We start from the raw sequence: 57,221 nt of genomic DNA, 5'->3' as shown, positions 1-57,221 counted from the left end.
GCAGGACGAGCTGGCGAGGCTGTCCGGGCTCTCCCGGGCGGGGATCAGCGCCATCGAGACGGGGCGGCTCGTGCCGTCGGCCGCGGCGGCGCTGGCGCTCGGCGAGGCGTTCGGATGCCGGGTCGAGGACCTGTTCCAACTGCGGCGGTCGGCCTCGGCGAGGACGGAGTGGGCCTGGGCGCCTCGCCACGAGTCGAGCCGGTACTGGCGGGCGGAGGTCGGGGGCAAGATCCGGCTCTACCCGATCGAGGCGACACCCCTGGGGATCGTCCCGCACGACGGCGTGATCGTCGACGGCTCCATGCGGGACGAGAGCGGCGAGGACCCCGCGCGGACCCTGGTCATCGCCTGCTGCGACCCCGCCGTGGGGCTGCTCGCGACCGAGCTCGCCCGCGCGGCGGGTTTGAGGCTCGTCGTCGTGCCCCGGTCGAGCCGCAAGGCCCTCGACCTGCTGGGCCGGGGGCTCGTGCACGCGGCGGGGGTCCACCTCGCCCGCGCCGAGGATCCGGACGGGAATGCGAAGCCGGTCGGCCAGGCGATCGGCGGGGGCTTCGCTCTGCTCCGCGTCTCCGCCTGGGAGGAGGGGATCGCGTTCTCCCCGGGGCTCCACCTCCCGACCGTCCGCGACGCGACGAAGATGGACCTGCGCTGGGTCGGCCGCGAGGATGGCTCGGGGGCGAGGCAATGCCTCGACGAGATCCTCGGCGGCAAGCCGATCCTGCCGACGCTCGCCTCCGACCACCGGGGCGTGGCCGAGGCCGTCCGCAGCGGCTGGGCCGACGCCGGTATCTGCCTCCGCCTGATCGGCGAGGAGGCCGGGCTCGACTTCCTGCGGGTCCGGCAGGAGGCTTACGACCTCTGCCTCCCCGCGCGCTGGAAGAACGAGCCGAGGCTCAAGGCGCTCGTCGCCGCCGTGCGATCGGCCCCGTATCGCCGGGCGCTGGGGCAACTCCCCGGGTACGACTGCGGCGGCTCGGGCGAGCTGACGCGCGTCGACTGACGCGGGGGTCTGCCGCGACGGAAACCGAAGATGGGACAGCCCTTGCCTCGGCGAGGCCGCGCCATCTTTGCGCGAATTCCGGATCGACGCGGAAGAAGTGCGGGCCCGGGACGTTCCCCATTCAACGGACCCACCGCCCCAACGTCGCGGGCGATGCGTTTCGCCACGGCGACGGCCGGGGCGGGCGAGGTTGCTTCGATGGGACGTCGGTGGTCTAATCATCGGCTCAATGAGCAGATGTCGAGCTATGTCCAAATAGGGCCACATTCCGCGACGCCCGCGTCGCGGACGCATCTTCATACGAACCTCTCAAGGGGGGGGAGCGGAGCGATGGAAACACGGATCTGGCACAAGGCCGAAGAGAAGCTGGCGACCGTCCTGGTCATGACGGGCGATGCGATCCACCGCTTCCAGTTCACCGGCAAGAACGCGGTGAAGGAGGCCAACGAGGTGGCGACGGCCGTGGCCGCCGGGCAGGACCCCGCGAAGGTCGCGCTGGGCAAGAGGGAGTCGCTGCCCCTCTCGGCCATCAAGCGGGTCGAGGTCTCGCACGGCAAGGACACGGTGAAGTTCAAGGACCTGAAGGCGGAGAAGCCGGTCAAGATCGAGTTCACGCCCAAGGGGGACGACGCGAGGGAGATCGCCCTCGCCGTGATCGAGCGGGCGGGGATCGCGCATCCGGAGGGGACCGAGGACATCGGCGTCCTCGAGGCCCTGATCGGCCCCATCTTCGTCGCCGTGATCGCGGGGATCGCCTTCGCCTTCGTCTACAACGCGGCGACGACCCTCGACAGCGGCCAAGAGATCGACACCGACACGGGGGGTCGCAAGGGCCGGGGCCTCAAGAAGATGGTCGTGCTCGTCGCCCAGATGCTCGGCACCAATGGCACCATCGCCGTCGGCGTCATCATGCTGATCCTCGTCCTCGCCTGGGGCACCCGCCTGGTCGTCAAGCGTCCCCAGCGCATCGTCTGGGGCCCTCCCGCCGTTTGAACCTTTGCCCAATTACGGATCCGATCGGCCGATCCGCCAGGGGTCGGCCGAATCTGGGACGCGGCGGACCACCGACTTCTTCGAGGCGGAAGAGGAGTACGTCACTATCGAAGTCGTTGAAAAGGTCTCGAGCAGATTACTGGTGTCGGCCGAAGATTAACATCCTATTCCCGGTGGGGAGATATGTCGTGGAAATACCCGATGGTTTACTCAACAACAATCCCAAGGACGACGATTTCTGGAAGCCCGTGACCAAGCGTCGGATCACGGCGGCAGACTGGCGCAAGGCGGCCATTAAATGCACCGTAATCGGTTCGATAATGTTCTATGTCCTTTTCACTTTTATCATATTCGAAAAGGAAGATCACAAGGCCGTCGTCAAAGTATTCGGTTTCTATCCCGAGCCATTCATGCCCGCCAGATACTTCTCGTGGTTGGTTTTTAACATTCTCTACATCCCTGTACCTTACTTCTCATGGCATGCCAACACGGTCCTCATGAAGGGGATGGAAGAAGGGGTGGTCCGTGGAAAGTACTCCGACGTCGTGTACCTGTTCTCCGTTCATGAATACCATCCTTCGCTCCGACGATCGCAGCTCATCGCCATAAGCGGAATCGCTTATACAATCATCGCGATGCTTGTCTGGCTCGCCTGTACGACCTAAGCACTCAGAATTGGTTTCTCTATAATCGATCCTGGCACGATTCGTCGCCGATGGATCTGCTCCTGCCTGCTTGGAATTTTCGGAGCATTATCGTGATGATTGACGTCTCGCCTGTGGCACTGGAAGTCGTCCTGGGCTTCCGCGAACTCTATCGGCAGGAGATGAATTGTCAGATCATCCACGACTCCTTACCCAGGAGAGGCTTCGGGAACCTTTTCCAGTTTCGGATTGATGGCCGCGCCGTGGGCCACGGGTTCGTGATGGGCTACCAGGGTGAGCCGAAGGACTTGGTCAGGGAGTTCTACGTCTTGCCCGCGTATCGGGGGGCGGCCCTCAAGCTATTCCGGCGTCTCGTCGAGACCAGCAAGGCGACACGGATTGAGGTCCAGACGAACGACGTGCTCCTCACGATGATGTTCTACGACCACGCCACCGAGGTCGTGAGCGAGAGGATGCTATTCCGCGACGCCCTCACGACGAACCTGGCAGTCCCCGGCGTCATTTTTCGTCGAGCCACCGACGCGGACAAGCAGCGAATCTTCGACGATCAGGCCGATTCTGTCGGGGACTGGCTTCTCGAATGCGGCGAGGCCATCGTCGCGACCGGCGGCTTCCTGACGCACTATAACCCACCTTACGCAGACATCTACATGAACGTCAGTTCCACCCACAGGAGGCGGGGATATGGCAGCTATTTCGTCCAGGAGCTGAAGCGGGCCTGTTACGAGGCAGGTCATATTCCCGCGGCCCGATGCGACGTCTCGAACACCGGGTCGAGGTCGACCCTGGAGAAGGCGGGGTTATTACCCTGCGCCCGGGTATTACTAGGTGTCCTGGCCGGGTTTGAAACAAGGCGTTTCGTGTCGGATGTGGATCAAGCCGGAATTGCAGAAGGACCAAGCCGAGGTGCTTAGATAATTGCGGATGTAACCCTCCGCCCGCTGCGCAACTCTCCTGGGGCCTGTTTTCTTCTCCCCCGATGGCCCCGATTCTCCCAGACCGGACCAACCGGAAGGTTTCAAGAACGGCGGACGAACGCCGGCCGTCACGGCGGCGATCTAACGGCATCATCCCGAATCTGATTTTGGAAGCCTCGGCCGACCACCCCCATTGAATTCGGGAGGTCGCGGGGCGATGGGCAACGCATCTTCCCAGGAAAATGACAAACATGTGGATTTCTTTGGTGTTCGCGGTAGGCTTCCTCATGGCGGCCGTGATAAATACCTTCGGCCCTGAGCGTAATCTCGCCGAAGCCCTCGGGTGTTACGCCCTGGCATTCGCCTCATTCGCGGCCTGGCGGTGGCTCCGAAGTGGCGAGAGGCAAGCGATCGCGTTCCTCGAATGGCTGAACGCGAATCGAGATTCGATCAAGGAAAGATCTGCAGATTACAAGGGGATGACGATCGACTCGCAAACCGAGTTTACCCAGTTTGATATGGCGATCTCCTTGGTCGTCTTCAGCGTCAAGGCACCTTCGCGATGCTACATCGTCGGGCGTGAACCCACCCTTTATCCGGCCCTCGGCTATAGCGCCGCCTCCCTGGTCTTCGGCTGGTGGGGGATTCCGTGGGGGCCATTTTTCACATTGAGCGCCCTGGTCTCGAACCTCCGAGGCGGGACGCGCCATCGCGTCATCGACCTGATCGACGCGCAGTTGGGCCATCGAAGGGACGTCGTGCACCTGACCGAGCGTGCGGCCGAGAATGCCCTGCGAATCATGTCGGAGCGCGGTTTCCCCGCGGAAGCGGCCATGCAGGTTGAAGTCGCCGGCAGGCCTGGCTCTCCCGTGTACAGCATCACCTACAATGATCATCCTCCGACCGACGGGTCGGTCTGGAAGAGCGAGGCGTGGGGTGTCCCCGTCATCGTTCAAAGGCGCGATGAGAAGCGACTCTCGGGACTTGTGGTCGATTTCGCCAATGGCGATTATACGTTTGCGATACCCCCTCAAGAGGTTTAGGGACATCCGGGGCTTCTCAGGCCTCGCAACCGAAGGATCCTGGAGGCTCGCGGGGCCGCACCTTGGGATGAGCCGAGCCCCACGTCGTTGCCCCGAGGCGGCCTCGCGCGAGCGAGGCCGATCCGGTGATGGCACCAAAGCTCGAGCGTCATGACAGGACGGGCCCCGCGAGCCTCCTGGATTGTCTCAGGCCCTGCGCGTCGGCCGCGTCGGGGCCGCCTTGACGTTCAGGGTCCGGCCGGTGTCGACGGTGGTGCTGCCGCCGTCGGGGTCGGTCACGGTGACGAGGACGTGGTAGGAGCCGGGGGCGACGCTCGCGGGCACCTGCCTGGCCGTCAGCCGCACCTTGCCTTCCTTGCCGGCCGGGATCCTGACCGTGGCGATGGCCGCCGCGATCGTCGTGTCATCGGGCGAGCCGGTCGTGGTCTTGGAGAGGCTCAGGGTGACCGCCTCCTGCTGCGAGACGGCATTGGCCCCGTTCTTCAAGGTCACGGTCTGCTGGATCCGGGCCCTCCGCCCCGCGACGACCGAGGCCGGCATCGCGCCGCTGGCGACGGGCGTCAGGTCCGATTGATTCGCGTTGGTGGGGGTCGGCGTGGGAGTCGGGGTGGGTGTTGGCGTGGGGGTCGGCGTCGGCGTGGCGACGACGGGGGGCGGCGACAGCTTGGCCCCCGAGTTGACGTCGACGGCGAACGTCTCCGTCACCGGGGTCCCGTCGGAGCCGTAGGCCGAGACCGTGATGTGGGCGGTCCCGACGCCCGTCGGCGTGACCGTCAGCTTGTCTCCCTGGACCGACGCGGTCGCGACGTTGGAGTTGTCGCTGGAGGCCAGGAAGAGGCTATCCGCCGTGGTCACGTCCTTGATCATGACGAGGTTCGAGGGCGCGACCGACGTCCCCTTGGTGTAGTTCTGGAGCGGGATCTGATCGAAGGGGGACTGCATCGGGGCCGGCGAGGGCACGGGCACGTTCCCGATCGCGTCCATCACCGCCAGGCCGTCGCTCCCCACCACGTTGCCGAAGACGGTGAACCCGCCGTTCTGCAGGTCGAGGTTCTTGGAGTTGCTGTTCGACTCGTTGAAGAAGAACTGGCTCGTCGCGCTATTGGGGTCGCTGCCGAGCTTGGCCATCGCGATCGTCCCGCGCGTGTTCGAAGCCCCGAACTCGTTCTGCACCGGGGCATCCTGGGTGATCTGCGTGATGTTGTTCGTCCCCGACGCCATCTGATAGCCGCCGGCCTGCCAGATGAAGCCCGGCACCGAGCGATGCACGAGGGTGTTGTCGTACGCCCCCTTGTTCACGTAATTCAGGAAGTTCGCGACCGTCTTGGGGGTCGTCGCCGGGGTCAGGTGGACCGGGATCGTCCCGAGCGACGTGTCGAAGATCGCGAAGTTGGGGGCCGCGTCGGGATCCTTGAAGTAAGAGTCCAGGTTCACCGGGGCCACGTCGGCTCCCGCGGAGAAAGTCACGTCCGGCAACGGCGCCGTGGAGGCCATGGTCAACAGGGCCCGCGTCTCCAGAGACTCGACCGCGTTCAATCGGAGTGGCCGGCGTGAGCGATTGGGACTCTTCATCTGCGCCCTCTGTAAATGCGTAACTTTCGAGCAGCCAAAGGGATTGGGTGCCAGTCCGGGGGGAAATTCCAGTGGGGGTGCTCGGGCGAAAGGATCACGACCGATGACGGAGAATCGTCGGGAGCGAAGCGAAGATGTGGGCCCGCGAGACTCTCGATGTCGCGCGAAGGCCCCTGTTCTTACTCGCGATCGCCTTTTCGCGGAAGGCCAGTTCCAGGACACGGCTTCCAATGAGAGTTCATGTCCAAACTTCTGAATTCATAAATCTTTAGACTGGGCTCCATCTCGCCCCCCAGTTAAGGCCGCCCGCCCGGCCGATGGCTCCCTCGACCGATGGAGAGGAACCCTAAATTCCGGCCGCGGACACCTCGAATGGAGTGCATGCCGAGACCATAACCATGTAACTTTTCGTGCGGCCGCGATCGGCACAACCTGGGTCGCGCAGCGATGAGAGCCGAACCGCCGGCCATCCCTCTTGCCTCGTCGCATCATATTTAAAAGTGGCCGCGATCGGCACATTCGGGGTCGCGCAGCGACGAGAGCCGGGCCGTCGGCCATCTCTTTTGCATCATCGCATTATATGTAAGGGTAGCCCCGATTGGGACAATCGGGGTCGCGAAGCGACGAGAGGCAAAATGCAATAGGCCCCGGCCGAGCACGGAGGCCGTCCCCCATCGCCGGGGCTGATCCGAGGTGCCTGGACCTCCGATCGGCCGACCGCAAACCCCGGCCGATCGGAGGTCGCCCCCATCCCGATCCCCAGGATCGAGGCGATGGAACCGACGCCGCCGCCACCCAAGTCGAATGCCCTCTCTTGACAAATTTCGTCGTTTAGCTAAATATCGAATCGTGAACCGGGGCCATCGAAGGCCGCGACGGCCGGTGGCCCCGGATCCATCCATCAAGAATCACGCAATCGAGAATTTTTATGAGAATCCACCAAGCGCGTTCATGTCGGTGGGCGGCGATCTGGATCGCGGCCGCGTGGTTAGGGCCGATGAATATCCCGGCCGGAGCCAAGGAGGAGGCCGCATTCCCGGCCGCCACGCCCGAGAGCCAGGGCGTCTCGACGGCGGCCGTGCGCCGGCTGGCCGACGAGGTGGAAGGGTATGTGAAGAACGGCACGATCGTCGGGGGCGAGCTGCTCATCATCAAGAACCGCAAGACCATCCTGCACGAGGCCTACGGGGCGCTCGATCGCGAGGACAATCGGACCATGGGGCGCGGCACGATCTTCAACATCCGCTCGATGACCAAGCCGCTGACGGGCGTCGCCGTGCAGATGCTGGCCGAGGAGGGGAAGCTGCGCCTGGATGACCCCGTGGCGAAATACCTGCCCGGATTCGACAACGACAAGTCGAAGGCCATCACGATCGAGCAACTCCTGCAACATCGGAGCGGATTGCCCCTGACGATCCTGCGGACGAGGATCGATGAGTACCCCGACCTGCAGGCCCAGGCGAAGGCCATCGGGGAAAAAGGCCCGCAATTCAAGCCGGGTGAGAAGTTCTGGTATTCGGATGCCGGCAGCGACGCCGCCGCGGCCGTCGTCGAACGGGTCGGCGGCATGACGATCGACCGCTTCGTCGCCGAGCGGATCCTGCAGCCATTGGGGATGTCCGATTCGTTCTATCTCTCGAAGGCCGACGACGCGCGCAAGACGCGCATGGCGAGCCTCTACTTCGGCGGCCCCGGGAAGTGGAAGCGGATCTGGAAGCCGGACGGAGCCCCCTTGTACCCGTTCCCCGTCGGTTCGCAGTCGCTCTACGCCACCCCCGCCGACTATGCCCGCTTCCTCACGCTCTGGAAGGACGGCGGCATGGTCGGCGGCAAGCGGCTGCTCTCGGACGAGGCGATCGCTCGCATCCTGACCCCCTCGACGCCCATGAAGGCCCTCGGGACCGATGAGCCGTACCCCTGCGGGTTCTTCGGGCTGAAGCCGCACTACGGCCAGATGTCCATGCTCTACGCCCCCGGCGAAAAGCCGACCAGGGCGCAGGTGAAGGCATTCGGCCACGGCGGTTCGGATGGCACTGGGGCCTGGGCCTTCCCCGCGGAAGACCTGATCGTCTGCTACTTCACCCAGTCGCGGGGCCAGGTCAGCACGATCCGGCTGGAGACGACGATCCAGGACGCCCTCTTGCCGAGCGAGGCCGCCGACGAGGTGCCCGATGAGCTCAAGCCCCTGCTCGGCACCTATTACGCGAACTTCGGCCCGTTCAAGAACACGCCGTTTCAGGTCGTCATGCGTTGCGGGAAACTGGCCCTGGATATCCCCAGCCAACTAGTGTTCGAGCTGGCGGAGCCCGATAAGGAAGGGCTTCGTCCGTTCGTCTACTCCAAGGCGATCGCCGTCTCCTTCAAGAAAGACGACGCGGGCAAGGTGCCGACGCTGATCCTGCACCAGGCCGGGATGTCCTTCGAACTGCCCCGGGACAAGCCGGCAGACTCACAACACAAGAAGTGATCAACCTATCATTTAATACATACAGAAGGCCCGAGGGCTCGCCAGGTTTCACGCCCGGCGAACCCTCGGGCCCGCCGCCGTGTCCCTCTGGCGTCGCGCTGCGGCGATGAGTTGGTCGCCGCGCGCCGTCACCAAACTCCGGAGGCCGCATGCGGATCGCCGTCCTGACATTCGAGGGCTTCAACGAGCTCGACTCATTCGTCGCCTCGGCCATGATCAATCGGGTCAAGGAGCCTGCGCTGGAGGCCCTGATCGTGAGCCCCTCGCCGAGGGTCACGTCGATGAACGGGGTCGTCGTCGAGGCGCAAGCCCCTTTGAGCTTCGCACGCGAGGCCGACGCGGTCATCGTCGGCAGCGGGCGTGAGACGCGGGACATCGTCCGCGACCCTCGCCTGATGGGAGAGCTCGGGCTGGATCCGACGCGACAGGTCATCGGCGCCCAGTGCTCCGGGGCGCTCATCCTGGCGAAGCTCGGGATCCTCGCGGACCTCCCGGCGTGCACCGACTCCACGTCGAAGCCCTGGGTCGAGGAGGCCGGGATCCGGGTCCTGGATCAGCCGTTCGTGGCTCACGGCAACGTCGCCACGGCCGGGGGATGCCTCGGCTCCCACTACCTCGCTGCCTGGGTGATCGCCCGCCTCGCCGGCTGGGACGCGGCCGAGGCCATCGTCCGCTACGTCGCCCCCGTCGGCCAGAAGCAGGAATATGCGGGGCGCGCCGCCGCGGCCGTCCGCCAGTACCTCCCGGAATACGGGCGCGTCGCCGTCGCATCCTGAGCGGCAAGCCGGGCCCCGGACCGATCAAGGGGATGACCTCGACGAGGAAGAGAACGAAGATATCGGCGGCGGGTCGGTCGAAGGAGGTGGCCTGAGCCATCCTCAGTTCGTCCGGTTCATGATATGAACCGCGATGATATGGCAGGATCTTTGGAAAGCGAGCCGCCGGGGGCGAGGCGCCTCAGGCGGCCTTCGCCCTGGACCGCAGCCACAGGCCATAGCCGACCGTCACCGCGAATCCCGCCAGGATCGCACAGACCCCGCCCTTCGCGGCCAGCGGGATCGGGGCGAACGCGAACAGCGCGGTGTAGACGACCCCGCTCAGCACCATGGCCCAGCCTCCCACGCGCTTGACCCGGCGGGCGAAGAGGCTCGGCACGAAGGGCTTGGGAATCCGGTTCCCGAAGTGGATGATCATGAGCCCATTCATGCCGATCACCAGCCGGGTGACCGTCTCGCCGTCGATATAACCGAGCTTGCGCGCGAGGGTCGCGCCCAGCGCCACGACGACCGTGCCGAGCCCCCAGGAGAGGTCGGCCACGATTTCCTTGTTCATCGAAGGGTCTCCTTCTTGGGCTCCGGCGCTTCCGCGCCGATGCCGAACGAATGGGCGAAGCCCAGCAGCGCCTCTTCCAGCACCGAGAGCTTCAGGTGATAGATGACCGACTTGCCGACCTTCTCCGTATGCACCAGGTCGGCCTCCTTGAGCACAGCGAAGTGCGCCGACATCGTCGGCTTGGAGACGTCGAACTGGTCGCTCAGCTCCCCCGCGCTCATCGGCCCCTGTCGCAGGAGCAATAGCACGCGGCGACGCGTCGGATCGGAAAGGGCTTTGAAGACGTGGCTCATGATTCGATAATAAGCTAAACATCGAAATGAGTCAAGCGGTCATTCGACTCAGGTCGGGCGGGCTGTTCGTCGCAGGGGAGACCGGCCGCGCACGAACTGACCGCGAAGGCGATACAACCCAGGCAATCTCCCCGACCCCGTTGGTTGCAGCCACCGTCATCGCCCGCTCATGACGGCGGAGGTGTACGGAGGGCGATGGCGGGAGATCGCCAGGCGGGCTCGAACTCATACCTCAGGCCCAGGGATTCGGCTCGGAGGTTGGCTACAGATCCAACTCGCCGACGACGCCATCCCCGATGAGTGGGAACCCTTGATTTTGGCTGCGGAAACCTTGAATGGATAGCATACCAAGGCCTTAACTCAGGGGCATCAAGGGTGGCCCCGATTGGGACAATATGGATCGCGCAGCAACGAGAGGCCCGTTACCAAAAGCCCCGGACGATCCCGGAGGCCGTCCCGTGAAACCCTTGGCCTTCACGGCAGGCCATCAGTTGTACCAATCGCCGCGTCTTCATGTCCTTGGGTAGCCGCGATTGGAACAATCGGGGTCGCGCAGCGACGAGAGGCAAAACGCAATAGAGCCCGGCCGAGACCAGAGGCCATCCGCGACAGTTCGGTTGAGGGAGCGGGCCATTGATATTTCTCCGGCCCCTCACGGATTCCGCGTATCTCAGGTGACGAGGCAAATCGAAGGATCCGGCGCGTCGCGAGGCAACAGAAGGCAGGCGTCCGCGCTTTGTCGGGGGCTTCTTGCACCCGGCCTCTTGTCGCTGCGCGACCCCGATTGTTCCAATCGCGGCTACCCAATTGCCCCTCAGTTAAGCCCCCCGGCCCAGTCATTTCCAGCTTCGCACAATCTCTTGGAGCCCTAGATTTCGGCTGCGGAAGTCTTGCCTGGACTGTGTGTCTTTCCCATAACATAGGGGCATTGGGACCACCCCGAATATCCATCAGTCAAGGTTTTTGGCTCAGGTCTCAGGCGAGCGTTCCGCAGCCAAAATCAAGGCCTCAAATTCATTGGCAGGCAAAGGCCTCAGCCAGCAGGAGCGGCCGAGGCGGGGTCCCCCGACGGCTCGGAGTCGTCGGGGATGAAGACGTCCTCGATCCGAGCCCCGAAGACCCTCGCGATGGCGAAGGCCAGCGGGAGGCTCGGGTCGTACTTGCCCTTCTCGATCGAGATGACCGTCTGCCTCGAGACATTCAGCCTCTCGGCGAGTTCCTGCTGCAAGAGGCCGCGGGCCTCGCGCAGCTCGCGCAGGCGGTTCTTCACGTGTACCGCCGCATCAAGATCCCGGCCGCCGCCGCATAGGTGAAGAACATCAGGATCCCCGCCCACTGGAGACTCACGCGAGGGATCGCGCCGAACGTCTCCAGGAACCCCGCCGCGAAGCAAAACACGATCGTGATCCCCGAGGCGATCGCGATGGCCTCCTGCTGCACGCGCCGATAGAGCTCGTCCTGCCGGCGGACCATCCGCAAATACACGTGCAGGATCATCAGCATGGGGAGCGTCGGCACCAGCCCGACCGCCACCCCCGCCGGCCCTCGCAATTGCAGCGATTGCAAGGCCCAGGCCGCCCCCGCCATCGAGGCGAGATACAGCACCATCCCCAGCCAGAACTCCTGAGGATGACCCAACCAGCCCCTCTCCACCGACGCTCCACTCGCCATGACTGCCCCCTCTCATTCAAGGACCGAAAACGCCCATGTCAAGCTTCCTTGACTTTAGACCCAGGCCGTCCCGATGTCAAGCAAACTTGACACGATCCACGCCCGGAGGATCGATCGGCCGGATCGGGGTCGCCTTGGGATCGAGGTCCCTGGAAATCTCGAAGTGGCCCCCGCCCTGCTCCGCTTCGGGTAAGCTGGAGGTATCGAGCGTCGGGTCGGTCCGGGGCTGAAAAATGGATGTTCCGACGCGTCTCTGATAAAATTAAAGCATGAAGGGATTGTTGTTTCAGGGCGAGTCATCATGCGGATCATCCCGAAAATCTATTTCGAGTGGCAAGAGCCTCATGTGTATCGACGCGCGTTCGAAGCTCGGAATCGGTCGAGGTGGAAATGGTGGCACAGGCCCCTGGCGGTATGCGTCTTCGCCTGTTTCTGCATGATTGTCGCCGGTATTTCGAGGCTCGCTCCTCATAAGGATGCACCTCCGTTCGTGACGGCTGTCCCGATCTCGGTCGCTCTCGGATACTTCGTGGTCTACCTGGCACCATGGATTATCTGGATATGTCCGTCGCACGTCTGCCTGACGGATCATCGCATTCAACGTAATGCCGGGAATGAACTGCGATACATGGATTTTGCAGACGCTCGGAGTTACGCGTTTTTCGAGTGGCCGGAGTTCCTCGGCCTATCCCTGGTCGGGCACAATGGTCGGACCTTGTTGTTCGGCATCCCATCTCATTTCGATGTTTCTGCCGTAGAAAAGTTCTTGAGTGAGCGGGGATTGTTGGAGATGTCGGCCGAGTAATCGAGCCGGATTGCTCGCGAATGGATCCCTCTCGAGATCGGTGATGGGCGTAGCTGAGCCTCGTTGCCGGACCCCGCCCTGTCCCGCTTCAGGTAATCTGGAGGGACTGGGCGTCGGGTCGGGACGATCTGACCCGTGGTCGGGGAGCGCTGGGGGGCGGCGGGCGTGCGAGGAAGTTTGCGAGAAGGGCTCCACTTCGCCTTCATGCTGCTGATGGCCGTCACACTGGCCCCGGCATGCAGCCTGATCCCGCTGCTGCTCGCGCACGAAGTGCATCCCGCGTTAGGCTTTGCGGCCGGGATCGCGACGGCCTATGCCTGGCTGAAACTCGTGCGGCCGACGCCCGGATTCCTCCAGGGCATCATCTGGCTGGTCGGGGCCGGGGGCATCCTCGGCGCCTTCTGGATCTGCCTCATGGCCTGGCTGAGGCGGCTGTGGACCTGAGCGCGAGCCCGCGGGCGAGCATGCACATCGGCATGCCGACATATCTCCTCTCCGATACATTTCGGGGAGCCAAAATCCGTGGTGATTTTCGGACGCGCTCTTGCAGACCAGGGCGATCTACCCGACGATAGAGGTATCAAATCCGTTGCGGTGTGGGTTTCGCGGGGCGGGCCGTAGGGGTACGGCTCCCCAACAATTCGATTGGACGTAGACCCATACCGGGCTTGCCCCGTCGTCGTGCGAGACGGCGTGACGAGTCGGTTCGAGAGCATCAAGCCCGGGCGATTTTCGCCCGTGGGAGAACGACGATGCACCACACTCGACTGAACACCGGCAGCCTGATGCTGGTCGTGGCAGCGTGCGGCGTCGAGATTGCGTCACTGCAGGGCAATCACATCTGGTTCAGCGGCCTGTCCCTGCTGACGAGCATAGGCCTCCTGATCGCCGCCGTCGGGGCCAGCTCCGACGCGAACCGACCGAGGCCGACCTCGCCGGGCCACTTCACCGCCGGACGCCCTATCTGAGGCTTGAGCCGCAGAGGCAGCCGCCTCTCGAGGTTCTCCCTCGGCCCCGTCGCATCGCCCGCGCCCTCCGGGTGCTCTATACTCCCGTGCGCCCCTCTCCCGGGGACCCCTCCTTGATCTCGAACGGCGATATCAATCGTCCCTCCAAGGCGTTCCGACGTCGCGGTGTCCACGCCCTATCCCGAGCGGAGCGTCGAACTCGGCTGGTTCCTGGATTATCATGCGGTGAAAGGGAGTAAGCGCGAGCCCATCGACCAGGCTGATGGACAGTGCCTCGCCCCGGATACGCCCAAGTTCAGGAGTCGCCAATCGTGATGGTCAAACCGAGCCTGTCCCTGATCCTGGCCGCCGTCGTCATGATGGGAGCCGGGCCGCCGGAGGATGCCTCTCAGCGGGATCTCGACGCGATGCAGGGGGCTTGGACACTCGTCAAGTCGGTCCGCGAGGGGGAGGATCTCCCCAAGGCCCGCATCCAGGGGAACGTCCACACCGTTCGCAAGGACCGCTGGATCCCCGGCCGCGACGCCGACGATCTCGGCACCATCACCCTCGACGCGATGGCCAAACCCAGGTCGATCGACCTCAAAGATCGCGAAGGCAAGGTCATGCTCGGGATCTATAGGTTCGATGATGACGAGACCCTGACCGTTTGCCTCGCCCGCGAGGGGGTGGCCCGCCCCGACGACTTCGTCTCGGCGAAGGACAGCAAGCGCTACCTGATCGTCCTGAAGCGGCGGACGAAGTGAGCCTCGGGAGCAGGACAGGTTGTCGCGGCCGTGCGTGACTCGCCCGGGATGGGAAACGCAGGGGGAGCATAACTCCTCCCTGCGAGGCGAAAAGATTCGCATATCAGGGGGCGATTGCGTCGGCGGCGATCACGAGGTCCCGGAAGTGCGAGATCGTCGAGGGCTCGGTCCAGAGCGCGATGGGGCCGGTTGCGTCGGCGCGCTTCAGGTCGTTGACGATCAGGCTGGGCTGAGACGCGCCATTCACATAGAGCTGAGCACGCGAGCCGGCGACGACGATCTTCAGCCGCGTCCACTCGGAGGGGGCGAGGTCGGCGTACGACTCGTACTTCGCCGGGAACTCCTCGCGGAGGCGGGCCCACGGGAACTCGGGGTGCGAGATGTACTGGGTCGAATGATTGCGACGCACCTGATCATCGGCGCGGCCGTTGGTGGGACGAATATAGAACGCATCATACCTGGAAGGATCGGCCGGGTCGACGTGGAAGGCCAGGCCCACGAAGCCTCGCGCCCCTCCGGGGGCGCCGCCGGGGGCGGGCTCGCCGGCCAACTCGATCTCGATCGTGCCGTTGCGGAATTCGGAGCCGGTGAGGATTGCCAGGGTCTCGAACTCGCGGGCCGGGCCCCTCGGGGCCTTGGGGGACGCCTTGGCCGACGGGCTTTCCTTCCCCTTCTCTCCCCCGGCTGTCTTGGCGGCCTTGGGCCCCGCGAAGGTCAGGCGGACGCCCTTCCGGCCGCGATGCTCGACGGCCTCACCCTTGACGTTGATCAAGGTCAGGCCTTCGGTCGAATCGAGGGCGACCTTCAGCGGTTCGGCGGCGTTGAGATTGGCGGCAAGCCCCAGCCAGATCGACGCGATGAGTACGCGGGCCTTCATGAAAGGCGATCTCCCCGGAACGATGGATACGGGCGGGCCGATACTCAACCCCGAGCAGCCCCCGACCCCGGCCAGGATTCTAATTCCCGCTCAGGTACCGGGAAAGCCCATGCAGCATGATTTGTGCGAGCGATATAAACATCACGTACCGTGTAATCATTCCGCCGTGATCGGGATCGATGGGCCCTCCCCGGCAGGAGGCACGGCGCATCCAAGAAAAAGGACGCCAACCCCGACGGTTCAAGATCGGCGCCCTTTCATGTCAGCACGCAAAATTAACGCCAATCAGTTCCCGCCCTTGAGCTGCCGCTTGAGCCACGAGGGCTTGTTGGAGGTGATGCCGTCGACGCCGGCGTCGATGAGCTTCTCGGCCTCGGCGGGGTCGTCGACGGTCCAGACGTAGAAGCCGAGGCCGGCGGCGCGAACCTTATCCACCATCTCGCGGGTGATCGGGCCGCGCGAGAGGTCGAGGCCATCGGCCTTGATCGCTTTCGCCGTCTCGATCAGCTCGTCGATGCCGGGCTGCCAGGCGCCGTCCTTGTCGCGTTTGAAGGCGGCGAGGTAGTAGGCCTTCAACTCGGGGAGCTTGCGCTTGGCCTCGGCGACGGCGTCGGCCTGGAAGCTGATGATGACGAGCTGCTCGGGCTTCTTGCCGGACTTGCGGACGACCTCGGCGATCGGCCCGACGGCCTCGGGGCCCACCTTGATCTCGATGTAGCAGCGCCCGCCGTCGGGGATCGTCGCCAGGGCCTCCTCCAGCAAGGGGAGCTTCTCCCCATCATATTTGGAATCCTTCCAGCGGCCGGCCTCGAGCGTGCGGAGCTCGTCGGTGGAGCTCTCTTTGATTTTCTTCGCCTCGCCGGTGGTGCGCTTGGTGTCGTAGTCGTGGTTGACGATCAGGCCGCCGTCCTTCGCGAGGTGGACGTCCAGCTCGATCGACGGGACCTTCCGCTCCCAGGCAAGCCTGAAGGCCGCCAGGGTGTTCTCCGGCGCATCGGCCGACTCGCCGCGATGCGCGATCCACTCGACCGGCTTCCTCGGCTCGAGGACCTCGTCGAGCACCTTCCCCGCGACCTCGCCCGGCGAGACGTCCAGGAGCTTCGCGACCGTCGGGGCGACGTCGACGTTGTCGACGACATCCACGCTTCCGCCGACCTTGATCCCCGAGCCGGAGGCGACGAAGATCGCGTTCATCTCGGCATTCGTCGAGAGGTAGCCGTGGGCGCCGATCGCCTTGTCGTGCGGGACGATGACCTTGTCGCCGTGGCTCGCGCCGTTGACGGCGTAGCCGGGCCTGGCGACGAGGACGAGGTCCCCCATGCTCCGGTTGTCGTCGGGCGTCGGGAAGTGGTACCTGGCGTATTCGTCGGGCGAGAGGACGGCTTCGACCCCCTCGACCCCGGCGAAGAGGCTCTTGATCTTCTCCCGGTCCTGGGCGGCGGTCTCGGGGTCGTTGAGGAAGATCATGCCGATCCCCCCCTCGGGGAAGACTTGGGCTTTCGCCTTCGTGATCTTGCCTTTCTCGACGGTCAGCAGCCCGGCCTCGCGGAGGGCGACGTTGGCGTGGATCGACTTCTTGACGGCCATGAAGCCGTGGTCGGCGATGACGAAGACGGCCGTGCGGTCTCGGATCCCGGCGTCGTCGAGGGCCTGCAAGACGCGCCCGACGTTGGCGTCGCACAAGGCGGCGGCCGTGTACCCCTGCGACGACCTCGGCCCGTGGCCGTGGTGCGTCGAGTCGAGGTTGAGCAGGTGGAGGGCCAGAAATCGGGGCTTCCGCTTGCGGATCGACTCGCAGGCGGCCTCGGTCCAGGCCTCGTCGCGGACGACCCCGCCGCCGTCCTCGAAGCGGTCGAGGAGCCCCTTCGACCTCAAATCCTCCTTGACCTCTTCATTCGTATACTTGAGCTGGTCGGGGACGTCGGGGAAGTTGTCGACGAGCGACTTCGAGCCCCGGGTGCAGGGCCAGTTGATCGCCGCCGAGGAGACGCCGGCCGCCTTGAGGGTGTCGAACAGCAGGGGGACGCGGACGAGCTCGTCCTGCGTCTTCTCCGAGCTGTACCGCACGGGCTCCCCGCGCCCGGCCCGTTCGAGCCTGCCGTTGTAGAGGACGCCGTGCTTGTCGGGGTGCAGGCCTGTCATGAGGGTCGTGTGGTTCGGCCAGGTCACCGAGGGGTTCGACACCCGCATCCCCTGCCTCGACGCGACCCCCGTCTTCACCAGCCCCCGGATCACCGGCAGCGACGCCCGGGGGTCGTCGAGCAAGAAGGACGGCAACCCGTCGATCGTGATCACCACGACGTGACGCTCGGCCGACGCGGCGGCCTGGCCGAGCGCGACGACGAGCAGCAGGGACGACAATATGGATTTGAACATCGGAAAGTCTGAGTCCTCGTGGATCTTGACGGTTCTGGCTCTGCCCTTCGGCCCGCGGCGAGACCCGGCCCCTCGGCGTCCCCCCGACGCCCGTCGCCGACCCTCGCCGCCTAGCTTTGTACCAGGGAGCCGGGCCTTGCGAAAGGTGATGCTTATTGAAGCTTGGATGAAGGGCTCGCGCAACGTTCATCGGGCGGAGCTGGATTCATCATGTCACGCTTCCATCATGGGATTCGGGATTCCGGCAACTCGCGCGTCTTGAGGAACGCCGCGAGGAAGAGCCCCGCGAAGACGAGGTCCGGCCCCGCGCTCGAGAGCTCCAGCAGCGACGCGTTCCCGCCGAGGTAGAGCGCAACCATCGCCGCGACATAGCCCAGCTTCTCGAAGATCGAGGGAATCATCAGCGGCCGGAATCGCTTCGGGTCGCCCGCGATGTGGCGGGCTGAAGAAATTCTTCATTGCCGGCTTCACTTGCCGATACCATCATGTTCGTGCGAATGAACTAGATCCCATTCGGGGCGACGATCAGGTGGAAGATCCTGGCCGGCCGAAACGCGGGATACCTACGACCAAAGAATCCGGGGAACCTAGCCATTCCAGGGCAACCTCTTAAGATTTGCTCGAAAGGAGATCAATCGCGAGGCCAATCAGTTTGCCAGTTTCGGACTTTGCTCACCAGATCGGCTCTCGCTGAAAGCCGGTCAAGCATTACCGAATGAGGTTTCGGTGTAGATGGTTGTTGAAGTCGGTTTGAATGACGCGTTCCCTGACCGTTCTACCTGACGAGCGGGGCCCCACGAAGTTACGTTAAGGTGGGCACGAGATAAGCTTCACTCGATTCCGGTGTTGTCGCTTTGCGTTTAATAATGGCAAACAGAATTGATCGCCTGCTCTTTTTCATTTCGATGAACATATAATGGCATCACAAATCTCGTTAACAATGAGCTGGCTGGCCGCTTCAATGGTATTACACCACTACGAAGGATTCCGATATGATCGAACAGGTCCGTGCGTCGAGGCCCACCGGGCCTAATCATTAAGGAGGGTCAGATGGAAACCACCATGGAGACCTTACTACTCGAATTATTGTACCGCCTTGAGAGCCTCGGTAAAGTTCACGGCGAACTCTACGACTCCGGGGCTCGCGAGCAAATCGGTGGCCTCATCATGGATGGCTTTGTCCACAATAAGCCGGACTACGTTATGCCCCACCGGCTCGGTATGCTGTCGGAGGACGCCGACCTCGAGTTGCGGCAGTCGCTCACCTCGTACATCGAGGGCGCCAACAAACTGTCCGCTCAAATAGGCCTTTCTTCATTTCACGAGCGGCTCGCCGCCTTCCAGAACCCGGCGGTGCGGACGAATCAAGATATCGCCATCGACTACGAGGAGATTTTTGGACACACCCCGCCCGAGTGGTACGATGAGGCTGGCAACATTCTCTGGGATCGAGTGCGGTAGTCGGCCTGTACGCGTGCCTGTCAACATCTCAACGATTTGCCCGAGTCCGGCTTGACAGCTCCTGGGCCTCACGTACGCTCGACGACCTAATCCAGATCGGTATTATCTTCTCAGGAATCCAGAGGTCACCGAGATGGCGTATTGGGGCCCCGGTATTGACGATAACGATTTTGCATTTGGTACCATCGGAGCCAATATTTACCTTCTCAAAGAGCGAATGTCGAAGGGTATTGAAATTGTCCTAGTAGACCGCCAGGCTCAAAGTGCCGGGTAAAGCCGGCGGAGCTTTATGCGTGCTTCGGCTGTCGTGAACTGCCAGCGAACCTCGACGCCCCGGTCGTTCCGCTGCTCCTCCCACGCCGACACCTCCCGTTCCAATTCCTCCCTCGTCTCGATCCGCCGGTCCAGGCACTGGCGGGCCAGCACCGACAGCTCGATCTCCGACACGTTCAGCCAGCTGCCGTGCTTCGGCGTGTGGTGGACCTCCAGCCGCTCGGCGATCGCCCGGGCACGCTCCGGCGGGAACGCCTCGTACAGCGACGCCAGCTTGTGCGTATTGAGGTTATCCATCACCAGCACGACCCTCTCGGCCTCCTCATGCACCTCCTCCACCAGCCAGGCGACGACCTCGGCGAAGTCCACCGCCGTCCGCCGATCGGTCACCCGCACCGCCCGCCAGCCCAGCAGCGGCTCGGAGATCATGAACAGGTCGGCCGTGCCGTTGCGGGCGTATTCGTAGTCGAACCGCTCCGGCCGGCCCGGCTCGGCCGGCACCGGCCGGATCACCTCGCCGATCAGCTGCTTGCTCGCCTCGTCGAGGCAGACCAGGGGACGCCTCTCGTCGTAGGGCCGGTGGTACACCTCGAGCACGTCCTCCATGGCGCAGACGAACCCAGCGTCCCGCTCCGGCGGCAGGCACCACTGCTGCCTCAGCCACGGCTTGATCTCGTTTTTTTGAGCGTCACCCGGACGGTCTCGTCGGAGATCGAGTCGACGACCTCCAGCTCGACGAGCTTGTCGGCCGGGAGCCGCATGGTCCAGGACTTCCGGCCCTCGGGCGGTGCCGAGCAGGCCAGGGCGATGAGCCGGGCCTCGGCCCGGCCGTCGAGCTTGGGCTCCCGGGCTGGCCGCTCCCGCCGCTTGTGGTCCAGGGCGGCCTCGAGGCCCCGCTCGACGAACCGCTGGCGGACCCGCTCGACGGTGGCGTCGCTGACCTCCAGGGCCTCGGCGATCCTGCCGTCGGGCCAGGCGGGGCCGCCCTCGGCGGCATCGGCCTTGAGCAGGATGCGGGCGTGGGTCAGCTTCCGGGCGGCGGCCCGTCCGGCGGCGATCAGGTCGTGCAACGCCTGGCGTTCTTCGGATCCGAGCGTGACCTTGTACTTCTTCATGGCGGCCCTCCTGTGGCGTTAAGTGCCTCAGGAGAACCGATCCGGCGATAGTCCGCAAATTAAATCTGGCGGTCTACTAGAAAAGTCTCACCCGGAGCAAGGCATGGCTGCTTCGCTCGCATGCTTGCGGCTGATTGGTGATCGTTTTCCCAAGAATCTGCGCGTCCATTTCAGCAGACATGATTTTGAAATCGTTGTGGCCGCGTTCGATCAGTGGCTTGAGAAGGTAGGCCCGAAATTGCCCAAGCAGTATCGCGAGGAGATTGTGGGCGAGGCAAGGGTCGAGTTTGCCAGATGGCGTGAAGGCTTCTTTGTCTCGCTACCCGGCGAATCAGTTCCTATTTGAATCACGTGACGAGGTATCAGTCAACTCCGTGAGCTATTCTAATGGCCTCCCAATACCTATTTTTCTCATCGTCGGGAAGTGCGTCCCAATCGAGCATGAATGAGGACAGCCGATCGTTGTATTTCATTCTCAAAATCAATAGATCGGCATTTTTTGCAACCATATGGGTGGGGTTTAGCTGGAATGACCCAGTTATTCCCCTCCACTCACCGCTCGTGAAGGATTTGGCAAAAGGGTTAACCAACTTGTTGCGCAGTATGGGGCTAAGGTTGTTCATTTCGTCAGAAAATTGAAACGGCAGTGAATAGAAATATCTTTGAAAAAGTCGATCCGTCAAATAGTCGAACGAACGGATTCTAATACTTAAAGAATCCGCATTATAGTTCCTCATGTGAAGATGAGCTTGTAAAGCTTCGCGTCTTCCAATAATAATAAGGAAATCAAAGTTTGGTTTATCGAACGCCTGGAATTGCTTTGATGGGAAAAGTCGCTTGGCCTCGGCTCGATTGGCATCGAGCCAAAGCTGCCATTTTTGCACTTGATTGATTGCCTCTGTCAAATGAGCTGAGGGATCGACGGATTTCTTGTAGACGATATCATGAGGTGACTCAAGTTCGATTAATTCGTACTTGAATCCATAGCTTGCCTCGTCGGTGGCGACAACGAAGTCAGGCCGATAATCTGCGCCGAACTGTAATTCCGAGATCGATATCAGACTTCGCTGGCTGTCACAAAGGAAGAAACCCGCATTCTCGCGTATATATCGGAGGTAGGACGGTTCAGTTGCTTTTTGGTCCGCGAGTAGGGCCTGCCATTCGAGCTTAATGGCCATAAAGTGATCGGGTAGCCTACGATTGAGCACCTCCCAACCAATAATCTGATTGAAATCAAAGCGACTCATATTTCATGTACTGATTTTATTGCCAAGTATCCACTCTATCCAAACGAGAATTGGGAGGTCGATCGGAATCGTGAGTCTGACGCACAGACACGCTAGCCAAGTCACTGTTCCCCTGACTCAGGGCGTGATGCGTAGGACGACCCCCATCGGCAGGTCTACCCGCTGTTCGTGGTAGAAGAAAACGTAATTCGTGCCGGGCTTCGCGAACATTGTAACATCAACGTAGGGCTTGTAGGCCGACTTGCGATAGTCGTTCAGCTCCGTGTAGCTCCGATCCTCGCTGTAGTTCTTGAACGTGAAGATCGGGGGATTTCCGCCAGTGCATCGCTCGAAGCGTATGACATCCCGGTTATTGATCGAGAGATGACCGGCCCAGGCTGCGTTGAGAGTCTGGTCTTCAAGCGTCCCGCGGTAGAAAGCCGCCTCGACCTTCGAGAAGCGGCCGGGCAACACGGTTTCCCACGTATGCCCTTTTTCCTTCAGAGTGAACGAGCCGAGGTCGCGGATCTCGGGCTCAGGCTTGGCTGGCGCCTCGACGAAAGTAATCGGTTCCGGCTGCACGTCTTCGCGCAGAACGACTTGTTTAGGAGTTGCAGCTTTTGACGCTTCCACGATCGGCCGGGGAGGTGCGTCTTCAACGACCGTTTCTGCCTCGGAAGACGGTGGTGAGGGCTTCACCGGCTCGGCCGGCGGTTGGACCTGCAAATACGTGAAATAGGTGCCGATCACGGCGAGCGGTAAGCTCAAGACCGTGGCGTACGCCGCTGACTTTTCCAGGCGGGTCATGCCGATGCCCTTCGACTTTCCAAACCTACGGGCCCAGGGGAAAGATTGTCTTCATTCTGGTGGCCCTTTGCAACTCCGACCGCTTCATGCTCTACGATACCGGCCACATCTCTTGATTTGAGGGTTACGCAATACAGAGGCTTGCTGTCGGTGAACATTTCTTCAACCGCACGACAAACGGGAGGCGTGAGTTGATTGCGAGTGGCCGCCCGCCTTCCTGATGTCTTCGAGGTATTCCGCCCACCTCAAGTAGCCATCGGCTTGGACCCACGGCTAATCACAGTTAGAAGATGCCCAGCGTGGCGAAGAGATCGCTGATGCGGCTGGCATTCCTTCGCATCGCCCCGGCGATGTTGGTGCTCCCCGTCGATCGTATCAAGCCGAGGGCCAGGTTCCGTAACGCCGCAAAGACCTCGGGGCCGAAGCCTTTGCGAATCCGGCTGGCATCTTCTCCCAGGCTCACGTCTCGCACATGGTGCGAGCGGTTCTCGATGGTCCAATGGCCGCGCGACCAGCGCAGGAGTTCCTCGGCACCGGCCATCGAACGCGGCACGCTGGTGATGAAGTGGCGGGTCTCCGTGGTGCGCTTGCCGTCGCGCAGCACGACCGAGTCGATTCGGCCGACCTGGCCCACTCCGGGCCAGTCCAGATAGCCGTTCAGGGCCGTCGTGGCCGTCGACGTGCGACGCTCGGTGCGGCCATGTCCTTTCTCCAAGGTGGTCGCTGTGTCGATGGCCTCAAGCCAGAGCGCCGCTGCTGGGGGAAAGAGCCTCTACGGCTCCCGGGGCGAAGGCCGCTCGGATGTCGGCCGGGAGTGCGGGCTGATTGTCCTTGACCACCCAGAGGTAATGGCCGCCGCTGTCGACGATCTGACGGCTCAGGTCGCGTTGACAGAAGATGGCATCGCCGGTGATGAGACGGCCCTCGAGGACCAACCCCGAGAGGAGCTGGAGGGCGGCCTTATGCTCATTCGTCTTGTCCTTGGCGCCGTCGGGCACCTTGGCCTGGGCCACGGTCAGCCCGGATCGGTGGGCGACCAGCGAGAGCAGATGAACGGCTTTGTTCAGGCCATCGAAGCTGCCGCGAACCGACTTACCGTCCAGGGCGAAGGGGGCAAGGAGGCCTTCGTCCTCCGCGGGGATTTGGCCGAGCAGGGCCTCGGCCCAGCGGGTCAAGGCCGCCTCCAGTGCGGCCGGCGAGAGGGCCATGAGGACCTTGCGAATGCCGCCGGACTTGGGAGGACGCCTAGTGAATCCGAGGCGATGCATGAACGCGATGTCCTGGTCGTGGGCCCATTGGCCGATGGCGGCATAACTGCGGGAGCCACACATGATGGCGCAGCAGGCCAAGGCGAGGACGGCCGATAGGGGATGCTGGCGGCCGTGTCGACTGCGAGGGTCGAGGACCTCATCGAGGAAATGGAGCAAGCCGAGATTTGAGGGTGCGTCCATGCCAAGGATCTCGAAAGGGGTCGTTCTAAGCCGAAGACGCTTCTCTAACCTCCCCACAATGAATCCGTCAATAGCCCTGGGCTTGGACCCTCACGCCCATAACGGTATGAAAGACGACTTCTGGTTCGCTGGCCGCCGGGATCATATTTCAGGCCTGGTAGACGCGACGTCTCTTCAACTCGGTCCCGCGACAAGGGTGTTCCTCCCTCCCCGGTCCGTGATGGCAGGAGGCGGAAGAGCCGCCATCGGATCCAGGGCAGGCCTCAGGTCGAGTTCGGCCAGGTCCGCCCTGCCTGGCCAGGCGGGTGGAGGAAAGGTTGCTCGATCCTCACCCCTGAGATCGGCTCGCCGATGGCGTCGTCGACGACCTGGATGTCGAGCAGGACAGAAAGCTTAATACCGTTCAAAACCGGCCCGAGCTGACGTTGGACCGACCTGAGATAGAGGCAGAGGGAAACCGCAATGATCGCCGTCGCCACCGTCGATATACGGATCGAGAGGTGGGGCCGGATTCCGCGGCGAAGAGGGTCGCGAACACCACCCGAGGGTAAGGGTCAAAAGTATCCACGACGCAGGTCCGCTGGTTATACTCGGCCCCTTCTAACCAGAGGAAGGACATGACCATCGCACGCTCGAAAAGCTTCTCGCTGGCGACCTTGATGATACTCGTGTCCCTCGTCGCGGTGGATGGGGCCGTCCTCAAATATTGCTGGGGCATAAAAAATGCCGCAGAAACGGCCATCGTCACGCTGCCGATGGCCAACCTGCTCCTCATGACCGTCCCTCGCCTGAAGGGGAACACGGGGGCGTATTGGGGAGGATTCCATCTGGCCGGATGGCTCTCGATACTCGGAATAGGTTGCATCGCGTGGTATGAAAACTTGTGGCTCTGGCCCGTCAACCAGTTTGTCCGGATCCTCTCGGGTCAAGGCATGACGATGGAGAGCATGGGGCCGACCGCTTTCTTCGGCGTGATCATCGCCTTCGTGATCGTTCTCTACACCTCGCCCTTGATCCTGCTCTCCATGCTGGCCGCTTCGATCTCGGCTTCGTGGGCGAGGAGGCGGGGTCGTGATCGCTCATAAGGGTTGTCTCGCCGAAGACTGGGCTCAGGGATCGGCCGGAGGTCGTCCTGGCTCATCCCCCGAGCAGCAGAGGTCGCTCGAGGAGCCGGTTGCCGAAGCAGCACAACACCCTGCTGACGTGATCCACGACAGGGCACGCCTGGCGGCGGCACGTCTCGAACACGGACATCAACACCCTCTGCGCCCTCGCGCCCGCGCCGGTCCGGTTACCGCCTCACAACTTACGGTCATGGCGACAGCGTCCGCTGCGGCCGGCACGGCGTAAATGCCGACGGACGTGCGTAGGGCACACCATCCGACGGCAAAAATCATCGTGTGTCCCCACGACTTGCAATAGCATGCTGAATAACGTGTAATCTAAGCACGCTGATCACAACATTTGATCGACCGATAATCCTATCGACTGCCTTGCAGAGGGTGATAGTTGCGCCCCGGCAGATATCGTAGCGGGCGGGGTCTAATGCCGCACGAAGTTAGCCGGTGCCTGCTCAATTTCTAAAGAGAGATTCCGCTTCCTCATCCGACAACTCAATCAAATGATACTTGTCGACCAGGCTGCGAGGTACTCGCGGCTGAGCCGAATCGCCGACGTCCACGAACTCGACGCAAAAGGCGACTAAGTCGGCCGCGGACGGGAGTCGGTAGAACGCAGGTCTCCAGGTGCAGACATGCCAGGAACCTTCGTGGCAAGTCACCCAAAAACTGTTGCCGGAGAACGGCATCGCCACACCATATTGGCGTGAGATGACAAGTTGATTGGGGCGTTGGAGATACGCCTGTACCGCCAACTCTCGGAGAGCCTCGATGAGCGGCTGATATGTATCGGTCACGATGCCCGCCTCCGCCGATCAGTCTGGCCGGACTTGCTGATCAATCGCCACGAACTCGGGTAGTGAGTTGTGCCCCCAAAACCTCGCCTGAGCCCCGAATCTAGCACCTTCAGCATTGCTAATTCCACTTTAATCGATTTATTCATAGCGTTGCATATGGAATCTTTGATGCGCAAGGCCCGATGGCGTCTTGGGCCAAGAGCAGCGGGTAGGTCGCGATCGAAAGCCGCCGGCCGCGCGTAGGAAGGCTCATTCTGTACATTCACCGCTTCTTCCTCACAGGCCTCGGCAAACGAGCTCCTCTCCACCTCGGTTGCACCCTGGAGCCTTGAAGCGACGTACTCCAACGCCGTGACGGCAGAGTCTGGATCGATGATGTCATCGCCCGATATTTCCGGCAAGCACGCGCTCCAGATGATGGTTCGACAGACGTGCTTCATGCGGCACTTCGCCCAACTCGTATTCGGCCACGGCCGCAGTGGGGGGAACTCCCCGGCGGCCTTGTGCCGGTGGTAGATCCGCGACTCCTCGTCGCGCCGCAGTATCCACCTCACCACGTCGGCGGGTGCTCGAGGAAGGGCTCCCAGGGGTGCGCGAGGGCCCGGCGGTAGTAGCGAGCCTTGCAGATCAGGGATTCGATCCGCTCGATCAGGTCGAGATGCTCGTGCGAGGCACGATCCCAGGCCCCCTCTCGGAGCATCTCTGAGTCATACGCCATCAGATCCCTGGCCCGCGCCGCTTGACACTCGGCCAGGGCGTAGTAGCGCGACCACCCGAAACCGTGGGTGTCGAGCCGCTCTCGCATCGCGAGGTCCAGCCTCGTCAGCTCCGGGTCGGTCTGCTCGTCGCGGCCGTTAGGGCCATAGCCGGGGTGGATCGCGCAACACAGGCTGCGCCAGAGGATCTCGCGGCCCCTCGCCCGATACCAGGCCGCCTCGTGGCGGTAGAAGTCGCGCTCGCGCCGATCTTCCGCATCGTCGGCGAGCGAGGCCGCGACGCCCGCGAGTTCCTCCGCCCGGGCCCTCTGGCTGAGATAGAGCCTCGGGACGTACAAGAACAGGCAGCACAATAACATGGTGGCGATGAGCGTGAGCTCGAGACCGATCCGGACCCGCGCCGAGCGGCAGGCGGCCACGAGGCGATCCTTCAGCCTGCGGACGCCGCCGACCGCCACGCGCACGCCGCCGACCACCACGATGAGGATCCGGCCTCGCAGCCGATCCCATCCGATTCCCAGCCGACTCCACCTGGAGTGCCTCATCGCGAAGCCCCCCCCGGGACCGCCGATTCCCGGCGGTCAGCCATCAATTCATTCTACTCCAACCTTCGGGAAACTTGAATGGATGCCAAAACCTTGACAGAACTCGCCTCCAATTCAAGAGTTAAAAGAAATACGAGACGACCACCCCTATCGCATCCTCTCTAGATTCGGATGGCAGGCGTTCGGGAGGAGAGGAGTTACGACGGCATGACAAGGGTGGCGATGTCTTCCGCGTTCGAGGATCTCCGGCAACTCTTCGTCAGGGGGGGCGTGGCCGGGCTGGGCGATGAGTCGCTCTTGAGGCGGTACGCGTCGGCCCGCGATGCCGAGGCCTTCGAGGCTCTCGTGACGCGTCACGGGCCGATGGTGCTCGCGACCTGCCGCGCGGTGCTGCGTCATGAGCAGGACGTCGAGGATGCCTTCCAGGCGACGTTCGTGGTGCTGGCTCGCAAGGCCGGGTCGGTCCGAGCCGGCGAGGCCCTCGGCGGCTGGCTCCATCGCGTGGCCTATCGGATCGCCGTGCAGGCGAGCGTCAGGGATAAGAGGAGGCGTCGGCACGAGTCGGGAGAGCTGACCTTGGACATCCCCAGCCCCGCCCCCGACGCCCCCGAGCCCGACCTCGGCCCGACCCTCCACGACGAGATCGACCGCCTGCCGAGGCGCCAGCGGCTCCCGCTCGTCCTCTGCGACCTCGAAGGCCTCTCCTATCCGGAGGCCGCCCGACGGCTCCGCGTCTCGGTGCCCGCGCTGCGGAGCCGTCTGGCCCGAGGGCGCGAGCGGCTCCGCGCCCGGCTCGCCCGGCGAGGCTTCGCCCACGCGGCGATCGCCCCGGCGCTGGCCTTCGAGCCGGTCGGCGTGTCGGTCCCGGTGAGTTGGGTCGCGGCTGCCGTCGCGGCCTCGTCCGGAGCCCCGACCTCGACCGCCGTCGCCTTGCTTTCGCAGTCATTCCTGAGGGGGATCCTCATGACCCAGGCCAAGCTCGCGACCATGACCATCCTCGTCGCTGCGTCGCTTGCCCTGGCAGGGGCCTTCGCACGCGTCGACGATCCAAAGCCTTCGAATGCAAAGATGGGTTCGGCGGATGTCGCCTCGAAGGCGAAGGCCAAGTCCCCTGCCCCCGCCCTCGCGACGCCCGCTCCCGCCTCCAGGGATCAGATCCATCTGCGAGGCCGCGTCGTCGACTCCAAAGGCCGGCCGGTCCCGAACGCGAAGCTCGTCTTCCCTCTCGACGACCCCGACCACCCGATGCCCGAGTCTTCGAGCGGCCCCGACGGACGGTTTTCGGTCCGCGTCCCGATCAACCCGCTGTGGCGGGCCGAGGCCGAGGCCGCCGGAGAGTTGCCGTGGGTGAATGCTTCGGCCCCCGGCTTCGGCCCGACCGCCGCCAGGGCCGACCTGCAAACCGCCGAGACCGAGGAACTGACCGTGCGTCTCGCGCAAGGAGGATTGCCCGTCGAGGGCCGCGTCGTTGACCTCGAAGGCCGCCCGGTCGTCGGCGCCCGGGTCCACGTCAAGACCCTCTACATGGCCGAGCAACGCGACCTGGACACCTGGATCCGGGAATTCGAGGCGGGTCGTCACTTCAACATCGGTAACGGACTCGCGGGTTTCCCCGTAAACGGGCCCGACGCGACCACCGACCGCGACGGCCGGTTCCGCCTGGCGGATCTCGGGGCCGAGCGCATCGCCGAGGCCTACATCAGTGGCCCTTCGATCGCCACGTCGACGCTCTACATCGCCACCCGAGACGGCGAGGGCAAGCACCTCTCCGGGGTCAAGCTTATCAATCGGAACCAGCCTATTTATGACCGTCGCCTGGAGTTCGCGGCGATGCCCACGACCCCGATCGAGGGTGTCATCCGCGACAAGGACTCGGGCAGGCCGATCCCGAACGTCACGCTCCGGGGTTCCATCCTCGACGAACCCATGTTCCGCTATCTCGCGATCGCCGAGGTGATCGCGAAAACCGACGGCGAGGGCCATTACAGGCTCGCCGGCCTCCCCAGGGCGAAGGGTTATGGCCTGCTCCTCCAGCCCGGCCCCGGGCTCCCCTACACCCGGGCCTACTTCAAGGTCAAGGCCGACTCCCCCGCGCCGGCACCGATCCATCACGACGTTGCGCTCAAGCGCGGTATCCTAGTGCGTGGGCGATTGACGGACAAGGCGACGGGCAGGCCCATATTGGGGCATATTGATGGGTTCAGCTTCAGGGACAACCCCCGGATCCGCGAATATCCGGGCTTCAACGCGGACGTTCAGTTGACCTATCCCCCGATGAGCAAGATTGGCAGTTTCGAGGTCGTCATGCTCCCCGGCCGCGGCCTCATCGCGGCGCGTTGCGACACGTCGAGATATCGACGGGCGATCGGGATCGAGGCGATCAGCGGTTTCGACCGCAAAGCCGGCCGATTCGACACGGTGCCGGAAAGCTATCACATCGGCAATTACAACGTCTTCGCGGAGGTCAACCTCGCCCCCGGCCTCGAGACGACGACGCTCGACCTCCAGGCCGATCCCGGCCGCACGCTGACGATCCGGGTGATCGACCCCGAGGGCAAGCCCATCGGCCGCAACAAGGTACGAGGCCTCAGCGAACTCTTCCCCACGGAGGAAGTCGTCCGCCATCAATCCACCTTCGAGATGCACTCCCTCGATCCGTCGAGCCCGAGACGCCTGACGGTGGCGAATGTCGAGCGAAAGCTCATCGGCTCGGCCTATCTCAAGGGGGACGAGCCCGCCCCACACACCTTGCGGCTCCAGCCCTGGGGCACGATCACCGGGCGGATCGTCGACGACGAGGGCCAGACTCGCCTAGGCCTCTCGATTTCGAGCTCCGTCGACTGGTTCGCGCCCAACCAAGACGCTATCGGCATCCTCCCCGACAGCGACTGGAACGGCGGCCATCTCATCGGCGACGACGGCCGCTTCCGCATCGAGGCCCTCGTCCCCGGCCTGAAATACGGCGCCGACGTCTCCGAGAACTTCCACCAAGCCGGCCACCTGTTCGACGGCGTCATCGTCGCGCCAGGCGAGGTCAAGGACCTCGGCGAGTTGAAGTTCATCCCGCCCAAGCCGTAGACCGCGCCGCAGCGCCGGTCAGTCCCGCAATCCTCTCTAGTCCTCCCGATCGTCAAAACCAAGCCCGCACGTCGCTCATGCGCGTCGCGGGCTCGTTCGCATTCCGGACGAGGTCCGGGTGACCCGCAATGCGCCGCACGATGGTGCACTCTTTCGAAGTTGACATTCGTTCACTATCAACAGTATATTCAAGGTGTTCCTGGCATAAAGCTGTGGAACGACCATACGTGTTGCTTGGTCGGACGGGTTACTTATTCGCGAGGTGCATCCTATGGCCATCGGTACGTTCGTGACGGCAGGGTCCCAGACGATTCCCGTGGGGACCGACATCGTTAGGACTTCGGGCTACAGCACGGTCGGGCTGGGAGAGGCCCTCTATTGTTATGACTCGGCCGTCAATTCGGCCTATGTCACCGCGAACCCCCGCAGCTCATTCCTTGATGTGAACAACCGGGGCTTCCGGCTGGCCGAGCAGGAAATCTACGCCACGATGTTCGGGGCGATCGGAGACGGCGTAGCGAACGACGGCGCGGCCATCAAGTCGGCGCTTGATTATTGCATCGCCCGCAAGATCACATTGCACTTCCCGACCGGCACTTACTCCATCCCGAATTGGGGTACGTATACGCCGTCCGGCGATCTGGACATTTCAGGCTCCGGTTCCGAGTACGCGATCCTTGACGGCGGCGATAAAGCCAACCACGTGCGATTCGCCCTGGCGGCGGGCACGTCGAACGTCACCGTTCGCGGCCTGACGTTCAAGTCCTTCGATCGGCCGCTCACCGCCTATGGCAATACGACGGTCATCAGCAACCTGACGCTGATCGACGTGAACGTCGTCGACAGTTGCAACGGCGTGCGGACCCTGTGCTGGATCGACAACGCTTACATCAGCCGATACCGCGCCTCCAACATCACCGGCCTCGTCGCGGGCGAGGATACCTACGGCCTGGCCCTCGGGTGCGATATCCTGACGGAGGATTATGCACTTTCGTATTTCATCGAGGATGTCCACATCAGTCACGTGGACGGCACGATCCACGATATCGAAGTCCCCACGAACGCCATCGCCATCCGCGGCCATCGGATGGTGCTGAACGATTTCAGGCTCGAGAACGTCTTCAGCAACACCGAATCTCACGACTGCGAGGGCTTTTACGCCAAGGTCAAGTATTCGGAGATCTCCAACGGCTATCTCTACAACGCCGGCCACGACGAGGCCTCATTCATCATCAAGAACATGGGGGAAGGCGGCATACTTTCTCACGACAACGTCGTCCGCAACGTCCACGTCCGCTGCGACAACGGCGCGGTCTATCGCGGCTTCCTCTGGGAATGCGGCAGCGTCTTCGCGGAGAATTGCATCGCCGAGGGCGTGGAATATTCCGGCTTCGCCGCCGCGCCGACCCTCGCGCCCGGCACCCCCATCCTCGTGAAGGGACGATATACCTTCAACAATTGCTGGGTCATCAACAGCAATGCCGCGTCGGCCTTCATCCTGAGCGGCGGGAATGTGGAACTCGTCGATTGTGGCCTGGCCTCCCCCACGACCGGGGCGAATAAGGTTCGAGGCCTGAGCTTCGTCACCGTCCCCACTTACGCGACGAACGACGTCACCTTGAAGCTGGTCGGCTGCACGATGCAGGTCCCGAGCACATATGATGGCACCGGCGACACGAACGCCATCATGCTGAGCAACCCGGCGGGATACGCCGTGAATCGGGTCCAGATCGACGATTTCGTGATCGATGACCAGAGCACGACGCCCGCCAACAAGCGGGGCGTCCTCGTCTCCGGGGCCGGTGCGGTCAAGGAATTCTTCATCGACAAGCCCTTGTTCAAAGGCATCCCCGACGTGCAGGCCGTGAGGCTTTTGGGCAAGGAGTCGGCCCTGTCGATCACGAACTGGGGGGAAAAGACGCACTTCGCGATCTCCGACAACAATACGGTCGTGACCGAGTCCTACGTCGGCAGGATCTTGAATTCCTCCGCATGCTCGGCCGTCCGAGTTTGCACCTTGCCGGCGGCTCGCCCCGGCATCCGGATCGGCTTCCTGGGCCAGGGCACGTTTGGCTTGACCGTCCAGCCCGCCAGCCCCGACACGATCATCGGATCGTCCTCCGTCAGCGTGCCCGTCGGCACCTACGCCATCCTCGAATGCGTCGCCTCCGGCCTCTGGGCGGTGAAGTAAGTCCGCGCGGGTCATCGCCTTAGCCACCTTGAGTCGGGCAAGCCTGGCCCGACTGACTATCACGATGATCGTTTGCCCGACATATTGGGCCAATGACCGGAATCAGCACCGATAGGCTTGGGGGCAACTCCAAGCCTATCGGTGCATCCGCTTTACAGGAGCGGGCGAGTCGCTGGTAGCCGTTGGCGAGCTTCCAAGGGGCGAGGCCGATCAGGTCTTGGCAGAAGGATCATCCCCCCCCCTTTCTTGCCACCCGGATTCGTCGCCGAGCGTGCACCAGATGCCGAGCGGGCGAAGGTGAGCCATGATCTCATCGAGCTCCAGGAAGCCGATGCAGGGGTAGGCTCCGATGCGTGGCGGGCCGGATTCCAGGAGCTTTCGAGCCAGGACGATCGCCGCCGAGCTTGGCGTGGCCGGGCCGTCGTAATCGGTGACCAGGGCGATTCGTCGCTCGATGGGCCGGCCCGCTGCATCCAGGCCGCGGAGCCAGATGGCGAGCGAGCCGTTCGTCGTCCCGAAGGGGATGAGCATCAGCGAGGCCTTCAGGAAGAGGCTGGTGCGGCGCGTCAGGTCGAGGCCAAACCAGCGGCAAGGGAGGGCGCACGCGGTGAGGAGGTGATTCAACACGTTCAACTCCAACCCGGCCGAGAAGCGGACGGTCCGGGCGGCGAAGGTCGCCGGGAAAAGCTCCAGCTCCGGGACGTCACAGTTGTGGACGCGGCGGCGGCCGACGGGAGGAGGGAAGTCGAGGCGTTGCGCGTCGCCCCAACCCGGCCGCTCGACCCAACGGCCATCCCGCCAGACGCGGATCGTCCGCCCGAGGTAGCTCAGGACGGCGCCGATCGTCGACGCCCCGCGCGGGTTCTGATTCCCCGGGCTCAACGCCGTGTGGATCTCCTCGATCCGCGAGAACTCGGGCATCAACGCCTGGATCAATGCGGATGTGATGCCGGGCGTCGAGCTGACCCCCGAGACGACCAGGAGCCCGCGTCGGCGAGCCACGGAGTCGAGCCGGACGACCCCCGCCACGAAGTCGCGCGCGTCGGAGAGATCCAGGTAGTGGGCTCGGGACTCGAGGCAGAGCTCGGCCACGCGATAATCGGCCCCCTGGAAAGGCCCGGCCGCGTGGACGACGAGGAACGAGCCGGCGATTGCCCGACGCAGCGAATCATGGTCGTCGAGATCGCACGCGAGGAAGTCGGCCCCGACGCGACTCGCGAAGTTGACGCCGACCTTCGCGTTCCGGCCGACCACGCGCACCCGACAGCGTTCGTCGCGCGCGAGCGCCTCGGCGATCCGGCCGCCGAAGATTCCGTAGCCTCCCAGGATAGTCACGACCCTCGGCGCTTCGTTCATTCGGGCTCGATCCACCCTTCGTAACGGACGAGCTCACCGAGGATCGGAACCTCGACGCGGACCGCCAGTTGCCAGCCCCCCTCGCCCGCGACGACGCGGCCGTCCACGAGAGGGGCGAGCCGCTTCGGGAGCGGGACCCCGAGGACCCACGCCCTCCTGAACTCGAGGTTTAGGAAAGGGCCATCAAGGATTAGCTCGCTGGCAAACGCCGACGGCCCGATCGACTCCACCAGCAGGCCGCCTCGCGCATACTGGACGGTCTTCATCGTCCGCCCCTGGAGGTGCCGGACCCAGCGCTCGCGATCCCCGACGACCTCGACCTCGAGCCGGACCTCGACGACGTCCCCGGCCCTGGGCAATCCCAGGACGGATGCCAATGCGTTCTGGCACACCCCCGCCGCCCGTTCGACCCTGAGCGTCCCCCGGGCCCTCCCGCCTCGCGGCGAGTCGTGGAAGCGTCGGAGAACCTCCGGCAGCGCATCGAAGCGGTCGCCGAGGATCCGCCGGTAGAGTGATGGAGGTGCCATGACACCTCTACCGCAAGTAAGGGTCGAGTGCCTGTCTGATCTGAACGTCCCTTCATTCGAGCACGGACGATGACTCCATTCAACGGCCTCGCCCAGGTCGAAGCGGAATCCCACCCCGGCCAGGCCAATGAAATCGAAATAATCGCCGGCCTCCCCGGCTTCCATGACGCGAAACCTTGCTCATCTGACCCGGGTGGACGCTTTTGAACTCCCCCCTTCACTTTCAAAGTGGTCCTGCGTACACTCCCGAAATTCGGTTCCTGCAACCCGGGCGACGGAGCCATGCCATGACCGACTCACAACGCATGGAGACCGCAATGGGGATCAGGCCTGCCACCATCCTGGTCTGCGGCTTATTCGAAGGGGCTCGCTTCGTCGCTGGGATCGAGGAGTTGTCGAGATGAGCGGCCTCTCCCTGCCCGAGGGCTATGCCGACTGGCTGGCCGGCCTCAAGCATCGCATCCGGAGCGCCAGGCAACGTGCGGCCCTGTCCGCCAACGGGGAGCAGATCCGGCTCTATCACGAGATCGGCCGCGAGATCATCGAGCGGCAGGGCCGGCAAGCCTGGGGTGCCAAGGTCATCGACCGGCTGTCGGCCGACCTCCAGGCCGCGTTCCCCGACATGAAGGGGTTCTCCTCCCGAAACCTCAAGTACATGAGGACTTTCGCCCAGGAATGCCCGGACCTCCGGATCGGGCAGCAGTCTGCTGCCCAATTGCCCTGGTTCCACATCGTCACCGTGATCACCAAGCTCTCGGATCCCGAACTGCGGGGATGGTATGCCCGCGAGGCGGTCGAGCAGGCCTGGCCGCGCGACACCCTCACCATCCAGATCAAGAACCAGCTCCACCTGAGGCAAGGGGCGGCCGTCACCAACTTCGATAGGCGGCTCGCCCCTCCGGAAGCCGGGCTGGCCGCGCAGATCCTGAAGGACCCCTACCACTTCGACTTCCTCGGCCTGGGCGACGAGGCCCACGAGCGCGACATCGAAGGTGCCCTGATCCGCCACATCACCCGATTCCTGCTCGAGCTTGGCGCGGGCTTCGCCTTCGTGGGGCGTCAGTTCCGCCTGGAGGTGGCCGGCGACGAGTTCTTCATCGACCTGCTCTTCTACCACACGCGCCTGAAATGCTACGTCGTGGTCGAGCTGAAGGCCCACGCATTCAAGCCGGAACACGCCGGCCAGTTGAACTTCTACCTGAGCGCCGTGGACGCCCAGATCAAGGCCGACGACGACAGGCCGACCATCGGACTGTTGCTCTGCCGGACCCAGAATCGCCTCGTCGCCGAATACGCCCTCTCCGGCATCGACAAGCCGATCGGCGTCGCCGAATACCAGCTCGTCCGCGCCCTGCCGACGCCCCTCGACACGAGCCTCCCCAGCATCGAGGAGATCGAGGCCGAGCTCTCGCGCGACCTCGGCGAAGAAGGCCCCTCATGACCTCGCTTTAACTCCCCTCCTGAACCCCGCCGCCCCATCCTCAAATCCGAGCCGACCCTAAAGCCCTGGCGCCGACGAGAGCCCTTCATCAGCCCCGGCCCTCCCCAAAAATTGTGGATGGCCGCGTTTGGAACCATCGGGGTCTCGCAGCGATAAGAGGCACCCTGCAATTGGCCCCGGCCATCACCAGAGGCCGTTCTCCGATCCTCCCCGCCGTTCTACTCACTCTGGCGCGGACATCTGGAAAACTCGATCTCATTTTAAACCCACGTAACTCTTTCAAACGCTCTTTTCTATTCTCGAGTTCGTGTCGACACGAAAGGGATTTCCGACGAATTCCCGGAACAAAGGAACCGGGAGGAAGCGTCGATATTTTTCGATGTTTTCTTTCCGCTTCTGGTACGGGTAGAGCATCATCGCTTCCACGAAGTCGGCCGCATGGTACAGGAGATTCCGAGGTGCGGGGTCGCCTTCGGGCGTCGGCAGGACGAGGCGGGCCAGCTCTCCCGGAGGGATGGCCGCGAACTCCTGCGCCAGGCGAGCTTTGTGGGCACGGCGCTCGGCGTAATAGCGAAGAAGATGCTCCCGCTCATCAGGGTCATCGGGAAGCTGATGCTCGTATTCGGAGTCGAGATAGAGCGCGGCCCCTTCGGCTTGATATCGGGCGGTGTAGGCCTCTTCATCGGTCGCGCGGCCGTCGAGGTAACGCTCGGCGACGTCGAGGGCCCGTCGGCTCGCGTCCATCGGCAGGAGCCTCTCGATGCGGCGGCAGCAGGCCAGGAGATAGCGCTGCACGAGTTTGTCGAGGTCGGCCGGCTCGCCACGCCATTCCTGCCGGAACCAGCGGAGCATCCGCGACACGTCGTTGGAGCGGAGCCATTCGTCCTCGGTCATGCTCATGACGGGGCGAGAGGGATCCCTCACGCCCCAGCAGTCGAAGAGCTCATCGTGCGACTGGTGGATATCATCCCAGAGGAGCCTGACCTCGGCCGACGCCGAATCCCCCCTGGCCCGAAACACCTCCGCTCCCTCAACGGACGAGCGAAACGACTCCATCCCTTCGAGTTCGTAGCATCGCTCACCGAGCCCGCCGACGTCGCCGGCCGCGCCCGACCCGAACTTGAAAAGCCAGCTAAAGTCGGACGGTCCTCCGCCCGCAGTGAGATCGCACCTGAAATCCATCCATGTAAATTTGAAACCCAACTCCTCCTGCTCCCCGTAGCGCGCAACGTTGCCCCACGCCGCGAACAGGCACCCGCCGCCGATATCGCCATACCAGCGGAGGATCAGGTCGAGGGTCCCTCGCGGCGTCATCGAGCCGAGATCCACACCCGCCTCGGCGATCAGCCCGTCGAGCACCTCCCTGACGTCCCTTAAACTCATTCTATAAATCCTATCATCTTCAATTGACGAAAATGATTCTTCTCGAGACTGCGACGCGATCTCCTTGAACCGACCGCTTCACGAACAGAACCGGCGTCGCCGCGTCGTCCCCATGGTAGCTTCGACCGGGAGACATGGAAATCCGAGGCGGCCGTGAATGGGGAGAGCCGCGGGCCAACCGGCCCGGGCTCGCAGGCCGACGCAGAGGTATGATTCCGGCGGGAAGGCTCACCAACTCGGCCGCCAGGGATCGGAGGCGTTTTCCGCGAGGGCCTCGTTGTTTCAAAGGCTGAACATGCCGTTTTTCCAAGGTTGGAATTGATCGAGATACGTGATAGATTGAGTCCCCCCCCTTAATCCGACGAAATCCACCGCAATCGCTTTGATGGCCTTTCGCCTCGAGAGGATCCTTCGACGATGATGTTGATGAGTTTTGCCAGGCGCCTCGCGTTGGCGATGGGGGCGTTCGTCCTACTGGCCGGCACGGCCTCGGCCCAGGGCGATCCCTCGATCTTCCGCAACAAGTCCGTCCAGAAAGAGCTGGAGTTCACTCCGATCCAGCTCAAGAAGCTCGACGCCTTCTTCAAGGAGCTCGAGCAGCGGCAGCAGAAGGCCGAGCAGAAGTTCGCCGACGCCTCGCCCCAGGAGCGGGACCGGCTGATGGGAGAGGTCGTCTCCTGGTCCAGAGATCAGATCGACAAGATCGTCAAGCCGGAGCAAATCAAGCGGCTCAAGCAGATCGAGCTCCAGAAGATCGGCTTCAAGGCGATGCGAATCCCGCAGGTCCAGGCCGAGCTCAAGTTGACCAAGTCCCAGAAGGAGAAGGTCGTCGCCCTCTTCAACAAGGGGGAAGCCGAGTTCCGCGAGGGGATCACCAAGGGCTCCAACGACGTCGACAAGCTCCGGAAGGACATCGACGCCCGGACGTCCGCCAAGATCTTCGGCCTCCTCTCCGCCGAGCAGAAATCGCTCTGGAAAGACGTGCTCGGAGCCCCCTTCGAGGTCAAGCCTGACGACGACGAGCCCGGCACTGGCCCCGGCCCCAGGAACCGCCCCCGCCGCGGACGCCTTAAAGGTCGTTGAAAGTCGCGAGGTGCCGTCGCCCTCGCCGACAGGCAGGGAGACGGCTTTCTTCGTCGGCTTGATCACATCTCAACGTCATTGCGTCCCGCCTTCGATCCCGGCGGACCTCGGGCGTGATCGGAAGAAGTTCATCATGACCCCCTCGGGACATCTCCCGAACGGACCCGGTCTGCACGACCTCCTCGCCGATGACGATCTCGAGGCCCTGTGCCTGGCGATCGCACGCGAGCCTGAATCGTTCGATCGGCCGGGCGAGTCGGGCGTCCCGCCGCTCTACACCGCCGCCTGGCATCGCAACGCCCGGGCCGTCGAACTCCTGCCTGAGCACGGGGCCACGCTCGATATCTTCGCCTGCGACAACCCGGCCCGCGAGCGGGAGGCCGAGTCCCTCGTGGCTCAGACTCCGGGGCTCGTGAGGGCGACGACCGCGAATGGCCTGACACCACTGCACCTCGCGGCTCGTGCGGGGCACCTCGACGCCGCCGAGGTCATCCTCCGCCACGGCTGCACCCTCTCCGCGGAGGAACGGCGGCGCATCCTACGCATCAACAATGACCAGGGACTCCTCGACGAGCTCCTGTCTGTCGAGCCGAACAAGTCGCTTGCTGTTATGCTCCGACAAGTTTTCATGTGGCGTCAACACCGCCTGGGACAGCCTCGCCATCCCCTCCTGGCTCGGCCCCCGAGAGGGCCGAGCGAGGGGCTCGACCCGAGAGTCGAGCCGGAAGACCTCTGCGGGCGAGGGAGGCTTCGGCCGGGCCCGTCTGCGGCTCCGAGGGGCTTTCCTTCCCCTTCGGCCCCCTCCTCTCGTCTCCCCTTCGGATCGACTTCGAGCGATCCCGGGCTTTCTCTGCGCCCGGAGGGCTCGGGATTCGCCCCGGCGCGAGGCCTCGGGTCCTCGGCCCCGCCCAATCCCCAGAAAGAAAGGAAACGAAAACTCAGGAAGTCACCAACCAATAAAAGCAAAGGAAAGAAAGAGTTGTCGATGCGGGGATTGAACCCGCGGCGTGGCCTGCCACTTCGACATATAGGGGTGTTTCTTCCCGATGCTCGCTCGTTATTGTTGCCAGCGAGGAGACCGGCCGGGGCCGGTGCATCTCCATCGCCACCACGACGGGACGAGGTTGGACCGTCCTTGATCCACCAGGCCCGACGACCCCCGAGCTGTCTGCGCCGGCAGGGGCCGGCAACGCCTTTTGCGTGATGATCCCGGCGGGGGCACCGGGGTCACGTCGACCCGACCTATCGGCGAGCGAGATTCTCGCGACCCGTCCCATCGGCGAACGAGCCCGAAATCCCACCGGCCATAAGGTAGTACACCGGCCGAAGGCCATTCCGGCGGAATTCTACGATCTTTTTTCAGGATGCCCCATCCGCCGCCCAGGAACGCTCCCGACTCTTCCAATCGCGGCGATCCCAAAAGGCGGAAACGCAGGGCGAAACGCGGTCGGCATGTCGTCGCTATGCGTCGTCGTACGAGCCCCTATCGGTCCTCGCCAGGGCGGGACCAATTGGTCCCACTCCCGGAAGATCGCCGCGACGAGGCGAGTGTCCCAACGACCGAGTGGGACCAATTGGTCCCACTTCTGGACGATGGCTCCGGGATCGTGACCAGCGCAGCGGCCAGGTGGGGACCAATTGGTCCCACCTGGCCGACGCCGGACTTCGCGCAGGAACCGCTAGCATCAGCAGAAAATGAGGCCTCTTCAAGGAGCCGATCCCACTGGCAACGCTCGCGGAGCTCGATGGGCCCCGCGTCGCCGCGAACACGGGCCGACCCAACCAGGCCCCTCCCTCGACCTGGCCGATGCGGCGGGCTCATTGAGTTCTCCGGGCGATACGCGTAACATGAGAGGATGCCTGGATCTCGATGGCCCGACTCCTCTCCTCACCCGGATCTCGCCCGTCACATGACCGACCCCACCCCCGATAAGCCGAAGCGACGGGCACGTTATCACGGCAAGAACCCTCGCCATTTCCACGAGAAGTACAAGGAGCTCCAGCCCGAGCGCTACCCCGACGACGTGGCGAAGGTCATTTCGGGGGGCAAGACCCCCGCGGGGACGCATCGGCCGATCCTGGTGGCGGAGATCCTCCGGGTGCTCGGGCCCAGGCCCGGGGATATCGCCGTCGACTGCACGCTCGGATACGGCGGCCACGCCCGAGAACTCCTCGCCGCGGTCCGGCCGGGCGGGCGGCTCCTCGGCCTGGACGCGGATCCGATCGAGCTGCCCAGGACCGAGGCCAGGCTGCGCGCGCTCGGGTTTCCCGACGAGTCGATCGCCCTGCGCCACGCGAATTTCGCGGCGCTGCCGCAGTTCCTCGCCGACGAGGCCCCCGAAGGAGCCGACGTGCTGCTCGCGGATCTGGGGCTCTCCTCCATGCAGATCGACGACCCTGCGCGGGGCTTCACCTTCAAGGTCGACGGGCCGCTCGACATGCGGATGGACCCGACCCGAGGCCGCCCCGCCTCCGCCCTGCTGTCCGAACTCGGCGAGCCGGGCCTGGCCCAGATCCTCGAAGAAAACGCCGACGAGCCGCACGCCCGAGGGCTCGCGGAGGCGATCCATCGGGCCCACCGACGCGGACCCCTCGCGACGACCCAGGCCCTCGCCGAGGTCGTCCGACAGGCCAGCGCCCGCTGGCCGCGACTCCCGGGCGCCACCGTCGACGACACGGTGCGCCGGGTCTTCCAGGCGATCCGGATCGCCGTGAACAACGAGTTCGGCGTCCTGACCGGGTTCCTCCGGACCCTGCCGGCGGCCCTGAAGCCGGGGGGCCGCGTCGCCATCCTCACGTTCCACTCGGGCGAGGACCGCCGCGTGAAGACGGCGTTCAAGGAGGGCCTGCGCGACGGCCTTTACGCCTCGATCGCCGACGAGGTGATCCGCCCCTCCGCCGAGGAAAGGCGCGAGAATCCCCGGTCGACCTCGGCCAAGCTGAGGTTCGCGGTCCGGTCCTCGTGAGGCCGAGGAGACGAGGCTCCCCGCGGCGACGACTCGCCCGCGATCGGCCTCATTGAGTTGCCGGGGCAACACGCGTAGGTTGATAGGATGCCTGGAATTCGCATCCCCAGCCTGCCGGAGCGTTGCCCCATGTGGATCGAGCGAACCGCCCTCCGGGGCCTCGGCGTTGCCTGGCTCCTCCTCCCCTTCGCGGCGCGGCCGACCCTCGCCGCCGAGGCCCCCGCGACGGCCGTCGTCGTCGAGGTCGACGCCGGGGCCTTCGAGCGTCGCGAGACGCCCGTCCGGCTCCGACTGCCCGACGCATTGAAAAAATCCGAGGCGTTCACACTCGAGGATCTTGACGCAAAAGCCCCGGTCCCCGTGCAGCGTGATGGCGAGGGCCATATCACCTGGATCGTCCGCGGGCCGCTCGCGGCCGGCTCGAAGCGCAAATATCGGCTCACGCCTTCATCGAAAGCCGATGCCGACCAAGCGGCAGAAGGCGTCTCCGCGAAGGTCGACGGCCAACCCGCCGAGGCGATCGCGGACGACCTCGGCCGTCACGGAACGGGCTCGTTCGCGGTCGATGGCCGCCCCGTCTTGACCTATCACGCGGCGGTGGCCGAGCCCCCCGCGCCCATCGACCCCGTCTATCGCCGAAGCGGGTTCATCCACCCCTTGCGGACCCCCTCGGGCCTGGTCGTCACCGACGACTTCCCCCCCGAGCACGCCCACCAGCACGGCATCTTCTTCGCCTGGGTCAACAGCACCTTCGAGGGCCGCCCCGTCGACTTCTGGAACCAGCTCAAGCGCGCCGGCCGCGTCTCGCACGCGCAAGGCACGGAGAACTCCGGCAAGCGGAGCCGCCTCTCCGGCGGCCCCGTCTTCGGCGAGCTCGACGCCGAGCTGCTCCACGAGAACCTCACCGCCCCCGGCGGCCCGAAGGCGGTCATCCGCGAGGACTGGATGGTGCGTGTCTATCGGATCGGCGCCCCATTCTTCATCGTCGATTTCCAGTCCGTCCACCACGTCCTCGGATCGGACCTGACCCTGAACAAGTATCTGTATGGGGGCTTCGGCATTCGGGGGAGCCGGCAGTGGTCCGACCCGAAGGCCAAGGGGGTCGAGCCCCCGGATCCCTCCCGCAGCGGCCACAGCACCTTCCTCACCAGCGAGGGCAAAGGGCGCGCCGACGGCAACCACACCCGCCCGCGCTGGGTCGACTTCTCCGGCCTCGTCGACGGCAAGACGGGGGGCATCACCGTCCTCGACAACCCGGCCAACTTCCGCTTCCCCCAGCCCGTCCGCCTGCATCCCAACATGCCCTACTTCTGCTTCGCCCCGATGGTCGAGGAGGGCTTCGTCCTCAAGAAGGATCATCCCTACACATCCCGATACCGACTCCTCATCCACGACGGCCCTCCTGACGTCCGGGCCATCGAATCCGCCTGGCACGACTACGCCGAGCCGCCGACCGCCCGTGTCATCCCCAACACCCCCTGACCCCGTCGCCGATATGCCCTGACCCCTCCCCATTACGCCGCGAAACGCTTTCTTCTCTCCGCAAATGTATGTAGAGCCACCGCCGCGATCGTCAACCCAACGCGGCGGTCCTCCCTTTAGTCGACGCGGCGGAACCCCATCTGCAACCCCCTCGGCCATTGCGAGACGCCACGAGCAAAACCGATTGCCGTGTCTTCCTGTTTCTGGGTGGCCGTGGTTGGAACAACCAGGGTCGCGCAGCGACAAGAGGTTTGTCGCGGTGAGCTTGGCCTCGACCGGAGGCCCGCTGCAATCGCCCTAACCATCTCGCGGCCCCGGGGATCGAGGAGTGCCGCATCGCCTCGGCTCAATCGCGGGCCGAGGCACTGTCCAGAAATGCGCGGAGGGCCGCTGGGTTCGGCGGGGGCCTTTTTTGGTGGGCCTCTTGTCGCTGCGCGACCCCGATAGTTCCAATCGGGGCTACCCTTTGATATGAGGAAGCGACGCAATCAAAACGGTCGGCGGCCCGACTCGCGCGGATTCTGGCGCCGGCCTCCTCAGGATGCCATGGCCAGCGAATCGGCCGGGCGGATTGGGGACGGCTCCTGATTTCGGCCGGGCAATAGGCTCAAGCCCTCTTGTCGCTGCGCGACCCTGGTTGTCCCAACCACGGCCACCCGGAGGAAGACCGGAGACCGTCCAGAGGCCTGGGCTTGTTGCATCGGGCCCCTCGTCGCGGCATGACTCCGGTTGTTGCCACGAAGCTGCCCCGTACAGAGCGAGGCGATGGGTCATGGCGGGGATGGCGTCGAACGAGCCTTAGAGGTTCGAAATGACGAAGGCGGGAAGACCAGGGGCACGATCGTCGGGCGCCCTGCCCTTCCCGCCTCGTGATGTTCTCGGATCCCCGACGCGACAAGCCATCGCTCATCGCCGGGATCTGGAAGCGTTCAACAACTCAACGCTCAATACGAGTCGGAGCTGATGACTTCGCCGCCGTTGATCGAGCTGAGGGCCTGGTAGACGCCCGGCTTGAAGACGGTCGGGTCGGAGACCGACCACACGCCGTTGGTCGAGTTCCAGGTGGCGCCGAGCGGGGTGCCCGTGTTGTCAAGGGCCCAGGTCGAGATCGAGTCCTTGAGGAAGCGGACCGAGCCGTCGCAGAAGGCGAAATTCGAGCCGCCGGGGTGGAAGCTCGTGGCCGCGTTCAGGAAGGCGCCGCCCTCGGTGTACGGCTGGCCGGCGGCGGCGTTGCCGTAATCCTTGGCCTTCTTCTGGATGTTGATGGGATAGAAGGTGGTGAAGGCCGTGTCGCCGTAGTTGCCCGAGATCCACCAGTTCCACTTGTAGAACGAGGCGTTGCCGTCCGTCTTGCTCAGCAGGCCGTGGGCGTGCTCGCCGAAGGCGATGCTGTTGCTCGTCCCGTCGGTGATCGAGGCGATCGTCACCATGCCGCGGGTGACGCCCGCGCCGCCGAGGTAGCGCCCGGCGATGCCGTTGGAGACGATGGCGCCGTTCTGCTGCTGGAGGGCGGTCGAGCCGCCGCAGCCCGGGATGTTGTCGCAGCCGGTGATCAAGCTGGCCCACATGCCGTAGCATCCGGCGTAGCTGGTGAAGTAGAAGGTCTGGGGGTTCCCCTTGCCCGCCTTGCCGGCCGGCTCGATGTAGTTGACGCCGGTGATCTCCGAATCGCTCGGGCACCAGAGGGTGTTCAGGCCCGCGCCGGAGACCGTCGCGTTGAGGTCGTTGCGATAGTCGAAGCTCGTGTTATACGCGGCGTAGAGGGGGGCCTGCTCCATGTAGGCGAGGAGCCCGCCGAAGCAGCTCATCCCCTGGCCGACGCCCCCCTTCGTGGTCGTCTGGCCCGACGCGGCCATCGGGTAGCAGCCGTTGCTGCTCTCGTAGTTGGCGACCGCCAGCCCGAGCTGCTTCAGGTTGTTCGTGCACTGGGCCCGGCGCGCGGCCTCGCGCGCCGCCTGCACCGCCGGCAAGAGCAAGGCGATCAGGACCGCGATGATCGCGATCACGACCAGGAGTTCGATCAGCGTGAAACCGCGCCGCCCTGGCGCACCCGTACGTGAACGATGCATGGTGTCGATTCCGCTCCAATTCAAACGTGTTCGATGCGTGGAGAAAGTTATGAGTTCATCCCCCGCCGGGTCCGTCCTCGACCCTAGCGGGGGTTCCTGCCGGCGCGGCCGGGCTTCTTGCTCACCAGCGGCTTGTCGTCGTCGGCGTCCGATCGTGCGTCGATCGAGATCGACCCGACCGAGGGCTGACCCGGATCCTGCGAGCCGCAGCCGGGGATCGCCGCCGAGGCGAACGCCAGGCCGAGGCCGAAGCCCAGGATCAGGAGGGTCTTCTTCATGTCTGCGGGCGTCTGTCTCATGGTCGGTGCGCGATCCTTCCCCGTCGCCGGGCGTCTTCCCCCTCGGGCCCCTACTCTCGGCCCGGCGGAGACAACCTAACGAAATGAGATTGAATTTTGATATGCGGATCGTGAAAACTTGATGAACTTCTTCGTTTTGGGGCCTTCCGCCCCGGCCCGACCTCGCGGGCGCGGACGTGATCGGCCCGACGAGAAGGGGAATCGGCGCACGCACATCGCGGACCGGTGGCGTGCGCCCGATCGGGCCATAATCATGGTAGTCCGAATTGGCCTTGCGACAAGGGCCATTATGACCGATGTTGGAGGGGCCAATTCCCAGGACCCGAAGGAGCCACCCGATGGCCAAGGGCATCCCGCCGGTCTCGCTGCTGGCGATCCCGCTCGACGCCGGCTCGACCACCCCCCTGTTCCGCCAGCTCTATGAAGGCCTGCGCGGGACGATCCTGGCGGGGACGCTCAAGGCGGGCTCGAGGCTGCCGGCGAGCCGGACCCTCTCCGACGAGCTGGGGGTCTCGCGAAATACGGTGATGTCGGCGTATGAGCAACTCCTGGCGGAGGGATACCTGGAGGGCAAGGTCGGCTCGGGGACGTACGTGACGCGGACCCTCCCCGAGGAGTCCTTGATCCTGAAGGGTCGGCGGGCGAAGGGGCCCGAGCCGGCGGCGAAGGGGGGCCAGCCCTCGAGGCGAGGTGCCCTGCTCCGCGCCACGCCCGCCTGGGTCGTCCGCGGCTCGGCGAGCCCGAGGCCCTTCCGCCCCGGCGTGCCGGCGATGGACACGATGCCGATGGACGTCTGGTCATCGCTGGCCGCGCGGCACTGGCGGCGGGCGACCGGCCACCACCTCGGCTACGGCGACCCCGCCGGCTACCGCCCCTTCCGCGAGGCCATCGCCGCGCACCTCCGCACGGCCCGGGGGGTCGTCTGCGACGTCGGCCAGGTCGTCATCGTCGCGGGGACGCAGCAGGCGCTCGACCTCGCCTCGCGGGTCCTGCTCGACCCCGGCGACTCGGCCTGGATCGAGGACCCCGGATACGTCGGGGCCCGGGGCGTCCTCATCGGCGCCGGGGCGAGGCTCGAGCCGGTCCCGGTCGATCATGAAGGCATGGTCGTCTCGGAGGGTATCAGGCGCGCCCCGTCGGCGAGGCTCGCCTACGTCACCCCCTCGCATCAATACCCGTTGGGCGTGGCCTTGAGCCTCCCTCGAAGGCTCGAGCTGCTGGCCTGGGCGCGTCGCGCGGACGCCTGGGTCCTGGAGGACGACTACGACAGCGAGTTCCGCTACACGGGCCGGCCGCTCGCGTCACTCCAGGGCCTCGACCGCGACGGCCGGGTCATCTACATGGGGACGTTCAGCAAGGTCCTCTTCCCGGCCTTGCGGATCTCGTACATGGTCGTCCCCCCCGGCCTCGTCGACGCCTTCCTCGCGGCCCTCTCGCTCTCGGGCGGCTCGCCCCCTACGCACCCGCAGGCGGTCCTGGCCGACTTCCTGGGCGAGGGCCACTTCCTCCGATACATCCGCCGGATGCGCACGGTCTACGCCGAGCGACAGGACGCCCTGGTCGCCGCCGCGCGCGAGGAACTCTCCGGACTCCTGACCATCCGCCCGTCCGAGACCGGCCTGCAGGTCATGGCCTGGCTGGACGACGCCATCGACGACCGCCGCGCCTCATCCCTCGCGGCCGAGGCCGGCATCGTCGCGCCCCCCCTCTCCTCCTACATGCTCGAGCCCGGCGCCGCGCAGGGCCTCCTCCTCGGCTACGCCGCCCACGCCCCCAAGTCGATCCGCGAGGGGGTCAGGCAGCTTGCCTCGGCCCTGCGCCGGCTCTGACACGGGGATGGAGCCCCTACCTGGCTTTCTGGGACCGACCGGTCTTGAGGTCCTCGCGACGTTCGTCATGAGGACGGCCCGGATTTGTTTGTGGGGATCCAAGGCACGAGTCACCCCGACATTGTGCTGGGCGAACCGGACTCCGAGATCGGGGGTCGGATCTTCGTGGGACGATCCTCCGCGCTTCCCTCCTTGAAGCTCGGATCAGTGAGCGCAGAGGCCCTCCAGGATGCGAAGCCACTTGTCCTCTCGGAGCCTATCACGTCCATGTCGATCTTCGAGGAACTTCGCCTGATCCGTTGGCCGAGTGAGTTCGACGTCGAATACGCCAATGGGAGGCGAGAGCGTCTCCTCCGCGGCGAGGGCGTCTCCATCATCTCCCCCGACGATGACCCGAATGGCCGCGGTGCCCTCTGCGCCGACCTGCCACCGAAGCATCCTCGGAACCAGAAGCGAGGCGGCAGGTACATTTACCTGGATGAACTCCGAGCCATCCGCTCCTCCGACGGCAGCCTGCTTTGGCCGGCCTGAGGATGGCGGCTCGGCGAGGGAAATCGTCAAGGGCGCTCGGGTAGGCCGAGGCTAATTGCGTTTTGCCTCTCGTCGCTGCGCGACCCCGATTGTGCCAATCGCGGCCACCCATGAGATGGAGGGGGGCCGAGGTTTGAGAAAGGCCGAGGTTTAAGGGCGGCCTCGACTCATCGCGGGACCCGCCTCAGTTGGCGACTCATCGCTGCTCAAACCGATTGTCCCAATCGAAGCCCGGGACAGGGTGGGTCGGCAATCGAGGGGAATGGGCAGGAGGCCGCATGGCGGGAGCGGGTGCGGATAGCATCTTCGGAAACGACTATACGCCGAGGCTGCGTTACGCGGCGTAACACCCATTGCTGCCGCTGAAAATCAGACCGAGCGGACGACTCCGGGACGACGTGAGCCCGACGGGTCGGGCGCCGGTGTTACGCCGCGTAACGGGGCGGGAATCGATGGCGCGTGGGGAGGGATGCTTGGGTGCATCGGAATTTCCACGCAAAAACAAATGAGCGACTCTCTTGAGCTATCGGCACGATCTTGTTAAGAAGTCCAGTGCCGGCGGCAGAGCCAGGACGCATGGAAGAGCGCCGGCGGCACCCGGATTACGGAGGATCGGGACATGCACGCACTTCGCCCGGCCCGGATTGCGCCCTTCACGTTCAAATTCGCGTTAGCCTTCATCTCGCTCGCCTTCATCGCCTCGGACTGGGCCTCGGCCCAGACGTATTCCGTCACCAACGCGAATGACAGCGGCGTGGGCTCGCTCAGGCAGGCGATCCTGCAGGCGAACGCCGACTCGGGGCCTTCCCAGATCGTCATGGCCGACGGGCTCGGCACGATCCGGCTCAAGTCGGCCCTCCCGATCATCTCGCAGGCGGTCTCCATCGACGGCGGCGCCGGCAACGCCGTCAGCGGCTCGGGGCAGCAACGGATCTTCTCCGTCGACGCCCCCGGATCCGCGGTCTCGATCAAGAATCTCCTCCTCATCGACGGCGTGGCCAAGGGGGGTAACGGCAGCGACGGCGGAGGAGGCGGCGCGGGGCTCGGCGGGGCCCTCTACGTCAACGCCGGCGACGTCAACGTCTCGGGGGTCCGGTTCGCGCAGAACTCGGCCGTTGGTGGCTCAGGCAGCGTCGGGGTCGGCGGCGGCGGAGGGGGCCTCGGCGGCGACGGCGGGCTCGGGGCCTCCAGCGGACGCCCTCTCCTGGTCAACGGATCGGGGGGTGGTGGCGGGGGCTTCGCGGGCAACGGCGGCAATGCGGGGGCCACGGCGCCGAACCCGAGCAGCCCCCCGATGAACACGTCGGGGGGAGGTGGCGGCGGGGTCTCCGGGAGCGGGGGCGCGGGGCTCGCGACGGCTTCCAACCTCACGCCGGGAGGCGGCGGCGGGGGCGGCTCGACCGCGAACGGCTCCAACGGCAGCAGCATCCCGGCCACGTCCTCGACCTCCAACGGCTCGGGGCCGGGGGGTAACGGCTCCGGCGGGGCCCTCGGCGGCGGAGCGACCTCCGTCGGCGGCAACGGGAGCGCCGGGAGCAATGGTGGCGGCGGCGGGGGCGGCGGCTCGGCGGCCCAGGGGGCCAATGGCGGCTCCGGCGGCAGCAGCGGCGGGGGCGGGGGCGGTGGGAACTCGTCCATCGGCGCCAACGGCGGAAATGGCGGCTCGGGCGCCGGGGGAGGCGGCGGGGGAAGTTCCTCGCAGGGAGCCAACGGCGGGAGCGGCGGGGTTGGCGGCGGCGGAGGAGGTGGTGGGAACGCAGCGATCGGCGCCAACGGCGGGAGTGGGGGATTTGGCGGAGGAGGCGGCTCCGGCGGCACCTCGGCCACGGGGGGCAATGGCGGCAACGGCGGATTCGGGGGAGGCGGCGGTTCCACGGGGACGTCCGCCGGTTCCTCGACCAAGGGGCTCGGCGGCTTCGGCGGCGGCGACGGCTCGGCCAACTCGTCCAGCACGACTCCCGCGGGGGGCGGTGGCGCGGGGCTCGGCGGCGCCGTGTTCGTGAGGTCTGATAATGGGGCGTCGGTGAAGCTCTCCGACACGTCGATCCAGCCGGGTCAGGTGGTGCCGGGACAGGGGGGGCAAGGCACGGCCAGCGGGATCGCCGCGGGCACCGCGATGTTCCTGATGGGCGCCCAGCAGCAGATCGGCGTCTCCAACGGTTCGACCCAGACCATCGGCGGCTCGATCGCCGAGTCGAGCCCCAGCTCTCTGAACAAGGTCGGCGACGGCACCCTGATCCTGTCGTCGGATAGCAGCGGGCAGTTCGGCTACTCGGGGGGGACGACGGTCTCGCAGGGGACCCTCATGGTCGACAACACCACGGGGACGGGGACCGGCAACGGCTCGGTCGAGGTCCTCAGCGGCGCGGCGATCGGCGGGACGGGGAGCATCGGCGGGAGCCTCAAGATTGACGAGGGGGGTCGGCTCATCGCCGGCTCGCAGTCGTTGACGATCAGCGGCGACCTCAAGCTGGCGTCGAACAGCATCGTCGACGAGACCCTCGGGGGCACGAGCTCGCCCATCGACGTCTCGGGGCGGCTCGACATCGAGAGCCGGATCAACATCCTGGGTGTCTCGGGCTTCGGCCCCGGCAAGTACGCGCTCTTCCGCTACGGCACGCTCGGCGATGAGAACTGGCAGATCGGCCAGGCGCCCGAGGGCTATTCCTACTCGCTCGTGGACGACGCCGCGAATCGTCAGCTCGACCTGATCGTCGCCAAGATTTCGCCGGTTCCCGAGCCCTCGACGCTCTGCTTCGCGGGCCTCGTCCTGCTCGTCGGATTGGCCAGGCGCCGGCCAGGGATCTTCTCGAAGTCAGCTTGAGGTTGATCGTTGGCGTGGCCGACCATCTTCGCCAGCCGCGGGTCCGGCTCAAGTCCTGAGGTCGCCTGGCGAGGATCTTGCAGTGCAGGGGGGCTGGCGACGATCTCGGCCTGGATCGAGCGGGCGGATCGCTGGCTTTCGACCAATTGCCCCGGCAATTGCGCAAGGCCCCGACCGATTCTCAAACAAGCGCAGCCTCGTATCTGTCTCCGGTCTTCTTTCCGGGTGGCCGCGGTTGGAACAACCGGGGTCGCGCAGCGACGAGAGGTTTTAAGGGGTTTGCTTCGCCTCGCCCGGAGGCCATCTGCGAGCACCCCGGCCGATTCGCAGGCCACGAGAACGGCTGGAGCCGGGACGCAGACCTCGGCCGAGCTCTCTTCGTCTCCGGGTGGCCGCGGTTGGAACAACCGGGGTCGCGCAGCGACACGAAGTTTTGAGCTGACACCCTGGCCCATTCGCGGGCGCCTGGATCACATCCCCTCGCGAACGTCCAGAACTTGTGGCATGATGGGCATATGTCCGAACGACGCGTCTGCGATGACCTCCTGTTCGCCCACTTCCTCACCTTCTCCTGCGACCGGCGTCGCCGCCTCCTGGATCATGAAGTCTCGAGGAGGATCGTCCTCGGCGTCCTGGATGAGCAGCTTGAGAGGCAGGCAGTTCGTTGTGTCGGGTTCGTGGTGATGCCGGAGCACGTCCACGCCATCGTCTGGCTCCCTGAGCCCGGCCAACTCAGCAAGTTCGTCCACGAATGGAAGCGGCGATCGAGCCTCAACATCAGGTCGAATCAACGCGACCATAAGCACCGCTATTTCCAGGGACTCGAGCTCGGGACGAGGTTCTGGCAGCCCAAATATTACGCGTTTGCGATCTACGGCCGGGCCAAACTCGAGGAGAAGCTGACCTACATGCACCTGAACCCGGTCCGGTCCGGGTTGGTGGATCGGCCTGCGGATTGGCCTTGGAGTTCGGCCCGATGGTATGAGGATGGGAGGTCCGTCGGGGTCCCGCTGAGCTGGGTGCCCGGCCTTGAAGGCACCTCGCGATGAATGCCGCGTCGTTCCCGCACCGAACCATGCCGAAGTATGGATCGGCCGGGGTATTGGGGAAGGACCCTGCGTCGCTGCGCGACCCGGATTGTGCCAGTCGCAGCACCCGGAAATTCGAAGACACGGGTGGATGATGCACGAACGGCCCCCGTCCCGTCCCGTCCGGGGCGAGCGAAGGAGGCGTCTGGGCTCGCCCGGGCAAACCCCTCAAAACCTCGCGTCGCTGCGCGACCCCGGTTGTTCCAACCGCGGCCACCCGGAGACGAAGAGAGCTCGGCCGAGGTCTGCGTCCCGGCTCCAGCCGTTCTCGTGGCCTGCGAATCGGCCGGGGTGCTCGCAGATGGCCCCCGGGCGAGGCGAGGCAAACCCCTCAAAACCTCGCGTCGCTGCGCGACCCCGGTTGTTCCAACCGCGGCCACCCGGAAAGAAGACCGGGGAGCATGTCAAAGCCGAGGCGAACGTCACCCGGCCACTCGTCGCGGAGCAACTCCGCGTGTCCTGATGTGGTACCCGAAAGACAGAGGCTCAGCAGGGGAGACTGAGGCTCATCCCGAGGCCCTCGCAAAGCAAGAATCCATCAAGGCTTTTTCCTCAAGACGAAGCCTCAGCCGATCCGACATACGCGCCTGCGCCTTCCATAAGTTAGATGACCAATCCACGACCCTCCTCTTGGGCCTCCACTCCCCCCGACGGATCGGCTTCGACCAGAAAGGGGGGTTCGAACCCTGGCGCCGCCGGGGGGCACCTGGAGAGTTGCACCGGGACTGACGGCATCACACCCAAGAGCCCATAAGCTGACGTGCCGATGCGCTCATGTTACGCGGCGTAATGGGCCGATAGGCGATACGTAGGATGCCTCGTCGAGCCGCGACCCTCGCACACCCCCGGGATGGACACGCACCGATCGCCAGCACCAAAGGCGATCGACCACGCGAAGTTCCAGGAACCCACGAAGGGGACGCCGAGAGGGAAGGGACGAGCCGAGGGCAGGGGAGGCCGAGCCGGCCCCCGGCCAGGATGGCGCAGGTCATGGCGGATCGGAATACGGGGAAGGGCAGGGCGGGGTCGACTCGGAGTCGGCGGGGATCGACGCGGATCCCATCGATCCTCCGCGAGAAACCGCCGCACGACCCGGCCCCCACCGACCGAGGGCTGGCGGCACGATGGGCGCAAGCGAGGCCCAACACTTCGAGGGCATGAACGTGCGAACGATTGCATTCCTGAACAAGAAGGGAGGGGTCGGCAAGACCTCGACCTGTCACCACCTCTCGGGCACGCTCGCCCGCAAAGGCCTGCGCATCCTGCTCGTGGACGCCGACCCGCAGGCCTCCCTGACCCAGGGCTTGCTCGGCCCCGAGGTCGCCCGCATGCTTAAGCCGAGGGAGACCATCGCCGGCCTCTTCGACGAGTCGTGCGAGGTCGAGATGGAGGGCCTCGTCCGGCCCGTCAACATCCCCGGCGTCTCGCTCGTCGCCGGCTCCGGCCGCATGGACAAGTTCAACGAGCTCGAGCCCTGGACCACCGGCGACTCCCAGTACATCCTCCGCGACGCGCTCGCCGAGGTCGCCGACGGCTTCGACCTCGCCCTCATCGACTGCCCCCCTCATATCTACCTCTGTGCCTGGTCGGCCATGGTCGCCGCCCACGGGATCGTCGTCCCCCTCCAGGCCGAGGACTACGGGGCGCAAGGCGTCGCCGCCATCCAGGGGTCGATCGACCACGTCCGCGCCGGGGCGAACCCGAGGCTCAAGGTCCTCGGCTTCCTCCTGACGATGTTCAACAAGTCCCTGGCCGTCCACACCGGCTACGCCGAGGACCTCCGGGCGATCTACGGCGACGCCGTCTTCGAGACCAACGTCCCGCTCGCCAAGGACTTCAAGGAAGCGGTGATGCTCCGCAAGCCGGTCGTGGAGTACAAGCCCCGCTCCGCCGCCGCCAAGGCGATCGAGGCCCTCGCCGACGAGCTGCTCTCCAGGCTCGACGCCAGGGTCGCGCCGCGGGCCGTCGAAGGATCCGGCGGCGACGACGAGTCGAGGAGGGTTGCCTGATGGCCCGCCCCAACATGACCGACGAGGCGCGCAACAACCGCCTCGCCTCCATGACCCGGCTGCCCGCCGAGGCCGAGACCTCCGGCGGCGACCCCGACGCCCGCTCGTTCGAGGGCAGGGCAAGGCTCAAGGCCGCCGCCGAGATCCGGCTCGACCGGATCGTCGCCGACCCCAACCAGCCCCGGACCGAGTTCGACCAGGACGCCCTCGAACGCCTGGCATCGAGCCTCAAGCAGCGCGGGCAGCTCCAGCCGATCCGGGTCCGCTGGGACGACGCCCTCGACCGCTACGTCGTCGTCGTCGGCGAGCGCCGGATGCGCGCGGCCAGGCTCGCGGGGATGACCTCCATCGCCTGCGTCGTCGCCACCGGCACGCCGACCCCCGAGGAGCTCCTCGAAGACCAGCTCATCGAGAACTGCCTCCGCGAGGACCTACGCCCCGTCGAGCAGGCCAAGGCCTTCCGCGCCCTGCTGAACAAGCTGGGGATCTCCCAGCGCCAGCTCGCCGAGCGGCTCCAGGTCAGCCCCCCGACGATCACCCGGGCCCTCGCGCTCCTGGAGCTCCCCGAGCCGATCCAGGCCTCCGTCGAACTTGGCGAGATCGCCCCGCACACGGCCTACGAGATCTCCAAGATCGAGGACGCCGAGGCGCAAGCCGAGGTCGCCGCCCAGGCCGCCCAGGGGCGCCTCAAGCGCGATGAGATGCGGAGCATGGTCACCAGGACCCCCCGGGCGAGCAAGTCCAGTACCCCCAAGCCCTGGACCTTCGACTTCGAAGGCCGGGTCAAGGTCACCGTCACCTCGCTCGCCGAGGACGTCACCACCGACGACATGCTCGAAGCCTTACGCTCCGCCATGGCTTCCCTCCGCAAGAAGAACCGCGGGCAAGCCGCCTGACGACGCGATTTCCGCGTAGCCGAGCGGATTATCTCTCAAGTTACGCAGCAACCGGGCCGAACGTAAGCATCAGCCAAGAAATCAACAGGATGGGCGGCGAGTCCCAGGGCCACCGAGGCCCGGGGCTTGCCGCCCTCCTTCTTTTGGCCCAAGCACCCTCGCCCCCTCATCATGCAAGCCCCCACTCACGCATGCCAGCAAAGTAAATCCTCCTGAACACGACAAACCGAGCGTACTTCCCCGCAGACGCTTTCGTTCACATTCGCCACAAGTCCTTTAAAACAAGATCTTTAAGCTTCTCATCGCGAGAAATCCGACCGGGGCGTCTTCAGGATCTTCGCGCTTGAACCTGGCGTGAGGTCTCGACATCCATGATCCTGTGGGGGAATCCACGGCGTTTACCCCGGCCCAACTGACCAGGCGCACGAAGCTACGCCGGATACGTGTCCGTGGTCGGTACAACCTCCGATCGCGACTTCGAGGCCGCCCGGCCGTCGGGCCCGGCCGTGCGACCTCGCGTCGGTGGCATCACTTCTCGGCCGGACCCGTCTTCGGTCGCTGGAGTTGCCGCAGCAGGGTCTCTCGATACGTCTTCTCGTCGAAGGAGAAGCCGTCCGGGGCCGCCGCGATCTTAGACCAGAGCTCGACCCATCCTTTGATGAGGGAATCTTGCTGCTCGTGGGTGAGCGGGGCGGGCTGCTCGACGCCCCCTCGGCCCTCCCCCAGCGTGATCCGCAGGCCCCCCGGAGAGAGGGTGATCCCCGGGCCCGACCCGAGGGTCGGCGAGGCCAGCGACCGCCAGAGGTATGTCGTGGTCATCATCTGTTGAATGACCATCTGCTGGGACTTCGCGAGCCGGTCGATCTCGATCGTCGCCCTGTCGAGGGCATTCCGGCCGATCACGATCCGATCCCCGGCGAAGACCTGATAGTTGAGCTGCCGCTCTCCCTTGAGGACGATCGCCTCGTAATCGATCGGATAGGTCTTCGCCGGCTGCCCTGCCACCCCCGGCCTCACCAGCACGAGACTCCGGAGGTCGCTGGTCGGCAGGAAGCCCCCGGCGTGCTGGATGGCGTCGATCACCGTCTCGCGTCCGGTGATCGGTATGCGACCCGGCGAGCCGAAATCACCGAGGACGAAATAGACCTTCGAGTTGTAACTGGCCACATCGACGAGGACCCGGTCCGAATCGGCGGGGTGGACCGTCACGATCTTGTGCGGAGGAGGAGCCTCCTCCTCCGGCTCGACCAGGGCCTCGGGCTGGGCTTCGGCCCGGAGGCCCGCCAGCCTCGCGCGACCCTGGGTGCGGACCCGAACCATCCGGGAGGTCGGCCGGACCGGCAATTTCTCGGCCTCGGCGGGGGGCGGCTCCTCGCCCCCTTTCTCGGCGGGCACCTTTCCCTCCGGCTTGCCCGGCCCCGGCACGTCCATCGACCGATAGAGTCCTAACGTGTTATCTTCCAGATATTCTCTTAAGCGAAGGATGATGGCAACTTTCACCTGCGCAAGCGTCAATCCTCGGACGTGAACCCTTCCATAAAAGCCGAGGTCGATCGTGCCGTCCGGCCGGACCAGGCGCTCTCCGCTGATCGGTCGGCCCGGCAGACCCTCGAGCACCTCGACGATGAGGATATCCGGGGGTTCGACGATGTAGGGTTGGTCGATCAGGGCCCCTTCGTGCGGCGGCGGGTTGTCCGGTATCGGCGTGGGCTTCGACGGCTCGAGGAAGCGTTCGAGCTCCGCCTTGGTGGGGAAGGGGCGAGGGACTGGAATCGGCAGGGGGAACTTGGGAGATTCCGCCCCGTCCATCTGCGCCAGGGCCAGGCCCGGCAGGAAAGAGGCGAGGAAGGCGGCCGTCGCGACGTGCCGAATCATGGGCGAGAGCTCCTTGTAGACTGCGACCAAATCCTCGCGTCGTCGTCCCAGAACACCCCCGGGCGCGCGTTCCTCTGCGACGTCGAAGGGGGGGAGGGATGACCAGGACCTGGCGAGAAAACATGAGCTGAATTCAAGGGTACGGATCGATCCGATCCTTGCCAAGGAAAAACAATTGTTGAGTCCGTTCGAATTTCCGGCGGCCACGAACCGCCCGGAGTCCCCTGACCCGTAGATGAGGCGATCTGGTCAGGGGGGGGCCCGAGCCGGTATCATCGAGGCTCCGACAATCCCTTGGCATCCTCCGGCGATCGCATGCAAACGACAGGCTGCTCTCCCATCACCGAGAACGAGCTCTATCTGAAGCTCTTCATCACCAACGGCGGCGGCTGGTAGGCTCATCGCGGCCCCGGCTCCACCCTCGCCTCGACGCGCCCACTCGCGTTATAAAAATGCAGCCCCGCAAGGGCCATGACTCCTCGTGCGCCCCCGGAAGGCTCCTCGGCCTCGGGGCGGTCGCGACGAGGCTTCAATTCCCAAGGCGATATTCCTTTTCGAAAGACATCGGGAGCGGCCTCGATCCATGGAACATATGAACGTGCCCCAGTTTCTGGGAATCCTCGTGCTGACGCTGGGCGTCGCGAAGCTGTTCGCGGGGCTGGCGAGGCTGACGGGGCAGCCGACGGTGCTGGGCGAGCTGCTGGCCGGGATCGTGCTGGGTAGCTCGGTCCTCGGGGTGATCAAGCCCGAGTCGGAGGTCATCCACCTACTCGCCGAGCTCGGCGTCATCATCCTGCTGTTCGCCATCGGGCTCGAGACCGACCTCGGCAAGCTCATGAAGGTCGGCGGGAATTCGGCGGCCGTGGCGATGGTCGGGGTCATCCTCCCGTTCGCCCTCGGCTATGGGGTTTGCCACCTGCTGGGGTTCGGCGGGCTCACGGCGATCGTGGCGGGGGCCTCGCTCACGGCGACGAGCGTCGGGATCACGGCGAGGGTCCTCTCCGACCTCGGGAGGATGCAGGAGCCGGAGAGCCAGATCATCCTCGGGGCGGCGGTCATC

50 protein-coding genes (1 of these 50 only partly in view) are annotated in these 57,221 nt (G+C 64.9%); 28 read left to right on the top strand and 22 right to left on the bottom strand.

Annotation, left to right across the window (positions count from 1 at the left end; all coding sequences use genetic code 11):
• The first annotated feature begins 10 nt into the window (after positions 1-10).
• The 5 genes from ACOYYX_RS38595 (at position 11) to ACOYYX_RS38575 (ending at position 4,618) form a co-directional block, all read left to right on the top strand.
• Complete coding sequence (locus tag ACOYYX_RS38595) at positions 11-1,000, top strand: substrate-binding domain-containing protein (RefSeq protein ID WP_422931976.1); 990 nt, start codon at positions 11-13, stop codon at positions 998-1,000.
• Positions 1,001-1,330: 330 nt separating this feature from the next.
• Positions 1,331-1,993 (top strand): hypothetical protein, encoded by a 663-nt coding sequence (locus tag ACOYYX_RS38590; protein WP_422931927.1) that lies wholly within the window; start codon positions 1,331-1,333, stop codon positions 1,991-1,993.
• A gap of 188 nt (positions 1,994-2,181) precedes the next feature.
• Positions 2,182-2,658 (top strand): hypothetical protein, encoded by a 477-nt coding sequence (locus tag ACOYYX_RS38585; RefSeq protein ID WP_422931926.1) that lies wholly within the window; start codon positions 2,182-2,184, stop codon positions 2,656-2,658.
• Positions 2,659-2,753: 95 nt separating this feature from the next.
• Positions 2,754-3,572 carry a GNAT family N-acetyltransferase gene (locus ACOYYX_RS38580; protein ID WP_422931925.1) on the top strand — a complete coding sequence of 273 codons (819 nt, stop codon included), beginning with the start codon at positions 2,754-2,756 and terminating at the stop codon, positions 3,570-3,572.
• Between the two features lie 254 nt (positions 3,573-3,826).
• Complete coding sequence (locus ACOYYX_RS38575) at positions 3,827-4,618, top strand: hypothetical protein (RefSeq protein WP_422931924.1); 792 nt, start codon at positions 3,827-3,829, stop codon at positions 4,616-4,618.
• A gap of 186 nt (positions 4,619-4,804) precedes the next feature.
• Here ACOYYX_RS38575 and ACOYYX_RS38570 read toward each other — a convergent pair whose 3' ends face one another.
• Complete coding sequence (locus ACOYYX_RS38570) at positions 4,805-6,190, bottom strand: peptidylprolyl isomerase (RefSeq protein ID WP_422931923.1); 1,386 nt, start codon at positions 6,188-6,190, stop codon at positions 4,805-4,807.
• A 997-nt stretch (positions 6,191-7,187) separates the two neighbouring features.
• Between ACOYYX_RS38570 and ACOYYX_RS38565 the strand changes: the two genes are divergently transcribed.
• Together ACOYYX_RS38565 and ACOYYX_RS38560 are read left to right on the top strand one after the other, a co-directional pair.
• The gene (locus tag ACOYYX_RS38565; protein ID WP_422931922.1) at positions 7,188-8,657 is read left to right on the top strand and encodes a serine hydrolase domain-containing protein; all 1,470 of its coding nucleotides are present in this window, start codon (positions 7,188-7,190) and stop codon (positions 8,655-8,657) included.
• Positions 8,658-8,806: 149 nt separating this feature from the next.
• Positions 8,807-9,433, top strand: coding sequence for a DJ-1/PfpI family protein (locus tag ACOYYX_RS38560; protein WP_422931921.1), 627 nt, complete (start codon positions 8,807-8,809; stop codon positions 9,431-9,433).
• Between the two features lie 181 nt (positions 9,434-9,614).
• On the opposite strand, the gene ACOYYX_RS38555 is transcribed toward ACOYYX_RS38560, so the two are convergent.
• From ACOYYX_RS38555 to ACOYYX_RS38540, 4 genes are all read right to left on the bottom strand, one after another.
• A complete protein-coding gene (locus ACOYYX_RS38555; protein ID WP_422931920.1) occupies positions 9,615-9,989 on the bottom strand; it encodes an ammonium transporter in 375 nt (124 codons plus the stop codon).
• Positions 9,986-10,282 (bottom strand): autorepressor SdpR family transcription factor, encoded by a 297-nt coding sequence (locus ACOYYX_RS38550; protein WP_422931919.1) that lies wholly within the window; start codon positions 10,280-10,282, stop codon positions 9,986-9,988. Before ACOYYX_RS38550 ends, ACOYYX_RS38555 begins: the two co-directional genes overlap by 4 nt.
• Before the next feature lie 1,033 nt (positions 10,283-11,315).
• On the bottom strand, positions 11,316-11,552 hold the full coding sequence (locus tag ACOYYX_RS38545) for a helix-turn-helix transcriptional regulator (RefSeq protein WP_422931918.1): 237 nt from the start codon (positions 11,550-11,552) through the stop codon (positions 11,316-11,318).
• A complete protein-coding gene (locus tag ACOYYX_RS38540; protein WP_422931917.1) occupies positions 11,549-11,920 on the bottom strand; it encodes a hypothetical protein in 372 nt (123 codons plus the stop codon). The genes ACOYYX_RS38545 and ACOYYX_RS38540 overlap by 4 nt, the downstream gene beginning before the upstream one ends.
• A gap of 1,003 nt (positions 11,921-12,923) precedes the next feature.
• Between ACOYYX_RS38540 and ACOYYX_RS38535 the strand changes: the two genes are divergently transcribed.
• The 4 genes from ACOYYX_RS38535 (at position 12,924) to ACOYYX_RS38520 (ending at position 14,472) form a co-directional block, all read left to right on the top strand.
• Positions 12,924-13,202, top strand: coding sequence for a hypothetical protein (locus tag ACOYYX_RS38535; RefSeq protein ID WP_422931916.1), 279 nt, complete (start codon positions 12,924-12,926; stop codon positions 13,200-13,202).
• 308 nt (positions 13,203-13,510) lie between these two features.
• On the top strand, positions 13,511-13,726 hold the full coding sequence (locus ACOYYX_RS38530) for a hypothetical protein (protein WP_422931915.1): 216 nt from the start codon (positions 13,511-13,513) through the stop codon (positions 13,724-13,726).
• A gap of 165 nt (positions 13,727-13,891) precedes the next feature.
• Positions 13,892-14,041 carry a hypothetical protein gene (locus tag ACOYYX_RS38525; protein WP_422931914.1) on the top strand — a complete coding sequence of 50 codons (150 nt, stop codon included), beginning with the start codon at positions 13,892-13,894 and terminating at the stop codon, positions 14,039-14,041.
• The gene (locus tag ACOYYX_RS38520) at positions 14,041-14,472 is read left to right on the top strand and encodes a TIGR03067 domain-containing protein (RefSeq protein ID WP_422931975.1); all 432 of its coding nucleotides are present in this window, start codon (positions 14,041-14,043) and stop codon (positions 14,470-14,472) included. Before ACOYYX_RS38525 ends, ACOYYX_RS38520 begins: the two co-directional genes overlap by 1 nt.
• Positions 14,473-14,575: 103 nt before the next feature.
• Here ACOYYX_RS38520 and ACOYYX_RS38515 read toward each other — a convergent pair whose 3' ends face one another.
• From ACOYYX_RS38515 to ACOYYX_RS38505, 3 genes are all read right to left on the bottom strand, one after another.
• Positions 14,576-15,349 carry a family 16 glycoside hydrolase gene (locus ACOYYX_RS38515; RefSeq protein WP_422931913.1) on the bottom strand — a complete coding sequence of 258 codons (774 nt, stop codon included), beginning with the start codon at positions 15,347-15,349 and terminating at the stop codon, positions 14,576-14,578.
• Between the two features lie 285 nt (positions 15,350-15,634).
• Positions 15,635-17,725, bottom strand: a complete 2,091-nt coding sequence (locus ACOYYX_RS38510; RefSeq protein ID WP_422931912.1) for an alkaline phosphatase family protein — start codon at positions 17,723-17,725, stop codon at positions 15,635-15,637.
• Positions 17,726-17,949: 224 nt separating this feature from the next.
• Positions 17,950-18,126: a hypothetical protein gene (locus ACOYYX_RS38505; protein ID WP_422931911.1), complete on the bottom strand. Its 177-nt coding sequence runs from the start codon at positions 18,124-18,126 to the stop codon at positions 17,950-17,952.
• Between the two features lie 649 nt (positions 18,127-18,775).
• On the opposite strand from ACOYYX_RS38505, the gene ACOYYX_RS38500 reads away from it, so the two are divergent.
• A complete protein-coding gene (locus ACOYYX_RS38500) occupies positions 18,776-19,186 on the top strand; it encodes a hypothetical protein (RefSeq protein WP_422931910.1) in 411 nt (136 codons plus the stop codon).
• Positions 19,187-19,444: 258 nt separating this feature from the next.
• On the opposite strand, the gene ACOYYX_RS38495 is transcribed toward ACOYYX_RS38500, so the two are convergent.
• A protein-coding gene (locus tag ACOYYX_RS38495) for an IS630 family transposase (protein WP_422931909.1) occupies positions 19,445-20,574 on the bottom strand; the annotation gives its coding sequence in 2 pieces (ribosomal slippage) (positions 19,445-20,142 and positions 20,142-20,574; 1,131 coding nt in all).
• Positions 20,575-20,677: 103 nt separating this feature from the next.
• Between ACOYYX_RS38495 and ACOYYX_RS38490 the strand changes: the two genes are divergently transcribed.
• Positions 20,678-20,920 (top strand): hypothetical protein, encoded by a 243-nt coding sequence (locus ACOYYX_RS38490; RefSeq protein WP_422931908.1) that lies wholly within the window; start codon positions 20,678-20,680, stop codon positions 20,918-20,920.
• A gap of 16 nt (positions 20,921-20,936) precedes the next feature.
• On the opposite strand, the gene ACOYYX_RS38485 is transcribed toward ACOYYX_RS38490, so the two are convergent.
• The 5 genes from ACOYYX_RS38485 to ACOYYX_RS38465 all read right to left on the bottom strand — a co-directional run bounded on the left by ACOYYX_RS38485 (position 20,937) and on the right by ACOYYX_RS38465 (position 24,537).
• The gene (locus tag ACOYYX_RS38485; protein ID WP_422931907.1) at positions 20,937-21,752 is read right to left on the bottom strand and encodes a Shedu anti-phage system protein SduA domain-containing protein; all 816 of its coding nucleotides are present in this window, start codon (positions 21,750-21,752) and stop codon (positions 20,937-20,939) included.
• 186 nt (positions 21,753-21,938) lie between these two features.
• Entirely contained in the window at positions 21,939-22,607 is a 669-nt protein-coding gene (locus ACOYYX_RS38480) for a hypothetical protein (protein ID WP_422931906.1), read from the bottom strand.
• Between the two features lie 283 nt (positions 22,608-22,890).
• Positions 22,891-23,340, bottom strand: coding sequence for an ISAs1 family transposase (locus ACOYYX_RS38475; RefSeq protein WP_422931974.1), 450 nt, complete (start codon positions 23,338-23,340; stop codon positions 22,891-22,893).
• 4 nt (positions 23,341-23,344) lie between these two features.
• Entirely contained in the window at positions 23,345-24,058 is a 714-nt protein-coding gene (locus tag ACOYYX_RS38470; RefSeq protein ID WP_422931905.1) for an ISAs1 family transposase, read from the bottom strand.
• A 263-nt stretch (positions 24,059-24,321) separates the two neighbouring features.
• Positions 24,322-24,537 (bottom strand): hypothetical protein, encoded by a 216-nt coding sequence (locus ACOYYX_RS38465; protein ID WP_422931904.1) that lies wholly within the window; start codon positions 24,535-24,537, stop codon positions 24,322-24,324.
• A 138-nt stretch (positions 24,538-24,675) separates the two neighbouring features.
• Here ACOYYX_RS38465 and ACOYYX_RS38460 point away from each other — a divergent pair, with 138 nt between their 5' ends.
• Entirely contained in the window at positions 24,676-25,143 is a 468-nt protein-coding gene (locus tag ACOYYX_RS38460; protein ID WP_422931903.1) for a hypothetical protein, read from the top strand.
• Positions 25,144-25,631: 488 nt separating this feature from the next.
• On the opposite strand, the gene ACOYYX_RS38455 is transcribed toward ACOYYX_RS38460, so the two are convergent.
• Positions 25,632-25,973 (bottom strand): hypothetical protein, encoded by a 342-nt coding sequence (locus tag ACOYYX_RS38455; protein ID WP_422931902.1) that lies wholly within the window; start codon positions 25,971-25,973, stop codon positions 25,632-25,634.
• 550 nt (positions 25,974-26,523) lie between these two features.
• Positions 26,524-27,234 (bottom strand): hypothetical protein, encoded by a 711-nt coding sequence (locus tag ACOYYX_RS38450; RefSeq protein ID WP_422931901.1) that lies wholly within the window; start codon positions 27,232-27,234, stop codon positions 26,524-26,526.
• A 222-nt stretch (positions 27,235-27,456) separates the two neighbouring features.
• Between ACOYYX_RS38450 and ACOYYX_RS38445 the strand changes: the two genes are divergently transcribed.
• Together ACOYYX_RS38445 and ACOYYX_RS38440 are read left to right on the top strand one after the other, a co-directional pair.
• Entirely contained in the window at positions 27,457-30,312 is a 2,856-nt protein-coding gene (locus ACOYYX_RS38445; RefSeq protein WP_422931900.1) for a sigma-70 family RNA polymerase sigma factor, read from the top strand.
• Positions 30,313-30,583: 271 nt separating this feature from the next.
• Positions 30,584-32,503: a hypothetical protein gene (locus ACOYYX_RS38440; protein WP_422931899.1), complete on the top strand. Its 1,920-nt coding sequence runs from the start codon at positions 30,584-30,586 to the stop codon at positions 32,501-32,503.
• A gap of 210 nt (positions 32,504-32,713) precedes the next feature.
• Here the strand turns inward: ACOYYX_RS38440 and ACOYYX_RS38435 are convergent, their stop codons facing one another.
• Together ACOYYX_RS38435 and ACOYYX_RS38430 are read right to left on the bottom strand one after the other, a co-directional pair.
• The gene (locus tag ACOYYX_RS38435) at positions 32,714-33,859 is read right to left on the bottom strand and encodes a saccharopine dehydrogenase family protein (protein WP_422931898.1); all 1,146 of its coding nucleotides are present in this window, start codon (positions 33,857-33,859) and stop codon (positions 32,714-32,716) included.
• A complete protein-coding gene (locus tag ACOYYX_RS38430; RefSeq protein WP_422931897.1) occupies positions 33,856-34,386 on the bottom strand; it encodes a DUF4166 domain-containing protein in 531 nt (176 codons plus the stop codon). The genes ACOYYX_RS38435 and ACOYYX_RS38430 overlap by 4 nt, the downstream gene beginning before the upstream one ends.
• A gap of 400 nt (positions 34,387-34,786) precedes the next feature.
• Here ACOYYX_RS38430 and ACOYYX_RS38425 point away from each other — a divergent pair, with 400 nt between their 5' ends.
• Entirely contained in the window at positions 34,787-35,827 is a 1,041-nt protein-coding gene (locus ACOYYX_RS38425; RefSeq protein ID WP_422931896.1) for a PDDEXK nuclease domain-containing protein, read from the top strand.
• 279 nt (positions 35,828-36,106) lie between these two features.
• Here the strand turns inward: ACOYYX_RS38425 and ACOYYX_RS38420 are convergent, their stop codons facing one another.
• The gene (locus ACOYYX_RS38420; protein ID WP_422931895.1) at positions 36,107-37,210 is read right to left on the bottom strand and encodes a hypothetical protein; all 1,104 of its coding nucleotides are present in this window, start codon (positions 37,208-37,210) and stop codon (positions 36,107-36,109) included.
• Between the two features lie 417 nt (positions 37,211-37,627).
• Here ACOYYX_RS38420 and ACOYYX_RS38415 point away from each other — a divergent pair, with 417 nt between their 5' ends.
• The 4 genes from ACOYYX_RS38415 to ACOYYX_RS38400 all read left to right on the top strand — a co-directional run bounded on the left by ACOYYX_RS38415 (position 37,628) and on the right by ACOYYX_RS38400 (position 42,741).
• A complete protein-coding gene (locus ACOYYX_RS38415; RefSeq protein WP_422931894.1) occupies positions 37,628-38,293 on the top strand; it encodes a hypothetical protein in 666 nt (221 codons plus the stop codon).
• A gap of 133 nt (positions 38,294-38,426) precedes the next feature.
• Positions 38,427-39,497, top strand: coding sequence for a hypothetical protein (locus ACOYYX_RS38410; RefSeq protein WP_422931893.1), 1,071 nt, complete (start codon positions 38,427-38,429; stop codon positions 39,495-39,497).
• 706 nt (positions 39,498-40,203) lie between these two features.
• On the top strand, positions 40,204-41,259 hold the full coding sequence (rsmH, locus tag ACOYYX_RS38405) for a 16S rRNA (cytosine(1402)-N(4))-methyltransferase RsmH (RefSeq protein ID WP_422931892.1): 1,056 nt from the start codon (positions 40,204-40,206) through the stop codon (positions 41,257-41,259).
• 129 nt (positions 41,260-41,388) lie between these two features.
• The gene (locus tag ACOYYX_RS38400) at positions 41,389-42,741 is read left to right on the top strand and encodes a PmoA family protein (RefSeq protein WP_422931891.1); all 1,353 of its coding nucleotides are present in this window, start codon (positions 41,389-41,391) and stop codon (positions 42,739-42,741) included.
• Positions 42,742-43,685: 944 nt separating this feature from the next.
• Here the strand turns inward: ACOYYX_RS38400 and ACOYYX_RS38395 are convergent.
• Both ACOYYX_RS38395 and ACOYYX_RS38390 read right to left on the bottom strand, forming a co-directional pair.
• On the bottom strand, positions 43,686-44,810 hold the full coding sequence (locus tag ACOYYX_RS38395; protein ID WP_422931890.1) for a DUF1559 domain-containing protein: 1,125 nt from the start codon (positions 44,808-44,810) through the stop codon (positions 43,686-43,688).
• Between the two features lie 83 nt (positions 44,811-44,893).
• A complete protein-coding gene (locus ACOYYX_RS38390) occupies positions 44,894-45,109 on the bottom strand; it encodes a hypothetical protein (protein ID WP_422931889.1) in 216 nt (71 codons plus the stop codon).
• 338 nt (positions 45,110-45,447) lie between these two features.
• Between ACOYYX_RS38390 and ACOYYX_RS38385 the strand changes: the two genes are divergently transcribed.
• From ACOYYX_RS38385 to ACOYYX_RS38360, 6 genes are all read left to right on the top strand, one after another.
• Positions 45,448-46,938, top strand: a complete 1,491-nt coding sequence (locus ACOYYX_RS38385) for a PLP-dependent aminotransferase family protein (protein ID WP_422931888.1) — start codon at positions 45,448-45,450, stop codon at positions 46,936-46,938.
• A 267-nt stretch (positions 46,939-47,205) separates the two neighbouring features.
• Positions 47,206-47,469, top strand: a complete 264-nt coding sequence (locus ACOYYX_RS38380; protein ID WP_422931887.1) for a hypothetical protein — start codon at positions 47,206-47,208, stop codon at positions 47,467-47,469.
• 619 nt (positions 47,470-48,088) lie between these two features.
• Complete coding sequence (locus tag ACOYYX_RS38375; protein ID WP_422931886.1) at positions 48,089-50,293, top strand: PEP-CTERM sorting domain-containing protein; 2,205 nt, start codon at positions 48,089-48,091, stop codon at positions 50,291-50,293.
• Positions 50,294-50,808: 515 nt separating this feature from the next.
• On the top strand, positions 50,809-51,342 hold the full coding sequence (locus ACOYYX_RS38370) for an REP-associated tyrosine transposase (protein WP_422931885.1): 534 nt from the start codon (positions 50,809-50,811) through the stop codon (positions 51,340-51,342).
• A gap of 1,202 nt (positions 51,343-52,544) precedes the next feature.
• A complete protein-coding gene (locus ACOYYX_RS38365) occupies positions 52,545-53,390 on the top strand; it encodes a ParA family protein (RefSeq protein ID WP_422931884.1) in 846 nt (281 codons plus the stop codon).
• Positions 53,390-54,286, top strand: a complete 897-nt coding sequence (locus ACOYYX_RS38360) for a ParB/RepB/Spo0J family partition protein (protein ID WP_422931883.1) — start codon at positions 53,390-53,392, stop codon at positions 54,284-54,286. The genes ACOYYX_RS38365 and ACOYYX_RS38360 overlap by 1 nt, the downstream gene beginning before the upstream one ends.
• A 528-nt stretch (positions 54,287-54,814) precedes the next feature.
• On the opposite strand, the gene ACOYYX_RS38355 is transcribed toward ACOYYX_RS38360, so the two are convergent.
• Complete coding sequence (locus tag ACOYYX_RS38355; RefSeq protein ID WP_422931882.1) at positions 54,815-56,161, bottom strand: polysaccharide biosynthesis/export family protein; 1,347 nt, start codon at positions 56,159-56,161, stop codon at positions 54,815-54,817.
• Positions 56,162-56,753: 592 nt separating this feature from the next.
• Here ACOYYX_RS38355 and ACOYYX_RS38350 point away from each other — a divergent pair.
• A protein-coding gene (locus ACOYYX_RS38350; RefSeq protein WP_422931973.1) for a cation:proton antiporter crosses the window boundary here: on the top strand, positions 56,754-57,221 show its 5' portion. It continues 750 nt past the right edge of the window; 468 of the gene's 1,218 nt are visible here — the first part of the coding sequence; it begins with the start codon at positions 56,754-56,756; its stop codon lies off the right edge, out of view.

It is taken from the genome of Singulisphaera chitinilytica (assembly GCF_049331405.1).
Lineage (GTDB): Bacteria > Planctomycetota > Planctomycetia > Isosphaerales > Isosphaeraceae > PoT.
This window is presented reverse-complemented; position numbering and strand designations above follow the sequence as displayed.

Bases quoted from the DNA above. Each gene is read 5' to 3' on its own strand.
- ACOYYX_RS38590 (WP_422931927.1), top strand. From the start codon at position 1,331: ATGGAAACACGGATCTGGCACAAGGCCGAAGAGAAGCTGGCGACCGTC.
- ACOYYX_RS38580 (WP_422931925.1), top strand. From the start codon at position 2,754: ATGATTGACGTCTCGCCTGTGGCACTGGAAGTCGTCCTGGGCTTCCGC.
- ACOYYX_RS38575 (WP_422931924.1), top strand. From the start codon at position 3,827: ATGTGGATTTCTTTGGTGTTCGCGGTAGGCTTCCTCATGGCGGCCGTG.
- ACOYYX_RS38570 (WP_422931923.1), bottom strand. From the start codon at position 6,190: ATGAAGAGTCCCAATCGCTCACGCCGGCCACTCCGATTGAACGCGGTC.
- ACOYYX_RS38565 (WP_422931922.1), top strand. From the start codon at position 7,188: ATGAATATCCCGGCCGGAGCCAAGGAGGAGGCCGCATTCCCGGCCGCC.
- ACOYYX_RS38560 (WP_422931921.1), top strand. From the start codon at position 8,807: ATGCGGATCGCCGTCCTGACATTCGAGGGCTTCAACGAGCTCGACTCA.
- ACOYYX_RS38555 (WP_422931920.1), bottom strand. From the start codon at position 9,989: ATGAACAAGGAAATCGTGGCCGACCTCTCCTGGGGGCTCGGCACGGTC.
- ACOYYX_RS38550 (WP_422931919.1), bottom strand. From the start codon at position 10,282: ATGAGCCACGTCTTCAAAGCCCTTTCCGATCCGACGCGTCGCCGCGTG.
- ACOYYX_RS38530 (WP_422931915.1), top strand. From the start codon at position 13,511: ATGCACCACACTCGACTGAACACCGGCAGCCTGATGCTGGTCGTGGCA.
- ACOYYX_RS38520 (WP_422931975.1), top strand. From the start codon at position 14,041: ATGGTCAAACCGAGCCTGTCCCTGATCCTGGCCGCCGTCGTCATGATG.
- ACOYYX_RS38515 (WP_422931913.1), bottom strand. From the start codon at position 15,349: ATGAAGGCCCGCGTACTCATCGCGTCGATCTGGCTGGGGCTTGCCGCC.
- ACOYYX_RS38510 (WP_422931912.1), bottom strand. From the start codon at position 17,725: ATGTTCAAATCCATATTGTCGTCCCTGCTGCTCGTCGTCGCGCTCGGC.
- ACOYYX_RS38505 (WP_422931911.1), bottom strand. From the start codon at position 18,126: ATGATTCCCTCGATCTTCGAGAAGCTGGGCTATGTCGCGGCGATGGTT.
- ACOYYX_RS38500 (WP_422931910.1), top strand. From the start codon at position 18,776: ATGGAAACCACCATGGAGACCTTACTACTCGAATTATTGTACCGCCTT.
- ACOYYX_RS38490 (WP_422931908.1), top strand. From the start codon at position 20,678: ATGGCTGCTTCGCTCGCATGCTTGCGGCTGATTGGTGATCGTTTTCCC.
- ACOYYX_RS38485 (WP_422931907.1), bottom strand. From the start codon at position 21,752: ATGGCCATTAAGCTCGAATGGCAGGCCCTACTCGCGGACCAAAAAGCA.
- ACOYYX_RS38480 (WP_422931906.1), bottom strand. From the start codon at position 22,607: ATGACCCGCCTGGAAAAGTCAGCGGCGTACGCCACGGTCTTGAGCTTA.
- ACOYYX_RS38470 (WP_422931905.1), bottom strand. From the start codon at position 24,058: ATGGACGCACCCTCAAATCTCGGCTTGCTCCATTTCCTCGATGAGGTC.
- ACOYYX_RS38460 (WP_422931903.1), top strand. From the start codon at position 24,676: ATGACCATCGCACGCTCGAAAAGCTTCTCGCTGGCGACCTTGATGATA.
- ACOYYX_RS38450 (WP_422931901.1), bottom strand. From the start codon at position 27,234: ATGAGGCACTCCAGGTGGAGTCGGCTGGGAATCGGATGGGATCGGCTG.
- ACOYYX_RS38445 (WP_422931900.1), top strand. From the start codon at position 27,457: ATGTCTTCCGCGTTCGAGGATCTCCGGCAACTCTTCGTCAGGGGGGGC.
- ACOYYX_RS38440 (WP_422931899.1), top strand. From the start codon at position 30,584: ATGGCCATCGGTACGTTCGTGACGGCAGGGTCCCAGACGATTCCCGTG.
- ACOYYX_RS38435 (WP_422931898.1), bottom strand. From the start codon at position 33,859: ATGAACGAAGCGCCGAGGGTCGTGACTATCCTGGGAGGCTACGGAATC.
- ACOYYX_RS38430 (WP_422931897.1), bottom strand. From the start codon at position 34,386: ATGGCACCTCCATCACTCTACCGGCGGATCCTCGGCGACCGCTTCGAT.
- ACOYYX_RS38425 (WP_422931896.1), top strand. From the start codon at position 34,787: ATGAGCGGCCTCTCCCTGCCCGAGGGCTATGCCGACTGGCTGGCCGGC.
- ACOYYX_RS38420 (WP_422931895.1), bottom strand. From the start codon at position 37,210: ATGAGTTTAAGGGACGTCAGGGAGGTGCTCGACGGGCTGATCGCCGAG.
- ACOYYX_RS38415 (WP_422931894.1), top strand. From the start codon at position 37,628: ATGATGTTGATGAGTTTTGCCAGGCGCCTCGCGTTGGCGATGGGGGCG.
- ACOYYX_RS38410 (WP_422931893.1), top strand. From the start codon at position 38,427: ATGACCCCCTCGGGACATCTCCCGAACGGACCCGGTCTGCACGACCTC.
- rsmH (WP_422931892.1), top strand. From the start codon at position 40,204: ATGACCGACCCCACCCCCGATAAGCCGAAGCGACGGGCACGTTATCAC.
- ACOYYX_RS38400 (WP_422931891.1), top strand. From the start codon at position 41,389: ATGTGGATCGAGCGAACCGCCCTCCGGGGCCTCGGCGTTGCCTGGCTC.
- ACOYYX_RS38395 (WP_422931890.1), bottom strand. From the start codon at position 44,810: ATGCATCGTTCACGTACGGGTGCGCCAGGGCGGCGCGGTTTCACGCTG.
- ACOYYX_RS38390 (WP_422931889.1), bottom strand. From the start codon at position 45,109: ATGAGACAGACGCCCGCAGACATGAAGAAGACCCTCCTGATCCTGGGC.
- ACOYYX_RS38385 (WP_422931888.1), top strand. From the start codon at position 45,448: ATGGCCAAGGGCATCCCGCCGGTCTCGCTGCTGGCGATCCCGCTCGAC.
- ACOYYX_RS38380 (WP_422931887.1), top strand. From the start codon at position 47,206: ATGTCGATCTTCGAGGAACTTCGCCTGATCCGTTGGCCGAGTGAGTTC.
- ACOYYX_RS38375 (WP_422931886.1), top strand. From the start codon at position 48,089: ATGCACGCACTTCGCCCGGCCCGGATTGCGCCCTTCACGTTCAAATTC.
- ACOYYX_RS38370 (WP_422931885.1), top strand. From the start codon at position 50,809: ATGTCCGAACGACGCGTCTGCGATGACCTCCTGTTCGCCCACTTCCTC.
- ACOYYX_RS38360 (WP_422931883.1), top strand. From the start codon at position 53,390: ATGGCCCGCCCCAACATGACCGACGAGGCGCGCAACAACCGCCTCGCC.
- ACOYYX_RS38355 (WP_422931882.1), bottom strand. From the start codon at position 56,161: ATGATTCGGCACGTCGCGACGGCCGCCTTCCTCGCCTCTTTCCTGCCG.